The following is a 44,751-nucleotide window of genomic DNA, read 5'->3' as shown; positions in this document are numbered from 1 at the left end:
AGCTACCCGGACCGGACTCACACCGGCAGGCGACGACGAGCTTCCGACACAGGTCATGACCGCAAAACGATCACCTCCTGATCTCTGGGCGCACCTGTTGCAGTACTAGGCCGGGCAGTTGTGGTACGCAGTGAGGAGCCAGCGGTTGTTTCGGCGGATCAGGGTCCAGGTGGCCATCACCCAGCGGTCGGCAGGGGGCTCGGTTTCGCCTGCCATCACGACCGCGCTGCGGCTGACGACGATGGCGGTGTCGGGGGTAGGGAAACGGACGAGTTGGGGTTCGTCCAGGGTTTTCGAGCCGCGCAGCGGGCCTTCGAAACCTGCGGCCATCCGGTCTCGGACGGCCGCACGACCGGAGTTGAAGACGCCGCGGAGGATGGACGTGGCGTCGGGGTCGTAGTCGGCGACGAAGGCGTCGGCGTCGTTGGCGGCCCAGGCGCGGTAGAGATTGTTCAGTACGTCGAGGACGGCCTCGCGGTCGGTGCGCATTGCGGTGTCGGTCATGATTTCCTCCTGAGGTCACGGCCGCGGTGAGCGGCTCACGAGTACCTACCGGCGGACCGTGCCCGATTCATCGCTCGCGGTGTAGAAAAGTTCGATGGGGGCGTTTTCGAGGAGCTGAGGGCATGGCGGACGTGGATTTCGCGGCGAGCACCGACCGGTATCGGCGGGAGTTGCTCGCACATTGCTATCGCATGCTCGGGTCGGTGCAAGACGCCGAGGACCTGGTGCAGGAGACGCTGTTGCGAGCCTGGCGGGCGCGCGACAGCTATGACGAGAACCGGGCCGGAATGCGGACCTGGCTGTACCGGATCGCCACCAATGCCTGCCTGACCGCGCTGGAGCAGCGCGGGCGCAGACCGATGCCCTCCGGTCTGGGCAACGCACCCGGCGACGATCCACGCGAGGCATTGGTCCACGGCGGAGAAATCCCTTGGCTGCAACCGATTCCGGACTCCATGCTGGCCGATCCATCGGAAGCCGTACTGGCGCAAGACAGTCTGCGACTGGCGCTGGTTGCGGCCATGCAGCATTTGCCCGCGCGCCAGCGGGCGGTACTGGTGCTACGCGAGGTACTAGACTGGCCCGCCGCGCAGGTGGCGCTGGCGCTGGATATGACACCGGCGGCGGTCAACAGCGCGTTGCAGCGGGCACGTAAGGCGCTGAACCAGAATGGAATACGAGAGGACGAGGTCACCGAGAGCGCGCAGCAGCGGGCCGTGCTGGACAGCTACGTCACCGCCTTCCGGAACGCCGACCTGGCCGCGCTGGAGAAACTGCTGGCCGACGACGTGATCATGGAAATGCCGCCCATGCTCAATTGGTACCTCGGCCGGGAGGGTTACGTCGGGTTCATGGCCCGCGTCTTCGACACCCGCGGCACCGATTGGCAATTGGTGCCGGTCGGGGCCAACGGCGGACCCGCATTGGCGGCCTACGTCCGCGATGCCGACGGAGGCTACATGCTGCACACCTTGCAGGTCTTCACCATTGACGGCGACCGCATCACGCACATGGTCGCCTACCAGGTCGAGGAGGTATTTCAGCTCTTTGCCCTGCCACCGCGATTGCCCTGAGCCTCAGTCGGTTCGATCGGACCCGGCCGCGGCCATCGCGCAGCCGCGCGGGATAGCAGGAGCCTTGCTGGACAGTCTGTTATCGGTGAGTATGTACGGAAGTTGATCGGGGTAGCACTCGACGAACGATGCAGACGGCCCCGGAATGACGAAAGCGCCGCTGCTGGTTCGCGCAGGACAAGACCTGAGCGTTTTGGGTTGCGGGATGTTGAGTTCGGCGGCGACGGAGTCGAAGTGTTCCCGGCCAGGTACGGGCATTGCGCCTACACCTCATGGTCGCCGAGCGTAGGCGGTGGCCAACGGAGGCAGGGTCAGCGCGGTGACTCGGAGGCCGAGCCGGACGCGATGTCGTCGGCCAGCGGGGCAATAGCCCCGATGATCTGTTCCACCAGCGCCGTCGGCACCCCGGCGACGGTCAGCGCATCGGTCAGATGGCCTGCCACAAGGGTGAAATGGTGCATCGTGATGCCACGGCCCTGATGGACCTGCTTCATCGGGGCACCGGTGTACGGGCCGGGGCCGCCGAGCGCAGCGGAGAAGAACTCGACCTGCCGTCCCTTCAACCGAGACATGTTCGTACCGGTGAAGAATGGCGCCAGCTGGTCGTCGGCGAGGACGCGGACGTAGAAGTCCTCGACTACCGCCTCGAGTGCCTCCTGCCCCCCGATCTGCTCGTAGATTGTGCCGGGCTCGGCGATCGTGGCCGCGCCGGACTTGGACTTGAACCATGACATGATTTCCATGCATTCAGAACAGCACCGGTCGGTTTCCGTTCCGTTAGTCGGCTGTCGCAGCCCGTTTTCCCTTCGTGGCCAGCATATTTCCTGGAACTCACAACTGGCTGCCACCACCGGTGAGCAATATTTCGAAACCGACTCGTCCCGCGAAAACAGGACAGACTTTGCGTGCCCGCTCAGGCACCGCCAGCCCAGCGGCACGCCTACATTTCGTGCTCGCCGAGCACCGGCGGCGGGCCGTATCGCGGCCGGTATCCGGCGATCCGGATCGGACTGCCGATCAGCCGGTAATCGCCGACGGTGACGATGGTTTCAGGGGAGGCGGCCAGTGCCTCGGGCAGGGTGCGCACCGCGGCCGCTGGAATACCGAGCGGCCGCAGGCGAGATTCCCAGCCGAATGCGGTATCGGTGGCAAGGGCGGCGGTCACCGCGGCGAGCACGTCGTCGCGATGCGCGGCCCGCTCGGCCATTGTCTCGAACCCGTCGACACCGGCCTCGGCGGCGAAGACCTTCCAGAAACCATCGTGGGTGATGAACAGCGCCAGATGACCGTCGGCGGTTGGAAAGAGCTGTGCTGGAACGTAATACGAATGTGCGCCGAAGTTTCGGCGTTGCGGTTGTTTGCCGTCGTTGAGATAGGCCGACGCATGGTAGTTCAGCTGCGAGAGCATCACCTCGTACAGCGAGACGTCGACCTGCCCACCGCGGCCGGAGACAATCTGGGCGAGCAGGCCGAGCGCGGCGGTGAGGCCGGTCGAGTTGTCGGCCGAGGAATAGCCGGGCAATGTGGGCGGCCCCTGCGGATCGCCCGTCATCGCGGCGATGCCGACGGCCGCCTGGATCACATAATCGAAGGCGGGATCCTCACCGCCGTCCAAGCCGAAGCCCGTGATCGCCACGCAGACGATCCGGTCGTTGAACTGCCGCAGGGACTCGTAGGTCAGGCCGAGGCGACGGATCGCCGACGGCTTCAAATTCACCAGCAGCGCATGGGATTGCGCGACGAGTTCGGCCAGTCGGCGCTGTCCGGCGGAGCTGGCCAATTCGAGTCGAATACTGCGCTTGCCGCGGTTGAGGCTCGCGAAATAGGAGTCGCCGACCTGTCGCGAAATCTCCCCGTTCGGCGGTTCGATCTTGGTCACCTCGGCACCGAGATCGGCGAGCATCATGGTGGCGTAGGGACCGGCGAGCATGGTGCCCACCTCGAGTATCCGGATCCCCGCCAGCGGCCCCGCCGCCGCGCCGGGCACCGGTTGGCTCACGACTGCGCCTCGCTGACGCTCGGCTCCGTCGTGCGCCATTGCGCGCTGTGTCGATGGTTCACTCGCTGACGCTCGCTCACGACTGCACCTCGCTGACGCTCGGCTCCGTCGTGCGCCATTGCGCGCTGTGTCGATGGTTCACTCGCCGACGCTCGCTCACCGCAGTTCCTTCGCCAGTTCGGCGATCATCTCCCGAGTTCTGCGCTTGGAGGCGATGAGTTCGTCGCGGGTGTCGCCGATGGGCAGCAGCCGCACCGACAGGTCCGTGGCACCGGCGTCGGCGAAGCGCCGCAGTCCCGCCGCGATCGCCTGTTCGTCGCCCGCGACGCAGATGTCACCGATATCGCGCGCCGAACCCTGTTCGAGCAGCCGCTGGTAGTTGGGCGAGACCTCTGCCTCGCCGAGAATCCGGTTGGCCCGCGCCTTGGCCTCGTCGATTTCCGACGGCGCACACAGGCACACCGGCAGCCCGGCGACGATGCGCGGTGCGAGCCGCCCGGCGTCGGCGGCGGCCTTGGTGATCTTCGGGACGACATGGTCGGCCACCGCGCGCTCGTCGGCCATCCACAGAATAGTGCCGTCGGCCTGTTCCCCGGCGATGCGCAACATGACCGGCCCTAGTGCGGCGATCAGCACCGGCACCGGCGCGACCGGGCCCAGGTCGAGCGGATTGTGCACGGTGAAGCTGTCGTTTTCGATATCGACTTGGCCGGGCCCGCGCAGACCCGCATTCAGCACGTCCAGATAGTCGCGGGTGTAGGCCGCCGGTTTCGTATAGGGCAGCCCGAGCATGTCCTGCACGATCCAGTGATGCGAGGGACCGACACCTAGTGCGAGCCGCCCCCCAGCAGCGGCTTGCGTCGAAAGTGCCTGGCGGGCAAGGGCGATCGGGTGCTGCGCCTGCAATGGCACTACCGCGGTGCCCAATTCGATGCGGGTGGTTTTCATACCCATCAGCGCGATGGTGATCAGTGCATCGAAATCGGTGGGTATCTGCGGAATCCAGGCGGTGTCCAGGCCCGCGGTTTCGGCCCATTCGATATCGTCGAGCATCCTGGCGAGCTTGCGCGCGGAGTCCCCCTTCTCCGGCCCGATCATCACTCCGATTCGCATGAATTCCTCCAGTTTCCAAGCTCTTTCAGATGACTGCGGCCGCTCAGGATCACGACGGCGTCGAGGTTTCGGTCTCGGGGACGGCAGTCGGCGGAGCCGACGGGGTGGGTAAGCACTCGGGGACGGCAGTCGGCGGAGCCGACGGGGTGGGTAAGCACAGCGCGCGGATCTCGGTGACCAGCGTCTCCAGCGCGGTACCGGTCGGAAAGACCGCGGCCGCGCCGGCTTCCAGCAGACGCGGCACATCCGCCTGCGGGATGGTGCCGCCGACCACCACCGCGATATCCCCCGCGCCGCCGGCCCGCAGCGCGTCCACGACGCGCGTCGTCATCGACACATGCGCGCCGGACAGGATGCTCAAACCGACTACGGCGACGTCTTCCTGCAACGCGATCGACACGATGTCCTCCACACGCTGGCGGATGCCGGTGTAAATGACCTCGAACCCGGCGTCGCGCAGGGTGCGGGCGACGATCTTGGCGCCGCGGTCGTGCCCGTCCAACCCCGGCTTGGCGACGAGTACGCGTGCGGGCATCAGAACACCACCGGCTGCTGGAACTCGCCCCATACCGACTTCAGTGCGGCGGTCATCTCGCCGACGGTGCAGTACGCGTTGGCGCAGTCGATCAGATTGTGCATCAGGTTTCCGTCTCCTTCAGCGGCATGCGACAAAGCGGTGAGACAGGCACGCACCGCAGCGGGATCTCGTTCGGCCTTCACCCCGGCCAGGCGCTCGAGCTGCAATTCCCGTCCCTTGGCGTCGAGTTCGTAGGTGCCGATATCGGGTGCGGGCTCGTCGGAGACGAATCGGTTCACCCCGACCACCGGACGCGAGCCCGACTCCACCTCCTGATGCAGCCGATAGGCCTCGTCGGCGATCAGCCCCTGCAGATATCCGTCTTCGATGCAGCGCACCATGCCACCGTGCTGCTCCAGATCGGCCATGATCTCGACGATGCGGGCCTCGGTGGCGTCGGTGAGCGCCTCGACGAAGTAGGAGCCGCCGAGCGGATCGGCCACCCGCGTCACACCGGTCTCGTAGGCGAGGATCTGCTGGGTGCGCAAAGCGAGCGTCGCCGACTCCTCACTGGGCAGCGCAAACGGCTCGTCCCACGCAGCGGTGAACATCGACTGCACCCCGCCGAGTACCGAGGCCATCGACTCGTAGGCGACCCGCACCAGATTGTTCTGGGCCTGCGGCGCATACAGCGACGCGCCGCCGGCGACACAGCCGAACCGGAACATCGACGCCTTATCCGTGCTCGCGCCGTATCGCTCGCGCACCAGGGTGGCCCAACGACGCCGACCCGCACGGTATTTCGCGATCTCCTCGAAAAAGTCGCCGTGAGTGTAGAAGAAGAACGAGATCTGCGGCGCGAATTGATCGATCGTCATCCGGCCGCGTTCCACCACGGTGTCGCAGTAGGTCACGCCGTCGGCGAGGGTGAAGGCCATCTCCTGCACCGCGGTCGCCCCGGCGTCGCGAAAGTGCGCGCCCGCCACCGAGATCGCGTTGAACCGCGGCACCTCGGCCGCGCAGAACTCGATGGTGTCGGCGATCAAACGCAGCGACGGCTCCGGCGGCCAGATCCAGGTGCCACGCGAGGCGTACTCCTTGAGGATGTCGTTCTGGATGGTGCCCGTGAGCTTTTCCCGCGACACCCCTTTTTTCTCCGCGGCCGCCACATAGAACGCCAACAGGATCGCCGCGGTCCCGTTGATGGTGAAGCTGGTGCTGATCTTGTCCAGCGGGATGCCGTCGAAGAGCACCTCGGCGTCGGCGAGGGTGTCCACGGCGACGCCGACCCGACCGACCTCCTCGCTCACCTCCGGATCGTCGGAGTCGTAGCCGCACTGAGTCGGCAGATCCAACGCCACCGACAGTCCGGTGCCGCCCTGGTCGAGCAGATACCGATAGCGCCGATTGGATTCCTCCGCTGTGCCGAAGCCCGAGTACTGCCGGAACGTCCACAACCGACCCCGGTAGCCGGAGGCGAAGTTGCCACGCGTGAAGGGATATGCGCCCGGCCGGGGCGGATCGGCACGCCGGTCGTCCGGTCCGTAGACCGGCTCGAGCGGGATACCGGACGAGGTCTGCACTTGGTCGTTCATCAGTGAATACGCTACTTGCCAAAAAAGAGAATGCCAATACCATCTGAAGCGAGTGAGTTCTCACAGCCCCGTTTTCCCGAGGAGCACGATGCCCGATCAGCACCGACCGTTGACCGACCGCACGATGGTGATCTCCGGCGCCAGCCGCGGTATCGGACTGGCCATCGCGGTCGCCGCCGCCCGACGCGGCGCCAACGTGGTGCTGCTGGCCAAGACGGCCGAACCGCATCCACGGCTGCCCGGCACCGTCTACACCGCGGCCGCCGAAATCGAGGCCGCGGGCGGCAAGGCGGCCGCCGTGGTGGGTGATGTGCGCCGCGAGGAGGATGTGCAGCGGGTGGTGGGCACCGCGCTGGAACGCTTCGGCGGCATCGATATCTGCGTCAACAACGCCAGCGCCATCGCGACCGAGCCGACCGAGCGGTTGTCGCCCAAGAAGTTCGATCTGATGATGGACATCAATATCCGCGGCGCCTTCCTGCTGACCCAGTCCTGCGTGCGGCACCTACGCAATTCGGCAAACCCGCACGTGCTGACCATCGCGCCACCGGTGAACATGAATCCGCGCTGGCTCGGCGCGCACCCGGTCTACACGCTGTCGAAGTACGGAATGACGCTGCTGTCGCAGGGCTGGGCCGTCGAATACGCCAAGGCCGCAATCGCATTCAACTGCCTGTGGCCCGAGACCTTCATCGCCACCTCCGCCGTGGCCAACCTCGACGACGGCACGAATCAACTCGCGGCCGCGCGCAGTCCGCAGATCATGGCCGATGCCGCGATCGAGATCGTGTCCCAGCCCGCACGGGAGATCACCGGCAACTGCTTCATCGACGCCGAGGCCTTGGCCCGATTCGGCGGCGTCGAGGACCTGTCCCGCTACGGCGGCGGCGCGCACCCGACACCGGACCTGTTCCTCGACTGATCACCGAAAGGATTGCCGGATATGACAATCGATCCCGACCAACGCACGCGCTACGAGAGCGGACTACAGGTCCGCCGCGAGGTCGTCGGCGCTGAATACGTCGACCGGGCGTTGGCCGCCGCGACCGACTTCTCCGAGCCACTGCAGGATCTGATCACCGAATACTGTTGGGGCGCAGTATGGACCCGCCCCGGCCTGGACCGCCGCAACCGGTCGATGATCACCCTGGCAATGCTGACCGCGCTCAACCGGTCCACGGAATTCGCTACGCATGTGCGGGCAGCGTTGACCAATGGCGTCACCCCGGAGGAGATCCGGGAGGTGCTGCTGCACGCGACGATCTACGCCGGTGTCCCCGCCGGAGTCGAAGCGTTCCGAATCGCCGGACCTATCCTGCAGGAGCACGCTGATGCCTGAACGTGAACACATCGCCTTCCTCGGTCTCGGCACCATGGGCGCGCGAATGTCGCGGCGATTGGTAGCAGCGGGTTTCGATGTCGTCGGATTCGACCCGTCCGAGACCGCCCGCGAAGCCCTGGTCGCCATCGGCGGTCGGGTCGCGACCAGCGCTGCCGCGGCCGCCGCCGGAGCCACTCACCTGATTCTGATGCTGCCCAGTTCCGCCGTCGTCGAATCCGTACTCGGTGACGAGCAAGTGCTGGCCGCTCTGGGGCCGGACACGATCGTGATCGATATGAGCTCCTCCGAACCGGAGTCGACGCAACGACTGGCGGCGGGGCTGGCCGAGCGCCAAATCATGTTGGTCGACGCACCGGTGTCCGGCGGCGTGCGCGGGGCTACCGACGGTACTCTGACGATCATGGTCGGGGGCCGGGAAGACACTGTTGCCCAAATTGATTCGGTGCTGGCACCGCTGGGCAAGATAAGGCACATCGGTGCATCGGGAGCCGGTCACGCCGTTAAGGCGATCAACAATCTGCTCGCCGCGGTCAACCTGCTCGCCGCCGCCGAAGGTGTCGCGGCCGGACGTCGTTTCGGCCTGGACCCCGCCGTGATCATCGAGACCATCAATTCCGCAAGCGGCCGCAGTGCCGCAACCGAACTCAAGTTCCCGCAGGCGATTCTGCCGGAAACTTTCGATTCCGGTTTCGCGCTCGGACTAATGCTCAAGGACATGCGCATCGCCACTGATCTGGCGGCCTCGCTCGGCATACCGGCCGCACTCGGCGAGCGCGCCGTCGAGCTGTGGGCACGCGCCGCGGCCGATCTGGGGCCGAGCGCCGACCAAACCGATATCGCGCGCTGGGCGGACGCGCGGTCCACGCAACATTAAGGCCCACACCATGAATACGCCCATCCGATTCTCGGTCGTCGAGGTGCCGCACTACTTCGGCAAATGCCCGCGCTGCGGTTATCCCGCCAGCGCCGCGGCGATGACTCAGACCTTCGCCGACGGCGCCACCGAATCGCAACTAGTCGCCACCTGCGGGCAGCCGTGCGGGTGGAGCGGCCCGGTGGCGCTGACCACGATGACCGACGCCCGGTCCGATTGAATCGAATTCACCACGATTGCACAGCGGTCGGTGGAGCAATGGCCGCATTCTCCGCGGCCAGCACCGCCGTCGGGATCACGACATCGGCCCGAACTCCGCCGTAGTCGGATTCGGTCAGGCACACCGAAATACCGTGCAGAATACCCAACCGAGCCACCACGAACAGCCCGAGCCGGGCATCCGCCGACAGTGTCGCGACGCTGAAATCCGGTGGGTCGGACAGCATTTCGTTGGCGCGTTCGAGTTCCGAATCCGACATGCCCATGCCCTGATCACTGATCATCACGACAACGCCGGTGCCGATCAGATTGCCGCTGACATCCACGCGCGACTGCGGCGGCGAGAACGCCGTCGCATTGTCGACCAGTTCGGCCAGTAGGTGGATGAGGTCGGCGACCACCGCGCCGTTGACGAATACCGACGGCAGTCCGGCATTGGTGTACACCCGCGTGTATTGAACGGTTTCCGCGATCGCACCGCGGACGAGATCCCGGAGCGCAACCGGACGTCGCCACTGTCGACCCGGGCGGCCGCCGCCGAGGATAATGAGATTCTCGGCATTGCGACGCCCTCGGGTGGCGAGATGGTCGAGCTGGAACAGTGTTTCCAGCAGCGCTGGATCCTCCTGTCGCCGTTCGGCCGCGTCGAGAATCTCCAACTGTCGGTGCACGACGATCTGGCTGCGATGGGCGATATTGCTGAATACCGCGCGCACACCCTCGCGAGTATTCGCCTCGGTGACCGCGACCGCGACCGCAGCGCCGTGCGCCCGATTGAATGCCTGTGCGACCTGACCTATCTCGTCGGTACCGAAATCCAGCTGTGCGGCTTCGGTTTTCGGATCGATGCGCACCCCTTCGGTCAGGCGTCGCATTGTCTCCGGCAACCGAACCTCCGCCACCGCAAGCGTTTCCGAGCGCAAGCGTTTCAAGCGTCCGATCAGCTGATTGGCCAGCCACAGCGACAACAGGAACGCCAGCACAGCGACCGTACTCACGACACTCGCGGCCAGCAACGAGTCGCGCCCGTGCCGGGCACCCGCATCGGCGGCGTGCCGTTGGCTCTGCTTGGCGTGCCCGACCCACAGTGTCACCAACTGCTGGTTCACCTCGTCCGCCGCCGCGCGCCACTGCGCGACGCTCATCGGCAATTGCGGTGCACTTGCGGGCCGCACCTCGACAATGGCGTTTTCCATCGCGCTGACCTGCTGCCAGGCGAGGGAAGCGGTGACATCGGCGACGCGCTGCGCGTTGGCGGCATCGAGTTCGGTAGCCAATCGCGCGATCTCGACGTGGTAATAGCTGACCAGGTTGCGGTATTCGGCGGACAGGTTGGGCGGCAGGCCCTGCGGGCGGACGGCCGCGGCGGTCAGCGCGCTGGCGCGCGACATGGATTCGACCACGTGCAACAGCCCCAGATTGCGGGTGAGTTCGGAGCCGGTGGCCGCATCCGGAGCGAACTGTCCGATCGTTGCCGACCCCTCGTCCATGCCGTCCAATAGTCGGCAGTAGAAGTCGTAGGCGTCGGCGACCGGTAGCCGACCGGCATCGATCGCACTGCGCAGCTCCGGTAACCGAGTCTTCAACTCTTCGAAGGCCGCCACGACGTTCCCCATCGCGCTGCCGCCCACGCGTTGGAATTCGGCTTCGGCCGCCGCCAGCGAATTCAGCGCGGCATCGAACCGCATCCGGGCAGCGACCAGTGCACCGGGATCGACGACCGCACCCGCCAACTGGGACACCGACAGCAGTCGCTCCTGTTGCACGGCGAGGACCAATTCGCGCGTCGGGGTGAGGTGAGTGTCCAGTGTGCGCGCGAAGCCCTCGGCGTGCCGCGCGTCATTGAACAGATAGACCGAGGTACCCACACCAATGCAGATCAGCAGCAGGCTGGGTACCAGCGCAATGACAAGGATTCTTGTCCGGATCCCGCGGAACCGAGCCTTCAACACCGCGATAATATAACTTACATATCCGAGAATTACATTCTCTAGTGCAGGGCGGCCAGCACGGTGTCACGTAGTTCCGGACGACAGATGAGCAGATCAGGCAGGTAGGGGTCGGGGCGGTTGTAGCGCAGCGGGGTCCCATCGAGACGCGAGACGTGCAGCCCAGCCGCAGCTGCGACGGCGACCGGGGCGCACGAATCCCATTCGTATTGACCGCCCGAGTGGGCGTAGACATCCGCGGTCCCGCGCACGACTGCCATCGCCTTGGCGCCGGCCGACCCCATCGGGACCGGCGTCGCCGACAACCTGGTCATCAGTTGCGCGACCTCCTCGGAGAGCCGACTCCGCGACACGGCCACCCGGATGGGACCGGATTGCGGTGGCAGCAACGCGGGTGGTTGCCCGGTGTGTAAGACCAGTCCCGCAGCGGGCAGTGCCACCGCCCCGACCACCGCTCGGCCGTCGACCGCGAGGGCGACATGCACGGCCCAGTCCGCACGCGGTGGTTCGCCGTATTCCCGTGTGCCGTCGAGCGGGTCGACGATCCACACCCGGGACCGTCCGATGCGACTCCGGTCGTCCGGACTTTCCTCCGACAGCACGATGTCCTCGGGACGCGCCTCCCGCAGCCGATCCAGCAGCAGGATATTGGACTTCCGGTCGCCGACCGCCCCGCCTTCGGAGCGGATATCGAGCAGGAGTTCGCCTGCTTCCTCGGCCAGCGCCGCTGCCAGGGTGTGATCGTCCATTACTTCCCTACTGTCCGATGGCAGGATCGAGTACGCCCGCTTTCGCAGGCGCTCGATGACCTTATCGGCCCCTTGCCGGTCGACATTTCTCGAGAGTACGGTTCTCATTTACCGGAAAGGTGATTCTTATCCTGCGGAGGCCCTTTCCGGTCACGAGCACTCGCACGCCTCGACACCGGTCGAGCACGCAGAGCACAGGGAGGACCACCCACCGATGCGATTCATCCTGCACTATCCCGAGACCACCGGCTACGACGGTGACATGCTCGACGTCGGCGCACTGCGCGATGTGGCGATCGCGGCCGAACGGTCCGGATTCGATGGACTGTCACTGAGCGAGCACCCGGTTCCCGGCGCCCGATGGTTGGCTTCCGGCGGACACCAGACGCTCGATCCGTTCGTCGCACTCGGCTATGTCGCCGGTGTGACCGAACGCCTCCGACTGATCACCTATCTCGCGGTCCTGCCCTACCGCAATCCTTTCCTGCTGGCGAAAGCGGCGGCGACGCTGGACAAACTGTCGGGCGGCCGCGCGATCGTCGGTCTGGGCACGGGTTATCAGAAGAGCGAATTCCACGCTCTCGGAGTCGATTTCGATGAGCGCAACGCACTGTTCGACGAGGCGCTGGACGTGCTGCCACTGCATTGGAGCGGCGAACCGTTCAGCTATCAGGGTCGCCACTTCAGCGCCCGCGATGTGATCGCCCGGCCGCGGCCGGTGCAGAAGCCGATCCCGATCTGGATCGGCGGCAACTCGAAGCTGAGCCGCCGCCGGGTCGCGACGCGCGCCCAGGGCTGGATCCCGATGACCGGCGGCGCGGAGCTGAGCACCACCGCGCGCACACCGGAACTCGGCACACTCGACCAGCTCGCCGCCAAGATGGCCGAGGTGCGATCGGCGGCCCAGGACGCGGACCGGACCGAGCACATCGATCTGGTCTACTCCTACCCGGACGCGAGCATCAGCACCCCGGCGGTCGATGCCGACCGGCACCGCGCGGCCTTCGCGACATTGGCCAAGGCCGGTGTCGACTGGATCGTCGTCTCCTGTCACACGCGCGAGGCCGCCGCGACCTTCGACTTCATTGCGGAATTCGGCGCGACATATACCAACGCGCCCGGCTCCTGAGCCGATCAGCGCGGCCGGTTCAGCACCTTATCCGCCGCCGTCCAGTGCTCGTCCGAAACCCACAGGTGCGCAAAGGCATTCACCGCCTCCGCTGCGGATACCCCGGAGAGCACCCGCTTGATCTCGCCCGAGGATGGGTTGGCCAGCGACCGAGCCAGCGCCAGCCAACCCTCCTCGAACGACGCGCGAGGCAGTATCCGGTCCACCAAGCCGACGCGTTCGGCCTCGGCGGCGTCGAGTACGGTCCCCGAGCCCGCGAGCAGCAGCGCTCGGCTTCGACCGACCAATGCGCTGAGCCGCTCTGCACCGCCCCAGGCGGGCATGATCGCCAACGCGACCTGGTTGAACGCGATCTTGATGTCGTCGGCGGCGACCCGAATATCCGCGGCGACCGCGACTTCGGCGCCACCACCGAAGGCGTGACCGTTCAACGCCGCGATCACCGGGGCGGGAAAGGCAGCGAGCCGATCGCAGATGCCACGCATCCGCCATGCCATCTCCTCGGCGGCCTCGAGAGTGCGAATCGCGCTGAGTTGCTTGAGATCTCCACCCGAGACGAAGGCCTTGTCCCCGGCGCCACGAATGACCAGCGCGCGGGCTCCTTCGGCCGCATCGAGTGCCTTCTCGAGCTGATCCATCGTCTCCGGCGCGATGGCATTGCGCGCCTGCGGGCGATCGATGGTGACGACCGCAAGCCCGTCACTCAGCTCGAGCTCCACCATGTCAGTTCTCCGATCAAGATATTGGCATTCTACTTTCTGGAGAATAGTATATTCAGAGCGGCAGCCCCCGACACCCATCCCGTAACCACCCGACAGCGCCGCGGGTGTGGCCGACTTGTGCCCGCGCGCCGGGTACTTGGAGTCCATATGCGCACAATCCCCGCCGAACTGGTCAAACGGTACGAAGCCGAAGGCTGGTGGACCCGCGATTCGCTCGGCGACCTGCTGGCGCGCGGTCTGGCCGCCGCCCCCGACGCCAGGTTCCGCGTGCATTCGCCGGTCCGGCCCTACACCGGAACCTTCCGTGATGTCGAGCTGGTCGCCCGCCGACTGGCCAGGGGCTTACACAAGCGGGGTGTCGGTCCCGGTGATGTAGTGGCCTTCCAGCTGCCCAATTGGATGGAGGCGGCCGCAACCTTCTGGGCCGCAACCTTTCTCGGCGCGATCGTGGTACCCATCGTGCATATCTACGGCCCCCGAGAAGTCGGCTACATCCTGGGTGCGGTGCGTCCACGCGTCTTCGTCACGACCGACCGATTCGGTTCGATCGACTACGACCCGGCCGTATACGCGGAGGTGCCGATCGTCGGGGTTGTCGGACACACCTTCGACGATCTGCTCGATGCGGAGCCGTTCAGCGGAGTCGTCGAGGTCGACCCGGCCAATCCGGCGCTGATCGCCTTCACCTCGGGCACTACCCGCGCGCCGAAGGGCGTGATCCACAGCCATCAAACCCTCGGCTGCGAGACCCGCCAACTGGCCGAGCACTACCCGGCCGACCTCGGTCCGCAGATCACCGCCGCGCCGGTCGGCCATTTCATCGGCATGCTCAATGCCTTCCTCATCCCGATCCGCGACGGCATCGCGGTCAACCTGGTCGACACCTGGAATCCGGAACAGATCCTGACCCTCATGACCACCTACGGCATCACCGTCGCGGGTGGCGTGCCCTACTACCTGACCAGCCTGGTCGACCATCCCGCCTTCACCGCCGAACATCTGCTGCACATGAAGTACGCGGGCATGGGCGGCGCATCGGTGCCGAGTTCGGTCACCGAGCGGCTGACCGAACTCGGCCTCATCGTCTACCGCTCCTACGGCAGCACCGAACACCCCTCGATCACCGCCTCCAACTGCACCGCACCGGAGCCCAAGCGGCTCTATACCGACGGCGATCCGCAGCCCGGCATCGAGATCCGGCTCACCGAAGACGGCGAAATCCTCAGCCGCGGACCGGATCTGTGTCTCGGCTACACCGATGAGGCGCTCACCGCGAAGGTTTTCGACGACGAGGGCTGGTATCACACCGGCGATATCGGCGTGCTCGACGAGGACGGATTCCTCACTATTACCGACCGCACCTCCGACCTGATCATCCGCGGCGGCGAGAACATCAGCGCGCTCGAGGTAGAAGAGGTCCTGCTGACCATGTCGGCGGTCGCCGAAGCGGTCGCCGTCGCAGCACCCGATGCTCGGCTCGGCGAGCATGTGGCCGCGGTGGTGCGACTACACCCGGGTTCGGATGCCCCGACGCTGGCGGATCTGCAGGCGCATTTCGCCGAGGCGGGGCTGACCAAGCAGAAATGGCCAGAGGAGCTAGTCGTGGTCGAGGACTTTCCGCGCACGCCGAGCGGCAAGGTGCAGAAGTACCGGATCCGACAGAGTCTGCGTGCGGCGTGATCAATGGCTGATGGTGGAATGCCGCGGCCATGGACGGCCGTGGTAGCGCTCGATATCGGTGTTGAAACGTTCGAGGTAGGCGGCGAAGGCGGCGACATCGTCGGGCGTCCAGTCGGCCATGATGTTGTCCAGATCGCGGACGCTCTTGGTGCGGTCGGAGTCGAGCTGGCGACTTCCCTCCGGGGTAATGCGGAACAGTCGAGCCATGCCGCCCTCGGGATCCGGGATCCGTTCGATCAGGCCCGCGCGCATCATCGCGGCGGTTTGCCGACGCAGGGTGGATGCCTCCAACCCCAGCGCTTCGCTGAGCTGCCCGATGGACATCGGGCCTTCGCCGTGCAGTCGATTGAGCAGGGTGTACGCGCTGCGGTCCATGCGATTGGCGCCACGCCGAGACGCCAGGCTGTACCGGCCGAGCAGCATGGTCTCGAATTCGATCAAATGCGTGGGCTTATCCATCCCGACCCTTCTGCCGATGCGCGCGTCACCAATGACGCATGTGTATCACACAGGACGTGCACTACACCCTCAAATGTGCATATTACACGTGACGTGTATCATACACGATGTTTTCAGCCGAAAGGCGGTTGGGAAGGGTCAGGCTATGGGCTGGCTCAGGTCGTAGACGGTGCTGCCGCCGACCGTGATGGCCGTGTAGTGCGCCTTGACCCATGCAGTGATTTCGCTTCCGCTGCTATTGGATCCCCCGCCGGGGCCACCGCCCATGCCGCCGCCCGCGATGAAGTAGGCGACATCGCCATTGGCGACGTACTGCTGGAATTGCGCCAGCGTCGGCGAATTGTCGCTGCCGGTGAAACCGCCGATCGCCATAATCGAAGCGCCGGTCGACAATTCGAGTCCGCTCGCCGAGCCTGAGCCCACTGTCGCTGCGGCCCAACGGGTGTCGGTATTGCGCACCAACTGTTGCAGTTCGGCGTTCGACGAATTCGAGCCGCCCGGTCCGCCGCCGCCGTCACGGTTGGCGGTCGCGTCGGTCCCCGCCTGTTCCGTACCGGCCTGTTCGGTACCCGCTTGTCCGGGTGCCGCGCCGTCGAATGACGGTGCGCCGGTTCCTGATTCGCCGAAACCATCGGGGACGGCGCCACCTGGTCCGCCCATACCCATACCCATACCCTTGCCCGCGACGGCCGGGCCGGAGGTCGGAATGGAGCCGGAGTGGGCGGTCGCCGCGGTCTCGATCGTGTACGCGGTGGTCCCCGCGAGGCCGAACAGCAGCCCAGCAGTGGCGACGACGGCGGTGAACCTGCCGAGTTGGTGTGCGCCGACCGCGACAATGGCCGCGACGACGATCGAACCGATCAGCACGAGCCAGCGCAGTGCCGGGTACCAGTCGGGTGTGCGGTCGAGCAGGATGAAGTTCCAGATACCGGTCGAGGCGGACATGGCCGCGAGTGCGATACGCGCCGTGACGAATTGGCGGCCGCGCCACAACTCGACCACCGCGATACCGATCAGCGCCGCGATCGCCGGGGCGAGGGCGACGGTGTAGTACGGGTGCATGGTGCCCTGCATATAGCTGAATACGACGCCGGTGACGAGCAGCCAACCGCCCCACAGGATCAGGCCCGCGCGGGTGCGTCCGGTTCGCGGTGTGCGCCGGGTGAACCACAGACCAGCCACCAGACCGATCAAGGCCGCGGGCAGCAGCCAGGAGATTTCGGTGCCCATCGAATCGCCGAACAAGCGGGTGATCCCGGTGCTGCCGCCGAAGCCGGTGTTGCCACCGCCACCGCCGCCACCACCATTGCCCTCGCCGCCGAGGACGCGGCCGAGACCGTTGTAGCCGAGCGCGAGGTCGAGCAGGCTGTTGCCGGTCGAGCCGCCGATGTATGGACGCGAGTCAGCGGGCCACAGGCTGACCAGGGCGACGAACCAGCCGCCCGAAATCACCATTGCGACAAAGGCCGCGAGCAGCTTGGCGACGCGACGCCAGAAGCCGATCGGCGCGGCGACCAGGAACACCAGCCCGAACGCGGGCAGCACCAGGAAGGCCTGCATCATCTTGGTGAGGAAGCCGAATCCCACTGCCACACCGGCCAATACGAGCCAGCGTCCACTGCCCCGCTCGGTGGCGCGGACCGTGCAGTACGCCGCGGCGACGAGCAGCAGCACCAGCAGTGCGTCCGGGTTGTTGAACCGGAACATCAGTGCCGCAACGGGAGTCACGGCGAGCGCCGTACCCGCCAGCAATCCGGCGGCCGGGCCGCTCCAGCGGCGCACCGCGGCATACACCAAGCCGACCGATGCCACTCCCATCAGCGCCTGGGGCAGCAGCATAGAGAACGAGCTGAAGCCGAGCAGCCTGCCGGACAAGCCCATTACCCACAGCGATGCGGGTGGTTTGTCGACGGTAATGGCGTTGCCCGAATCCAGCGAACCGAACAGCAGCGCCTTCCAGCTCTGCGTGCCCGCCTGGACCGCGGCCGCGTAGAAGTCGTTGGCCCAACCGGATTTACTCAGTCCCCACAGGTAGAGCACGGCGGTGGCCGCCAGCAGGGTCCACAATCCGGGGCGCGCCCAGCGTGGTTGCTCGGGCGGGCCGAACAGCCATCGAGTCGCTCGTTTCTGGTGCGCGCCCGCGTGCCGCGGACCCGCCGGTTCGGCGTACCGCACGGGCCGCGCTTCGGTCATGGTCATATCCAGTCCCTCTCGTGTACTCGAGATTTGGTCAGTTGGTGGCGGTGAGGTCGTAGACCGTGACACCGTCGATCGTCTCGGCGCTGAAGTTGGCCTGAACCCAGGCCGCGATTTCGCTGGCTGCCTGGCTGCCACCGCTCGCCGATCCGCGCATCCCACCCATGATCTGGGCGCTGATGAAGTAGTGGATTTTGTGTTGGGCCACATAGTCTTTGAACTGCGACAGCGTGGGCGCCGGGTCGGTGCCGTTGAAACCGCCGAGTGCCATGACCGGATCACCGGTGGCCAGTTGGTATCCAGCGGCGTTGCTGGAGCCGACGACGGCGGCGACCCAGGTGTAGACGTCGGCATCGGTGCTCAGTACCGCAGTCAGGTTCGCGCCCGGTGTTATGCCGCCGAACATTCCGCCCATCGGTGCGCCGCCAGCTGTGCCAGCGCCCGTTATGCCCGACGAACCCACGCCACCGCCAGTGCCGCCCGACGAACCCGCCCCGCCACCGATGCCGATCTGCGGACCCGCCCCGCCACCGGTACCGGTCGACGAACCCGCCCCACCACCGGCACCGCTCTGCGAACCCGCGCCAGCGGTGCCGCCCTGCGCACCCGCCGTACCAGCGCCACCATCGGCGCCGCTAGGCCGTCCGCCGCCCGGGAAGGCCCGGCCCGCACCGGCCGGTCCCGCGGACGGAATCGCGCCGCTGTGTGTTGTCGCCGCGGTGGCCAGCGCATAAGCACCGGGTGCGGCCAACCCGACGGCCAAGGCGACTGCGAGGACTCCACTGGCAACGGCCTTCGGCAACCTACCGACGACCAGCAGCAATGCCGCCGATCCGACACCGGCAATCGCGACCACCGGGCCGAGCCAGGGCAGCCAGTCCCGGGTGCGTGCGAGCAGGACGCAGGCCAGCACGACAGTCACCAACAGCGCACCGGACAGCACAGCGGTGGCGCGAATATCGCCGCGGCGCAGCCACAATAGGTTCGCACCGACTCCGATCGCGCCCGCGATCGCCGGTGCCAGCGCGACCGTGTAGTACGGGTGCAGGATGCCGTTGGCGTAACTGAATACCACGCCGGTGACGATCAGCCAGCCCAGCCACAGCAATAGTGCCGACCTGATCAGATCGGTGCGTGGCGCACGGCGGGTGAGCCAGAGTCCGGCAACGCCGAGAATCAATGCCGCGGGCAATAGCCAGGCGATCTGGCCGCCCATTTCCGAACCGAACAGACGAGCCCAGCCGACATCGAAATTCAGGTTCCCGAGTCCACCGGTCTCGTTACCGGTCAACCGGCCGAAACCGTTGTAGCCCAATGCCAGTTCGAGCACGCTGTTGTGCTGGGATCCGCCGATATAGGGCCGCGACGAAGCGGGCCACAGCGCGACAAGGGCCAGATACCAGCCCGCGGACGCCACCATCGCAAGTACCGCCGCCACCGATCGAACGATCCGGGTGCGCAGCGGCGCATGTGCGGCGAGCAGGTACACCAGCGCGAAGACGGGCAGCACCAAGAATGCCTGCATCATCTTGGCCAGGAAGCCGAAGCCCACCGCCACCCCGGCGAGCGGCAACCACCAAGTGCCGCTGTCCTTTTCGATCGCCCGCAGCACGCTATAGGCCGCGACGGTCAGCAGCAGCACCAGCAGTGCGTCCGGATTATCGAAGCGGAACATCAGCGTCGCCACCGGTGTCAGTGCCAGCACCGCACCGGACAGAATTCCGGCCCAGTGGCCGCTGACGCGCCGCACCGCCGCGTACAGCACCGTGACCGCCGCGACGCCCTCGAGCGCCTGCGGCACGAGCAGACTCCATGAGTTGAAGCCGAACAGCCGTGCCGAAATATCCATCACCCACAGTGCTGCGGGGGTCTTGTCCACGGTGATCGCATTGGCCGCATCGCTGGAACCGAACAGCATCGCCTTCCAGCTCTGCGATCCGGCCTGCACCGCCGCGGCGTAGAAGTCGTTCGCCCAGCCGCTGGCACCGAGATTCCAGAGATACAGCAGTGCTGTCGCGATGAGCAGCACCGCGAGCGATACCCGCCGCCACAGCGGGCCGCACCCGGATGGCCGCGCATCCGATGGCTCGACCGCCGCAGCGGGTAGAGCTCCCAGCAATGTTGTCGTCATGCTTCGATCGTCGCGACCGGACATAGTTGCAAGCTCTGCCGTAACTGTGAGTTCGCTGTGTGGCGCAGCGCTCAGTTCGCGGCGGTGGCACCGGGCAGACGCACGGTGAATTCGGTACGGCCGGTCGCACTCTCGACGGAGATATCGCCGCCGTGTGCCTTGACGACGGCCGCGACGATCGCCAAGCCGAGACCGGTGCTGCCCGCCCGTCGGGAGCGTGACGAGTCACCGCGCGCGAAACGCTGAAAGACCATCGGCTGCAAGGCTTCCGGGATGCCAGGACCGTCGTCGGTCACCCGCCACACGGCTCCCCCGGCGCCGTTGAATTCCAGCGACGTGAGCACCGTGGTGCCGGGACCGGTGTGGACGCGCGCGTTGGTGAGCAGATTGGTGAGCACCTGATGCAACCGGGCCGCGTCACCGGTGGTCACCACCGGTTCGTCGGGCAACTCCAGATCCCAGCGGTGTTCGGGACCGGCGATATGCGCGTCGCTCACCGCGTCGACCGTGAGCTGGGTCAGATCCACCGGTTCGTGTTCGAGCCCACGTCCGGAATCCAACCGCGCGAGCAAGAGCATGTCCTCGACCAGACCCGTCATCCGACGGGATTCGGAGTCCACCCGACCCATCGCATGGGCCACCTCGGCGGGTACCTCGGCCCGTTTGCGTTGCGCCAGTTCGGCATAGCCGCGAATGGCGGCCAGCGGGGTGCGCAGCTCGTGACTGGCATCGGCGAGGAACTGCCGGACACGCGTCTCGCTGTCGTGCCGCGCCGACAACGCACTGGTGATGTGATCGAGCATCCGATTCACCGCCGAACCGAGCTGACCGACCTCGGTGCGCGGATCGGCGTCCGCGGCCGGAACCCGCACGGGCAGTACGACTTCGCCGCAATCCAGTTCTAGATCGGCCACCCGCGCCGCCGTCGCCGCGACCCGATCCAGTGGTGCGAGCGCATGCCGGATGAGCCAGATGCCGACCGTAATCGCGATGATCGAAACGATCGCCGTGACGATCCCCAGGATCAGCAAGACGCGTAGCAGAGTGGCGTCGACGGCGGTCAACGGCATGCCGGTGACAACGATCTCACCCGACCACGACGTATCCGCGACCACCCGATAGCGCCCCTGACCGTCGAGCGCGACATCGACCGGCTTCTCGTTTGCCGGTACCGCGGCGAGCTGCTGTTGTGCGGTATGCGAGAGCGAACGCTGAGTGCCGTCGGCATCGATCCGGCCCGCCTTGCTGACACTGCCCTGGTTCACGATGGCGCCGATGGTGTCGGGCTGGATGCCGCGCCGGTCCAGGAAGTCCGGTCCCGGACCGGAACCCGATGGCGGCGGAGGCGGCGGTGGCATCGACGGCTGGCCGCTGGGTCGTGGCCCGAGGCTCGGACCGCCGCCGACATCACCGAGTGAGCGCTTCTGTACATCGATCAGTTCGGTGTCCAGTTGGTGCACCAGGAACTGCCGCAATGCGAATTCGGTCACGGCCCCGATACCGACGACCACGATCACCAGCAACAGCACCTGTCCGACCAATAGGCGGGCCCGCAGCGACCAGCGCCGCGGCTTCAGCACCCGGCGTGCCACCTCAGGTTGCGGGCTTGAGGACATATCCGGCGCCGCGCAGGGTATGGATCATCGGTGCCCGACCACTGTCGATCTTCTTGCGCAGATACGACACATACAGCTCGACGATGTTGGACCGACCGCCGAAGTCGTAACTCCACACCCGATCCAGGATCTGCGCCTTACTCAGCACTCGCTTGGGATTGCGCATGAAGAAACGCAGCAATTCGAATTCGGTGGAGGTCAGGACGATAAGCTCACCGGCCCGGGTGACCTCGTGGCTGTCCTCGTCGAGCACCAGATCGCCGACCACCAGCTGCGCGCCGCTGTCCTCGGTTGCCACACCGGTGCGGCGCAGCAGCGAACGCAGCCGCAGCACCACCTCTTCGATGCTGAAGGGTTTGGTGACATAGTCGTCGCCGCCCGCGGTCAGCCCGGCGATGCGGTCCTCGACCGAATCCTTGGCCGTCAGCAAAAGCACCGGCAGGTACGGCAACTGTGCGCGCAACTTGCGCAGCACCTCGAGCCCGGTCATATCCGGCAGCATCACATCGAGTACCACCACATCCGGGCGAACCTCGCGCGCCTTCGTGACGGCCGTTCGACCATCGCCCGCGGTGGCGACCTCCCAGCCCTCATATCGCAGGGCCATCGACATCATGTCGGCCAGTACGGGCTCGTCGTCGACGACCAGCACGGTGATGGGGCTGCCGTCGGCGCGGCGCATGACAACTCGTTCGGCCGGGCCGTTCCCGGCGCTCATCACGGACATCGTCCTACCATGACCGCGAACGCTGGGGTGTAGCTGTGCCGAATCTATGCGTCAGCTGTGAGTGCGTACCCAGCCGATCCAGAACCAGCGCACAGCCGACGCCAAGGTCGGCGGACCAAGGTCGGATCCGAGCATTTATTCGGTCCGCACCGCAAGGAGCACCATGAGTCATCCCACGCAACAGCCGCCATCGGAACCCGACACGGTCTGGGGCGCGCCACAACCCGCGCAGCCGGGCACCTGGTCCACCAAGAAGACCCTGGCCGCGGTCGGGATTGCCGGAGCGATCGCCGCGGCGGGCGGCGGTGCCATCTATGCGGCATCCTCGTCCGATTCGAACAGCAGCCATGGACCGGGCGGCCCCGGTGGCATCGGGATGTCGATGAACGGCGCGTCGGGTCGATCCGGTCAAGCGGGCGGACCCGGTTTCGGCAATGCCACGATTCCCGCGGCGCTGCACGGGGAGTTCGTCGTTGCCGACGGCAATGGCGGCTACACCACGGAGCTGACTCAGACCGGGACCGTCACCGCCGTGAGCGCAACCTCCATCACCGCCACGAGCAGCGACAACTACACCCAGACCTACACCATCTCCGGCACGACCAGCGCGTCGACGGTGAAAGCCGGGGATACGGTGAGCATTCGCGCCACCAAGACCGATGGCACCGCCACCGCGACCTCGATCATCGCGGGCAATGCGGCCGCGCCCGGCGGGATGAACGGCCCGGGTGCGATGAGCGGTGCACCTGGGCAGCTGGGTAGTGGGCCCGGCCAGTTCGGCGACGGTACGTCCGGAGCGGGCAGGGCTGGTGGGCAGAGTCGAACCGGCAACTGATCGGTTCACAGCTCGCACTTAACTTGCGCCCACGATGGACAAATGTTGGGGCTCAACGATTCTCGGTGTCGGCACGGAGAAGCGGCCGAGGAGTTTCGGATCTGATCCGACAACAGGAGGAATGCAGATGAGTTTCACATCGAAGCTGGCAGTGACCGCGGCGGCCGGTGCCGTCGCGCTCGGCATGCTCGGCATCGGAGCCGGTGCGGCGAGCGCCGACGGACAACAGGGACCGGTGCCCGGACAGCAGTGCCAGCCTCCTGGCGATCATCCGCAGGGCCCGCCGCCCGGTGACCACCCGGATGGTCCGCCGCCCGGCGACCACCAGGGACCGCCGCCCGGTGACCACCCGGACTGGGACCACCCGGACGGGGACCACCCGCAGGGACCGCCGCCACAGTGCCAGCCCGGTCAGTAAACCCTTGCAGCCCAACACATCCCGCTGACGTCAGCGCGGCGGTGGACTCGACAGTCCACCGCCGCGCTTCGTCAACGTCGGCCGTGCGCCGACACCCCACCGGATCAGCATGGACGAGGGGTTCGACGAGTCGACCGGATGACGAAATGCAGCAAACACACCCGACCACCGGAGCCACAGCGGCCCCAACGACTCCATCCAACAATCCCTTCGATCAACTCGACGGTGCTGTTGCAATCACCCCTCGAGCCCAAGTCGGGCGAGGCCGCCGTAGATTCCACCTGATCTTGATCAGGGGGCAGTGAGATTCTCCGAGTACTGGTGACCGGCGGGTGTCGAACCTCTTGTGAATCACAGCATTTCGAATCACGCAGGGTGAAGTATGATGGCGCGGGCAGTCGCTCGAAGTGCAGGCGGCCGTATCGAAATCTTGTGCCGGGTCGACCGAGGTGGCGGATATGGGTCTGAGTGGTAAGCGGTTCCTGGATGTGGCCGGGAGCAGGGATACGGCCGTGACGGTGCTGGCATCGATCACCGCGTTGTACTACCTGATCGTCGCGGTCACCAACTGTATCGACACCGATACCAATCGGCGCGGTGTGCAAGCGGTGCTGTCGATGCAAGCCACGCTCCACCACTCCGGTACCGACTGGCATGCCATCACCAACAGCACGGTCATTCTTATCGCCTACATCCTCATCGTGACCTGGGAGTATCTGACCGGCTTCGTGCTGCTCGCGGGTGCGGCGACCGGCTGGTGGGCACTGATCGGCCGGAACTCCGCCAGAACCGCACTCGCAGCGAAGTTGTCGAGCCTCGGCTGGACCATGGCGGTCCTGCTGTTCGCAGGCGGCTTCCTCACCATCGGCGGCGAGTGGTTCCGGATGTGGGCGAACAAACAAGTGAACGCCACGTCGGCGGCGCTGCAGAACTTCCTCATAGCGGCCGTCGGACTCATCCTCGTGCACATGTCGAGCCGAGCTGAAACCCGAGAGCAGCCGTAGCAGAAGACCTTTCGTCTAATCGGCATCGTGCTCGACCACGCTGGCGGATATAGCTTCTCGTAGTTCCGCCTGGCCTAGCTGGTTCAAACACAAGATCTGGCTGCTCGCCATCACCCGGCTGGGGAACCGCAAATACTTGGCAGAGCAGGACATTCACGTAGCACCGCTACGCACCGTGCTCGCCGGGATCCGCGCGGGGCGTAGGCAGGGAAATAGTTGAGATCTTCAGCGGCTCAGCACCGTGGTGTCGAAGAAATGCCGCGAGGCCCGGTAAACGTGCCTGCCCACTTCGATCGGACGCCCGGAATCATCGAAGGCGACCCGCTGCATGGTCAGCAACGGCGCGTTCGTGCGCTCGTCCAGCAGCTGCGCCTCGGCCCGGGTGGCACCGCGCGCGCCGATCCGCTGCCGCGCGAGTGCGATGTGAATGCCCTTGGCCCGCAGGCATTCATAGAATCCGTGCAGTTCGAGCTGGTCGGGTGCGGGCGCGAATTCGGCAGGCACGTAATTGGTCATGACCGCCAGCGGCTCACTTCCGGCGCGCCGCAGCCGGCGGAAGGTAACAAAGCGGGCGTCCTCGGGCACGCCGAGTTCCTTGGCGATATCGGGATCTGGAGCGCCGAGCTGGTAGTCGAGCAGTTCGGTGGTCGGCTCTTGGCCCGCGGTGAGCAGATCGTCGTACAGACTGGTCAATTCGACCGGGCGATGCACCTGATTCTGCACCACCTGGGTGCCGACTCCGCGCCTGCGCATCAACAGCCCTTTATCGACCAGCGCCTGGATCGCCTGCCGCGTGGTCGGCCGCGACAGATTGAGCCGTTTGGCCAGGTCCAGCTCATTTTCGAGGCGGTCTCCAGGAGCGAGCCGACCTTCCAGGATGGCGTTCTCGATGCCTTGTGCCAGTTGGAAATACAGCGGGACCGGGCTGGTGCGGTCGATCGCGATATCCAGTGGCGCTGGCATCGTCGGCTCCTCGGGGCGAGCGGGCGCAGGTCAGCGCCCATTTCTTCCACTGTAAATCACGACCGGCAGGTTTTGATGCATATGTCCGTAAGTCAGTATGTCCTGACAAAGTCTTGACAAGTGGGAATGACGGGCGCACAGTCTGGATACGCGGCGATGCCCGTCCCCCTAGGACCCTGGAGTCAGCCTGTGAACGCTCAATTCGAGGTCGTGTCGACCGGTCGGGTCGGCGTCGACATCTATCCGCTGCAATCCGGCGTGGGTCTGGAAGATGTCGAAACCTTCGGAAAGTTCCTCGGTGGCAGTGCGGCCAATGTCGCCGTCGCGGCGGCTCGGCTCGGGCGGCGCACCGCGCTGTGGTCCGGCGTCGGCGCTGATCCCTTCGGCCGATATGTACGGCGCGAACTGGTCCGACTCGGCGTATCCGATGCCCTCGTGCAGACCAGCGACAGCTTGCCGACCCCGGTGACCTTCTGCGAGATCTTCCCGCCGGACGATTTCCCGCTGTACTTCTACCGCAAGCCGAGCGCACCGGACCTGCAGATAACCGGCGGCCAAGTAGATCCCGACATCATCCGAGATGCGGGCGTCTACTGGTCGACGGTCACCGGCTTGTCCCAAGAGCCTTCTCGTGCCGCGCATTTCGATGCCTGGTCGATCCGGCAACGGCGGCCGCTCACCATACTCGATCTGGACTACCGGCCGATGTTCTGGGCCGAGGAGAACCAGGCCCGCACACAAGTGCGCGCGGCCCTGCCCCGGGTGACGGTGGCGGTCGGCAATCGCGAGGAGTGCCGCATCGCCGTCGACGAGACCGATCCGCACCGCGCCGCCGACGCGCTGTTGGATCTGGGTGTCGAACTGGCCATCGTCAAACAGGGGCCCGATGGGGTGCTCGGCAAGACCCGCCACGAATCAGTGATGGTGCCACCGGCCACCGTCGAAGTGGTCAACGGCCTCGGCGCGGGCGATGCCTTCGGCGGCAGTCTGTGTCACGGCCTGCTGGCCGGATGGGATCTGGAGACCATCCTGCGCCGCGCCAATGCCGCCGGTGCGATTGTGGCCGCCCGGCTCGAATGCTCCACCGCCATGCCGACCAGCGCCGAAATCGACGATCTCGTCGCACTGTCACTGACCGGGGAGGCCCAGAAATGAAGGTAGCGTCGCGCAGCGATTCGATGAGGGGCGGTGGCCGGGAGACGGGCGGGCCCGATTCAACCTCGGCACCTGCGGCAGTGCGGTCCTATGCCGAGCTGACCGAGTTGCGTGCGGCCGATCCCGGCGCCATCGCCAGAGCCTTCGCCACGCGGACCCGCCGGGGTCTGGTGCGCGGCGACGGCCGGTTGATGATCATCGCCGCCGATCATCCGGCCCGCGGCGCGCTGTCGGCATCCGGCAACCCATATGCCATGAACAGCCGCAAGGAACTGCTGGACCGGCTGGTCACGGCATTGGCTCGGCCGGGTGTGGACGGCGTGCTCGGCACCGCTGACATCCTCGAGGATCTGCTGCTGCTCGGCGCGCTCGAGGACAAGGTCGTCTTCAGCTCGATGAACCGCGGTGGTATCGCTGGTGCGGATTTCGAGCTCGACGACCGGATGACCGGCTATACCGCGCGGGCCACTGCCGCGGCCGGGCTCAACGGCGCGAAAATGCTCAACCGGTTCGACCTCGCCGATCCCGGCACGCTGTCGATGATGACCGCGAGCGCCGCCGCCATCGATGATCTCGCCGAGTTCGGTTTGACCGCATTGCTCGAGCCGTTCATATCGCACCGGCCCGATGGGCCGGGGACCGATGTGGTCAACGACCTGTCACCGGATGCGGTCATCAAGAGCGTGCATCTGGCGCAGGGGTTGGGCTCGACCTCGGCCTACACCTGGTTGAAGCTGCCCGTCGTCGCGGAGATGGAGCGCGTCATGGATGCCACCACCTTGCCCACCCTCCTGCTCGGCGGCGACCCGCAGACCAGCCCTGCCGAAACCTATGCGCGCTGGGCGAAAGCCCTTGCGCTGCCGGGTGTTCGGGGTCTGATCGTGGGTCGTGCACTGCTGTATCCGCCGGACGACGATGTCGCGGGTGCGGTCGATACTGCCGTGTCACTGGTGCGGTGATCGCGATGCACAGCAAGCATTACGTACCCGCCGCCCGCACCTACCGTGCGCCGTACACGGTGGCGCTCACCCAGGAGGCGGCCGGGTGGGATCACGCCAGCCTGCACATCATCGAACTCGCGCCGGGACAGTCGCATCGCACGCACAGCCGTTGCGATGAGATCGTCGTGGTGCCGCTATCCGGTTCGTGCACCGTGGCCAGTGCTGGCGAGACATACGAATTAGCCGGGCGCAACAGCGTTTTCGACGGTCCGACCGACTTCGCCTATGTCGGGCGCGATCGCTCCTACACCGTAACCAGCACGGGTGGTGGACGATTCGCGCTCGGCGGTGCCCGTGCCGAGCGGCAGCTGCCGCTGCGCTATGTGCCCGCAGCCGATGTGGCGGTGGAGTTGCGCGGTGCGGGCAATTGCAGCCGCCAGGTGCACAATTTCGCGACCGCGGACACCTTCGAGGCCGATTCGATCATCGCCTGCGAGGTGATCACGCCCGGCGGGAATTGGTCGTCGTATCCGGCGCACAAACACGATGAGCTCTCCGATACCGAGACCCCGCTCGAGGAGATCTACTACTTCGAATTCGCCCGTGGCGCAGACGATTCGCCCGGATTCGGCTATCACCGGGTGTACGGGACTCCCGAGCGCCCGATCGATGTGCTCGAGGAGGTCCGCGACGGTGATGTAGTGCTGGTGCCGCACGGCTACCATGGACCATCTATCGCCGCCCCCGGCTATCACATGTACTACCTGAACATCATGGCCGGTCCCGGACCGGAGCGGGCTTGGCGGATCAGCGACCACCCGGCACAGACGTGGCTGCGCGGCACCTGGACCGATATGAAAATCGATCCGCGCCTCCCGATGAACACCGGGGAGACTCGACGGTAATCCGAATCTCCGCTTCCCACTGAATCTCCGGCTGGTTTCTCAGTATGGGGAACAGCTGTTGTCGGGGCGATGCCGGACAATCTCTTCTGGCTCGAAGTGGGCCTGCTTTCTTTGCCCCCCAATGCTTTACGAGTCATAGCACCGAGTGGGCGCAACGACTGCGGAATCGACTCCAGCAGAGGAGATATCGTGACCAGTGAGCGGGACGCGCTCTCGGACAGATACCGCAAGTTCCGGGTCGAGAATTTCCCGCAAACCGATTTGGCCGGTTATCTGCCCGTCGACGGCGTCGAAGTCAAATTTCTCGACGGATGCAATCGATCTTGCATCTTCTGTGTGAACGAGGATTACATCGGGAAACGGTTGAATCCGTTGGACACCGGTCGCTTCGCGCAGTCGCTGTTCGACTGGATCGACTCGCCCACCGAGCCGGAGCGGCCCGAGGCGGTCTACGGCACCGGCGGCGAGCCACTGATGGCGCTGGATCTGGTCGAGGAGGTCTTCCGACCGCTCGGCGAACGCGGCATCACCACGCGCCTGGTGACCAATGGCACGTTGCTGGACGAGAAGCGGATCGCTCGACTGGTCGACATGAAGTTATCCGGGGTGAAGGTCACCTACAACACCGCCGATGCCGCGCGACTGGCGACCCTGATGAAGGGCTCGAAATCCGATGACGCCGAACGGATTCTGCGCAATATCCGGCTGGCCAAGGCTGCCGGACTGTGGGTGTTCATCCGAATCGGGCTCGGCAAGCACAACTTCGACGAGGCACCGCGGATCTATCGCATCATGCGCGAGATCGGCGTCGATGTCGTACAGATCAAGCCATGGATTCCGTCCGGACTCGCGGCGGCGAATCAGACCGAGCTGAGCCTGAGTCCCCCGGTGCTTTTCGATCGGTTCACCGGAATCATGGAAGAGCTGTACGAGGAAATCCAGCAGCCAGGGGGTCCCGAGGTGACCGTCTCCTGCTATCCACCCGCGCGGAATCTGGGCTTTACCGTCAAGGATTGCGCCAATGTGGCCAAGATCTACTGTGAGCCCTGCGGCCATGCGCTGGTGTGCAACTTCTCCGACGAATACCTCGGCAGTTGGTTTCCCGAGGACGGTGGGCTGCTCGCGTGCGTCCAACGCCGGCGTGAGTTGTATCCGAAGATCATGGACGCCAACGGTGTCGCATCGTGCCCGGCCCGGCTGAACTGGTCCTCCCCCACCGCGGTGGTCAACCCCGCGCCCGAGTGGAAACCCGCGTCACTATTGCCGCTCGCTGTCATCAATGCCGAATGAGTTCGCAGCGGATCGTGCTCCTTTCGCGTAAACCGCTCATCGAGCGCCCGTTGCACGAGTGGCTCGCGGAGGTGGTGACCGACACTGTTCTCATCACCGTGCCCGGGGCGTTGGCTGATATCGGAGCGGATGTTCGAGGCCGGTTTCGCGACTGCCGGACCGTAACGGACTACCAATCGTGGTCCACGGAATGGACGGCCGAATGCGCGGCGCGCGAGCACCGAGTCGGACTCGTCGCCAGTTCGAGCGAGGACGATGTGCTGCGCAGCGCACGACTGCGGGAACGGCTCGGATTACCGGGGCAGACAACGGAATCCGCGTGCGCCTACCGCGACAAGCTGATCATGAAGGATAGGGCGGCACGGGCCGGAGTGGAGGTCCCTGGACGGCGAGCGATCGACCGGCCAACCGACCTGATGGAGTTCATCGAAGAGGTGGGACTTCCCGTCGTCGTGAAGCCGCGCCGCGGCGCCGCATCCATCGGAGTGCGCATCCTGCGCGACGGATCCGATGTCACCGCATTTCTGGCGTCGGGCGAATTGCCCGCGGCGCCACAGCGTTCGGGCCGGTTGATCGCCGAGGAAAACATAGACGGCGACTTCTTCCATGTGGATGGCGTAATAGCCGATGCGGCGGTGGTGCACTGCTGGCCGAGCCAGTACAACAGCGGCAATGCCGAAGCCGCACAGACAGAGTCCGAACTGTCCAGCGTGCTGCTTGCTGCGGACGACCCGAGAACCTTTGCACTGCAAGAGTTTGCCGCCGACGTCCATCGCGCTATGTCGACGCCTTCGTTTCCGACGAGCTTCCATCTGGAGGCATGGATACCTGCGCACGGCAGGCCGGTGCTGTGTGAGGTCGCCTCGCGGACCGGTGGTGCTCTTATTGCCCGAACCTATCGGGAAGCGTTCGGCGTGCATCTTTCCCGGGAGAATCTGCGCGGACAGTGCGGACTGGGCCTCGAACTGAGGCATCAACCCGCCGTGCCTCGGCGCGCCGGTGGCTGGGTGCTCTTCCCACCCGGACACGGCCGGTTCGAACCGCCAACCGGCGCCTGTCCCGTTTCCGGATCGGAAGTCGAATTGCACATGCCCGCAGGCACTTTCGCGCAAGGGCCGGAATATGCCGCACATTCGGCGGCGGCGGTCGCGGTGCATGCCGACACCGCCGCACAGGTGCGGGAACGAATCCGGGAGACAACGCGCTGGTGGGCCGAGGAGGTTCGGTGGCTGAATTGATCCGCGAGCGTCCACGTCGGGTGGCGGTGCTGTCGAAGAAACCGTTGACCACGCATCGATACGATCGCTGGCTATCGGAATTCCGGACAACACTTTTCGCCGAGGACACGCCCGCGAGTCGCACCTTATTGTCCGGGGAACACCAATACTCGACCTGGCACCTCTTCCCGGATTGGAAGCGCAACCGAGCTGTCGACCAAGCGGTCGCGGCTGAGCATGCCGAACAGCCCTTCGACCGGATCATCGCGCTGAGCGAATGCGATCTCGTCCGAGCCGCCGAACTTCGCGATTACCTCGATATTCCGGGGCAGAGCCTGGCATCGGCCACAGCGTTCCGGAACAAGTCTGTCATGAAGTCGCTGGCAGGCCGTGCCGGGCTGCACATTCCGGAGCATCGCCTCGTGGACTCGATTGCCACCCTGATGGACTTCGCGGACAACCACCCCGATGGTGTCGTGGTCAAACCGGTCGACGGATCGGGCTCGGTCGGCGTCGTGGTGTTGCACGGCCGAACCGAGATCGAGGCTTGGGCGCATTCCCGCGCGCTGTCATCTGACGACCCCGCCGACTACCTCGTCGAAGAATGGGTTGCGACACCGATGCTTTCGGTGGACGGACTCATGCGAGCGGGTCGGGTCCAGGCCGTAATGGTCGGCGCCTACACCCGGACCTGCCTGCATTCGCTGGTCGAATTGGAGCCGCATGGCATTCTGCTGCTCGACGCCGACGATCCGCGTGCCGCCTCGGCCCGCGATTACCTCGACCGGCTGCTGCGCGCACTGCCTGCCCCAGAGGAGACCATGAGTTTTCATTGCGAGCTCTTCGATCACCCCCGCCACGGCCCGATACTCTGCGAGATCGCTTGCCGCACGGGCGGCGGCAATGTGAACCTGATCGCCCGCAAAGCTCTCGGTATTGATCTGGACCAGGCTTGCTGTCTCGGGCAGGCCGGTATAGACGTGCCGGTCGAACGCACGATGCCCGAATCCGGGCGCTGCTACGGGGATATCGTCGTGCCGCGGTCTCCGCGATCACTGCCCGTTGGTCTGCGCTGCGATCTCCCCGGCGTCATTCGGTTCCACCGGAAGGATCGTCCCGGACGTGCCGCGAAGGTGTCGGACTACGTGATCGATGCGCTGCTGGCGGACGACGACCACGTGGGGGTGCGCCGGGTGTACGACTCGGTCATCGAATGGCTGGACGAGCACATGCTGCCCGAGTCCGCGAATGGGCGGTGCTGACCCCCGATGGATCTCGGACTAGCCGGACGCGCCTATTACGTCACCGGGGGCAGCCGCGGCATCGGAGCAGCGGTGGTGGCGCTGCTGCTCGCCGAAGGGGCTGCGGTCGCGACCTGTGCCAGAGACGCTGGGGCGCTGGAGCGGATGCGGGCCGCGCTACCACCTGAGCACGCCGACCGGCTGCTGACACACACCGCCGACGTTCGGGATGCGCTGGCCTTGGAACAGGCCGTCGCGCGGGCGCTCGAACAGTTCGGACGGCTCGACGGTGTGCTGGCCAATGCGGGGGCCGGGGTGTCCGGCGGTGTACTGACGACACCGGAATCGGAGTGGCACAACCAGTTCCAGATGAAAGTGGGATCGGTGCTGAACCTCGTTACCCCGGCGCTGCCCGCGCTGCGAGAGTCGGACGCTGGACGGGTGGTGGTCGTCAACGGTGTCACCGCGCACGCGCCCGAGCCGAGCATGGCTGCCGTCAGCGCGACGCGGGCCGCCGTGGCCAACCTGACCCGTTCGCTCGCCATTGAACTGGCGCCGTCCGGGGTTCTGGTCAATGCGATCAGCCTCGGTGCGATCGCGACCGACCGCCAGCACGCGCGATACCTCGCCTCCGAGAGAGCCGAGCCCTTCGATGACTGGTGCGCGTCCGAGGCGAGCCGAAGGGGGATACTGCTGGGGCGCTTCGGTACACCGCAGGACGTGGCTCCCATTGCAGCACTATTGCTTTCGCCGATCTGTTCCTATGTGACCGGCAGTTCCATCGATGTCTCGGGCGGGTCGGGTGGCCGTACCTGACTGGGAGATCATCATTGCCAGGCACGGCCCGACCGAATGGTCACGAGCCGGGCGATTCAGCGGTCATACCGATATTCCACTGTCCGCGGAGGGGCGAACCCGGGCAGCCGATCTCGGCAGCGCACTGCGGCGACCGCTACCGGAACGCATCGTCAGCAGCGACCTGACCCGGGCACGACAGACTGCTGAAGCAATCGCCCTAGCCGCCGGGCTCGACCCGCGCCTGATCGCGATCAGCAGCAGGCTGCGCGAAGAATCGCTCGGATCATGGGAAGGCCGCACTCCAGGCCGAATCGCCAGCACCAACCCGGATGGCTACGCCCGCTGGCTGGCAGGTGACATCGGTGCATTCGACGGTAGAGAAGGACTGGCGGCGGTGGCGCGGCGGGCTGTTCCCGTAGTGCTCGAGCAGTGCGCCGGGCGGCCTCGGACGACCGGGCGGCTCGTCGTGGTCACACATGCGAATACAGCGTTGGCAATCATCGGCGCGCTCGGCGATATTCCGCCCGGCGAATGGGCGGACCTGCCATGTCCCGGACCTGCCCAAGCCATGGTCCTGTGGTGAGCGGGGCCGCTCGGGCACTGGCCTGCGCGGTGCTGATCACCGCCTTCGGCAACGGTCTGTATCTCGCCGGTGCGGTGCTCTTTCTGACCCGCTCGGTCGGGCTGAGCGGCACCGACGTGGGAATCGGACTGACGATGGCGGGCGTGACCGGACTCGGCGCGGGGCCGGTGGTGGGTCACCTCGCCGATCGCTTCGGTGCGCGCGAGATCTATCTGCTCACACTGACCGCCGAGGCGCTTGCCACAGGAAGTCTTGTCCTGGTGCACAGTTTCGCGGTTTTCGTGGTCGTCGCGGCCGCGGTCGGCGTTGCCGAGCAGGGCAGTAGAGCCGTGCGTGGTGCGCTGATCGCACGGATCGGCGGGGATACGCCAGCGCGGCTGCGTGGCTATCTGCGATCCGTCACCAATATCGGCGTGGCTTTGGGTGCCGCCGGTGCGGGTCTGGCCATCCGATCCGATACGCGCACAGCATATTCGGCACTGATCCTTGTCGATGCCGCGAGTTTCCTGCTCACCGCGCTGGTAATCGCTCGGATTCCACGACAGTCGCCGCTGCCACGGCCCGAGCGCCGCACCATGCGCCGCGGCCGGTTGGACCTGCCGTTCCTGGCCGTCACCGCGGTATACGGCCTGCTGTCGCTGCAGTATGCGGTGCTAACAGTGGCGCTGCCGCTGTGGATCGTCTCCCATACCCGCGCTCCGGCCTGGCTGGTCTCGCCGCTGCTGCTGACGAACACGCTACTTGTCGTCATGCTTCAGGTGCGAGCGGGCCGCCGCGTCGATTCCATCGCCGACGGAATTACGATCACCCGCCGGGCCGCTGTCCTGCTGGCGCTGAGCTGCCTGCTGTTCTGCGTAAGCGGTGCCGGCTCGGCAGTTTTCGCCGCTTCGGTCCTGACGCTCGCGGTGATAGTGCACACGTTGGGCGAAATATGCCACGCCGCAGGAGAATTCGAGCTCAGCTTCGCCCTTGCGCCGGATCATGCACAAGGCCGCTATCAGGGGATCTTCGGCATGGGAACGGGAGTCTTCATCGCCGCCGCCCCGGCTTTGCTCAGCGTGTTCTGCATTGATCGCGGCCCGGCCGGATGGGTTCTGCTCGCCGGCGTATTGCTGACCGCTGGACTCGGCATCGGGCCGATAGCGCGCTGGGCCCAACGCCGCGCGGTACATCTGGTCGATGCGTGACACCGAGCAGGCTCGTTACGTGGCCGAGGTGGTGGTTCGAACAGTGGTATACCTCAGCTGGTGGGCGATGAATTAGTGACCGGCGAGTTGGCCGTTGATGGGCTCATGCGCAGCGTTGCCGTGCGTCCACCGCGGGAACGAAATGCACCGTTGGTCGTTGTGCTGCACGGCAATTTCTCGGCCAGCGAGCGGACGCATGCCAGGCCGATCATGTACGACTGGACCAGTTTCGCCGCCCATGCCGACGAATGGGGCATTGCCGTCGCGTACCCCGATGGTCACGGCGGCTGCTGGGCCGACGGGCGCGGCGTCACAACGGCCGACGAGGCCGGGGTGGACGATGTGTCGTTCTTGTGCGCGGTGATCGATTGGTGCGCCGACCGGTTCGGTACCGCGCCGGATCGGACACTCGTCGCCGGTATATCCAACGGCGCGTTCATGTCTCACCGATTCGCGCTGGAGGCCGCCGATCGAGTGCCGGTGTTGGCCGCGGTCGCCGGTGGGTTCCCCGCGGCGTTGCTCGATATACGGCCCACCCATGCGGTGTCGGCGATGCTCATCAATGGTGATGCCGACCCGATTCAACCGATCACCGGCGGATACTCACGGCGCAGCAGGGCGAACGGCGAACCTCGCGGCCACACATTGGGATTGATCGAAACAGCCCGGCACTGGCAGGGCCTGGATCGCTGTGCGGACGACGGGGGCACGGTTACGACGGACAACTCGAGCCGCCACACGGTGACCGGCGGCGTCGGCGGGACGGAGGTCTCGGCGTGGACAGTTTTCGAAGGCGGCCACACCTGGCCGGGCACCCCTGTTCCCGCAGAATGGGCCGACACCCCCGGCTCGGCAGTCACCCTGGAATTCGATGCCGCAGAACAGATCTGGAACTTCGCCCACCCCCTCTTGATCCCGGCGTCAACCCGCAAACTCTGAACTCCTGGGCCGCGACCGCTGCGGCACCGGCCGTCCTTTCGCGCCGACACGCAGCACTGACCCCAACCGCACCGACGAGGATGCTGTGATGCCCGGTGGTTGTCAGGAGACGGCGAGTTCGGCGACTCAGCGGTGTCATCACCCACTGACCACGCGGTACCGGCGCGGACGGCATGAATGCTCGCGCGCACCGATTCCCACGCCACCCGTGTTTCGCTCCCCGATTACCTGCGCGGCGTGACAGAAGATGCGCGGGAGCACGATCCCTCCGCATACGGCACAACACGGGCTTGCTCCGCCTAAGATCGGTCGCGTACGCGCTCAGGGAGGGAGCCGATCATGTTCGATCTTTCGCGTTATCACACGCTCACAGCCATCGGGCTGTTGATGCTGCTCGGCACAACCGCTTGCGATGCCGACGACCCGAGTTCGCCCGCATCTCCGAGCACCAGCCCGTCGGCGGTGAGCCCGACCCGCACCACGCCGCGTACCTTCGCCGATCTCGCAACTCACCCTTGCAGCGCCTTGGATGCCGCGGATACCACCCGATTCGGGGTCACCGCCCCCGGCACCGAACAACCCGGCGCCGCCCGCGGATGCTTCTGGACAACCCCCACCACCGGATTCAGTTTCTATCCCCATCCCTCATCCGATCTGACAACACCGCTGCCGCCCGTCCCGGGCGCGACTGCGATAACCGTCGCGGACCATCGAGCCGTCCAGATCCGCCAGTCCCTCCAGGACGGCAAGGAGGCAGGCTGCACCATCACCGTCGCCACAACGACCGGCGGATCGTTCAACGTCGAGGTCGCAATCGCGGGCGCAGGCAGCGACACGGCACCCGTCGTCGACACCTGCGCGCTCGGAATCGATATCGCCACAGCAGTTCTCAGCCACGTGGCATAACCGCAGCGCCGCTCAACCGGTGCGGAAGGTGGGTCGCCTGGAGGGCTACCGAACCGAACCAGGTTCGATGTACGCCGAACCCAGTTCCGGGCACGGGTCGGCTCGATCAGGCCGAGCGCGTCTTCGCACTGGTGCGGCCGCACCGCGAGCGCACCTCGACAAGTGGGATCGCGCGATCGAGTACGCCCGGCAAGCCGCATCCTTTTCGATCGACGAATCCGACAACCGCCCCACTGCCCGTGTTAGTTCTCGGCGCGCCTTCGCCGTGGCCGCGCGGCCGATCAGGCGCGAATATGTAGGCCGAAGCCCGTGCGGCCCTTGGCTTCCAGACCTTCACGCAGGCGCAGGGACGGCATTTCGTAGTCGCCGCCGTTCTGGGTGCGGAAGGCGATGGGGTCGGTCTCTTCGATCGACAGTAGGCGCTGCTCCCAGGCCTTGGCGGTGTCGGTGAAGTCTTCGGGCGAAAGGCGGTCCGTGCTGTAGGTCAGGAACGGGGGCAGCACGTCCATGCCGGGGTAGTAGAAGATGCCGTGCTGGATCGGGAAGAGGAGATCGTCGATGGGGCCGTTGATGCCGCGGTCGGTGTAATGCGATTCGCGGCCGCCGATCGTCACCGACAGCATGGCCCGCTTGCCCGCGAGGGTGCCCTCCCCGTATCGGTCGCCGTAACGGGTGTCGCTGTGTTCGCCGACGCCATAGGCGAAGTGGTAGGTGAAGACTCGGTCGACCCAGCCCTTGAGGATTGCCGGCATCGAGTACCACCACAGCGGGAATTGGAAGATCACGGTATCGGCCCAGAGCAGTTTTTCCTGCTCGGCCGCGATATCGGCGATGAGTGTGCCGGTGTCGTACGCGCGACCGGAGTCCGTGGCGACCCGCAGCGGGCCGCTCGTCCCGCCGAAATCGTCGGCGTCGACGGTCGCCTTCCATCGCATCGCGTACAGGTCGCTGACCTGCACCTCGTGCCCGGCCTCGCGCAGGGTTGTCACCGCGATGTCCTTGAGCGTGCCGTTGAGTGACCGCGGTTCGGGGTGTGCGTGGACGATGAGTGTCCGCATTTGCTGCTCCTTCGGATCGGATGTGTTCGATATTCGGCGTCTGTGCGGCCGCCGTTCAGGGACGCTTTTTCCATCGGACGGGACTTCCTGGTATCGGCAGGACCACCCTTGCCCCGCGAAATCGTGGCAATACTGGAGAGATGGACGAGCTCAGCGACTTCCTGCGCACGCGGCGGTCCCGCGTGGATCCCGGCTCCGTCGGCATTGCGGCCGATTCGCGCCGTCGGGTGGCCGGGTTGCGCCGGGAGGAGGTCGCGCATCTGTCCGGGGTAAGCGTCGACTATTACGTTCGCTTGGAGCAGGGACGCGCCCGGCAGCCATCCGCGCAGGTCCTCGATGCGCTGGCCAGGGTGCTCGGCCTCGCCGATGTGGAACGCGAGCATCTACACCGGCTGGCCCGCCGTCCACAGCGCCCGGTGAAGCCAGTTCCGAATGTCCGCATTCGCCCCGAGTTACGGCGGGTGTTGGATCTGATCCCTGACGCACCCGCTTTCATCGTCGATCACCGCCTCGAGGTAATGGCGGGCAACCGGCTCGCGGAACTGCTGTACGGACACAGCCCGATGAAGGGCTTGAATATCGCCCGCCATATCTTCTTGGACGACTGCGGCGCACGCTCGCTCTACGCCCAGTGGGAGGTCTGCACCCGCGATGTCGTCGGCCACCTGCGCCTCGCGGCGGGCAAGTATCCCGACGATCCGAAACTGTCGGCCCTGATCGGCGAACTCGCCGTGCACAGCGACCGCTTCCGCAAGCTGTGGGCACGCGCCGACGTCCGCTCCCGAACCCACGGCCGCAAGGCCTTCGTCCATCCCCTGGTCGGCACCCTGGACCTACATCAGGAGAACTTCGCGCTACCGGAGGAAACCGGCACCGAGCTCGTCATCCTGTCCGCTGAACCAGGCAGCGAATCCCACGACAACCTGCGCCTACTGGCCAGCCTCGGCGCCACGGACGCCGTGGTTACGCCGGACCGGCATATGACGCAACCCTAGCGAGCGTCTTTTTTGATGTAATACGGTCCATACTTCGGGTGTTCGAATCCGATTCCGTGGCGCACCACCAGAGCTGGCCACGCTCCTGCGCGAACCGACCCTCTACGACGCGTTCTGGCGTCACCGTGCGCGCACCGGGCTCGATGTGCCGCGCTCGGCACTCGAACGGGGATGTCACCGCACGGCCCTGAACCTCGACGACTACGTGCCCTCGTTTCGCGCCACCGAACCTGTCGTGCCCGGCATCCTCTGCGAGGTCGCCGCAGAATGGTGGGCCCCTGGCGGCGATCCCGTTCGGAGACCGAATCTTCCCACGGATGGGAAGGCGCAGTGGTGTGCGCGAGAATTGCGGGGTTCTTCGGGTTCAGAAGTTGAGCCGGCGCGGTGTCCCTGCGGACATTCATTGACGGGTTCAAGCTCGGAGGACGTTGTGTTTGCCGACGTGACTGCCCAGCGCGGTGGTAACGGATTGGACCGGGCGAGGTGTGACGGGGTCAGAGGGTAGATGACTCTGCAATTGCCCGCAGGTTTACCCGCGCCGGTGATCGACTGTGTTGCCGGACATTTCCCCCGCGGCGATGAAACCGCCACCCGCCGCGCGGCGGACTACTGGTCGGACAAGGCCGAACAATGCCGCGGCTACGCCGAGCACCACACGACCCTCGCCGAACGCACCCACCATGAGTTACGCGGCGAAACCGGCACCGCTATCACCCAGAACCACCACGACCTCGCCGAGAAATTCATCTCTCAAGCCGATTTCATCGACACCATCGTCGAAGAGCTCTACGAAGCCGCCAACCAGATCGAAGAGCAAAAATGGACCGTCATCGGCTTCGCGACAGTCCTGGCCTGGCAACTGGCGCGGGCAGCGCTCATGTTCTCCCCGGCCGGCGCGGCCCTGGAGTTCCGTATCGATTCCATGGCCACCGACACCGCCTGTCAGGTCCTCAAACGCCGTTGCCTGATCTTTTTGGCCGGACAAAGCTCCAAATACGCCACCCAACGCGGCACCATCGTCCTGGCCGGCAAAGCCATGTTCTGGGGCGCCACCCAAGTCGGCGGCATCAGCGCCGCCGTGCAAGCCGGACAAATCCTCGCCGGCAACCGTGAATCGATGGACTGGACAAAAGTCGGGATCGCCGCCGCCGCCGGCGGCGTCGGCGGTGGCGCAGGAGCCCTCGCCGGATCCTGGGTGGGTGGGCGTTGGATCATCCCCAACACCATCACCCGCGCCGAAGCCGCCACCAGCACCGCCGCACGCGTGGGATTCCAACTCGCCGGGACCTCCCTCGTCGGCGCCACCGGCGGCCTCGCCGGCGGTATCTTCGGCGCCCTCACCTCCATCCTGCTGTCCGGTCAACCCTTCACCACCAAAGCCCTCACCGAGGGCCTGCTCCCCGCCGTCACCGGCGGATTCCTCGGAGCCGCCGCCCACGGCGCCGCCGAAATCCGCACCAACACACCAACACACGCGACAACCACACCTGAGTCCACGGTTGCCGCCACCACCGCGCCCGCCTCTCACTCGCGAACCCAGGCACTCGTCAACGCGTTCGCTGACAACGGCCTTATCAACCCGACCGACCCGGCCGGGTCCAACCAGCAACTCACCCAAATCCTCGCGCGGCTGCGCCAGCCAGCAGCCGAACCGAACCCGCTGCCGGCGCCGGCATCGTTCATGCGCGACGACTACCACATCAGCAGTATCTGGAAACCCAAGAGTCCCGACGCTGTGCCCCCCGATGGCGTCAACACCGCCACCGCCGACCAAATCCAACACCCCACAGGCGCTCGGGTGCCAACGAATATCGCACCACCGATCCAGACGGTGTACGCGGCCAATAACGGCGGTGCTCCACACCTGAACCCAGCAGCCCCCCAGGCGGCAGCACCTCCCGCCGACGCCCCCGCGCCCGACGGCCCGACACACCAACGCGCCGACGGTGACCCGGTCAACGCCCGCCCACACACCGATCGTCCGGCACCGGATGCGCCGCGGCCGACCCCGCATCCGGCCGATAGCGAGCCTGCGCGCCCGCATACCAATGAACCAACGGCACGACCGGTTCGGGATTCCGGTCCAACATCCGAACAATCCGGTCCTCGGGTCCAACAGCCCGCCACCGCGGACAACGGGCACGGCTCGGTACCGGCCCCTGGCCACGTCGGCTCGAGCAGCACTGCAGCACAACCCTCCCCGGTAGCCCCGATGGCAGATGCCGCCCCACTGCTCGATTCCGAGGCCCCGGCCCGGCATTCCACTGCCGAGCAGGCCGCGGCTGGCCCGCAGCCGCGGCCGTCCGACAGCGATCCCCCCAAAGCGCGCATCCACTCCGACGAACCAGCAGCTCAACGAGACGCCCAGCAGCAAGGTTCCGCGCCCGACGATACCGGCGCCTCCAGCGAACAACACACGGCCGACGCCGATGCGAACGGTGGTCCGCAGCCACATCCCTCCGACGCCGATGCGAACGGCGGCGCGCGGCCGCACCCCTCTGACGCCGACGATGGCGCGCGGCCGCATCCCTCGAGTGCTGGCCCGAATGGTGAACAGCCGCAACCGGTCCCGGCAGGTTCGAGCGCGACACCCAACAGCCCCGCGCGGACCGGCACCGCCCAGCCGCAACTCGCCGATGGCCGCCCGGCCGGTACCCGTCCCCGTTCGGACACGCCGACTGGCTCACCGCAGCGAGGGCAGGATCGCCGCGGCGGCGCGGCTGCGGGCACACCGCGACAGGACAGACGCCGCACGGTGGTCACCGCCCAAACCGACACCAAACCCCCAGAACTCGAGGTCACGCCGGCCAACGCACAGGAGGCCGCCCCCGTCCTCGTGAGCGTCACAGCTCCCGACCAAGCAGCTTCGGTAGCACACCCCGCCGATTCGGCATCGAGCAAACCTGGATCTGCAGGCCAGCCGCACCCGGGCGAATCCCACACCCCAACAGCAGCCGAATCACACCACTCCACAACAACTTCCGACGCACCTGCTGGCGGCGAAGTTTCGGCACGCGACAGGAACGCCTCGACCGACGGCAACGGAACCGACAGAACCGAAAGCACTCCGGAACACACCAGAGCCCCTGAGCCGCAACCCGATCAACAGACCATCGACGCCCCCGCACCGAAACAACCACCAGCAGTACCGGATGCCGCCACAGACCACGCGACCGCTACGGCTACCGACGTGCGGCATCCCGCCGACAACGAGCCAGCCAACGCGCGCAACCACGCCGACGACCCAACAGCCCAACCGACAGCTCACCACGATCCCACACCGGACAATGCCTCCACATCCGGCCGCCCGCACCCCGCCGACACCGAAGCAACCACCGGTCCTCGCCCGCACCCCGCCGACACCGAAGCAACCACCGGTCCTCGCCCGCACCCCGCCGATTCGCCGTCGAACAAGACCGACCCTTCGACCGCTGAGCAGGCAGCAGACCCGGTGTCCCATGATGCTGATTCCTCTGCTGTGGATCGACCGGATGTTGGTGAGCGAGCGGTCCGGTTGGCGGGGGAACTGAGGACCGAGTTGGCGGAGTTGCCCTCGGGCGATCCAGCGGTGAAACACGATCTCACCGAGCAGCAAGGTGAGCAGTTCACGGCGGCGTCGAAAAAGATGCTCGCGCTGTATCGGTCTCGGACCGAGGAGTTGGCTGGCGAGTCGTGGGCCCAGCGCAGGCAGGTGATGGAGGACGGGGACGAGGTGGAGTCGCTGCTGCGCTACATCCACGCAGTACGCGAAGGCACGGGCAAAACGCCGCGGTGGAATCAGATCAAGGCATTCCTGGTCGCAGAACACGGATACATGCGGCAGATGGGCACGGCGCAGGGCAAGACGATTGTCGGCTCAGAGGACTCGCTGTGGCAGCTCTCGCGCGGGGAGCCGGTGCAACTCGCCGACGGGCGGTGGGTACGGGTCCATCATGTGATCACCACGACCGAGGTGCTGGCCAACGAAGGTTTCCGGCAGTTCGGGACGATGATGCGCAGCCTCGGTTACGAGGTCTCTCGCTGGGATCCGCACAATCCGCCCGCTGATCCGCAACGCCCGACCGTCTACTACATGACCTATGACGAACTTGCGACAGCGAACTTGTTCGACCGGTTGCCACCGGGGGACACCGCCACGATCGATGAGGCCGACGCGGTACTGGTCCACGACCAGACGGTGCACTACCAATCCGACGGACAGCGTGCGCCTGCCTCCGATGTCGAGGCCGCCGGAGTGTATCGGGTACGGGATTTCCTGCGGGGTGTTCTGGCGCACCGGGAGTTGACATCCGCGGATCTGCGTGCCCGTCCAGAAGAGAGCCTGGCGAGGGTGAGCCGGTTGTGGGAAAGCTACGCCGGGCGGAAATTCACAGCCGAGGAAACCGAGATGGCCCGTACTTTCCTCGATGTCAAAGCGGGCCGGCTGAAACTGAATCGCGATTTCCAGAAATTCGATGACAAGATCCAGATCCTCGACGAGAACGGCAAACCCCGCAGCGACCCGAAAGTCGGCACCGACAGCCGCTGGTTCGGGGGCCGCCACAAAATGGTGGAAGCGATGTTCGATGCCCAAGTCTATTCCGACGGGACCGGTTCGAAACAGGTCACCGTGGAAGACGTCCTCGGCCGATACCGGCGGTTGAACCTGATGTCGGGCACACTCGAGCGGACCGCCACCGAGATCAAGGAAAACTTCCCCGTCCAAGGTGGCCTGGCGAAGATCGAGAACTTCGGAAAATCGAACCTGGTGGGCGAGCAGGACCAGATTTTCCTCACCGGACCCGAGATGTTCAAAGACGCGGTCGAGCAGGTCCGCCAGTTGCAGGACAAGGGCAGACCAGTTCTGGTTATCGCCTCCAACGACGTCGCATGGAAATTCTCGCTGATGCTGAAAAAGGCGGATATCGAACACACCGCCATCACCGGCAAATGGTTCGCCGAACACCGAGACAACAACGCCGCCGAAGAACACCTCTCCGGAGTCATGGACACCGCAGGCAAGAAAGGCAACGTCACCGTCGGCACCCCCGGGATGCTCGGCCGCGGTTTCGACGCGGTCGTCGACGCCGAAGTCAACCAATTGGGCGGACTCCACGCCCACATGCTCGGCCGCTCAACCAACGCCGACACCGACGCCCAATGCGCCGCACGCGCCGGCCGCAACGGCAGCAACGGCAGCTACCGCTTCAACGACACAATCACCGGAAACCTCTACAGCGAAACACACAATCCTCAGGCGAAGATCGCAGTCGCACACTATAAGACCGCCGCAGCCGAACACGCCCAAGCTGTCGCCGAACACAACGAAGCAACCCGTGCACCCGGTACACCGGATACAGCGCAACCGGACCAGACCAGTGGCACCGCCTCGGCTGCGGCAAAGGCGAAAGTCGACGCCACAGCCGCCGACGTCGCCACAGCCGAGCAGGAAATCCGCAGCCTGACCCCCACACTGCAGAACGAAGCCGCCGAACGCGCCCGCCTCGGGCGCGCGATCAGACGCGCCAACCAGGCGGCTCAGTCGGGCGACCATACCGTCGGCCCGCCCGCGCACGCTCCCCCGACAACCCAGTCAGAGGACCCGAACCGAAGACACTTCATCAATCAAATGCCACAGGAATTGTCCAGTGGCACACTCAACGCTGCCACAGCAGGGCAAGAGTCGCTGCTCGACGACAAAATCAGCAAGTCCGGCAGGCCGTTGCTGGCCGATACAGCCGAG

At 66.0% G+C, this 44,751-nt stretch carries 38 protein-coding genes and 1 pseudogene; 23 read left to right on the top strand and 16 right to left on the bottom strand.

Annotated elements, in window-relative coordinates; all coding sequences use genetic code 11:
* Positions 1–105 precede the first annotated feature (105 nt).
* Positions 106–504, bottom strand: a complete 399-nt coding sequence (locus tag AB0J47_RS38475) for an SgcJ/EcaC family oxidoreductase (protein WP_364358313.1) — start codon at positions 502–504, stop codon at positions 106–108.
* A gap of 122 nt (positions 505–626) precedes the next feature.
* On the opposite strand from AB0J47_RS38475, the gene AB0J47_RS38470 reads away from it, so the two are divergent.
* Positions 627–1,577 (top strand): sigma-70 family RNA polymerase sigma factor, encoded by a 951-nt coding sequence (locus tag AB0J47_RS38470; protein ID WP_364358310.1) that lies wholly within the window; start codon positions 627–629, stop codon positions 1,575–1,577.
* 311 nt (positions 1,578–1,888) lie between these two features.
* Here the strand turns inward: AB0J47_RS38470 and AB0J47_RS38465 are convergent, their stop codons facing one another.
* The 5 genes and pseudogenes from AB0J47_RS38465 to AB0J47_RS38445 all read right to left on the bottom strand — a co-directional run bounded on the left by AB0J47_RS38465 (position 1,889) and on the right by AB0J47_RS38445 (position 6,801).
* Positions 1,889–2,320, bottom strand: a complete 432-nt coding sequence (locus AB0J47_RS38465) for a group 1 truncated hemoglobin (RefSeq protein WP_364358307.1) — start codon at positions 2,318–2,320, stop codon at positions 1,889–1,891.
* Positions 2,321–2,517: 197 nt separating this feature from the next.
* Entirely contained in the window at positions 2,518–3,564 is a 1,047-nt protein-coding gene (locus AB0J47_RS38460) for a CoA transferase (RefSeq protein ID WP_364358322.1), read from the bottom strand.
* 168 nt (positions 3,565–3,732) lie between these two features.
* Positions 3,733–4,689: an LLM class F420-dependent oxidoreductase gene (locus tag AB0J47_RS38455; RefSeq protein ID WP_364358304.1), complete on the bottom strand. Its 957-nt coding sequence runs from the start codon at positions 4,687–4,689 to the stop codon at positions 3,733–3,735.
* A gap of 157 nt (positions 4,690–4,846) precedes the next feature.
* Positions 4,847–5,224: pseudogene (locus tag AB0J47_RS38450) on the bottom strand (cobalamin B12-binding domain-containing protein); the annotation flags it as partial.
* The gene (locus tag AB0J47_RS38445) at positions 5,224–6,801 is read right to left on the bottom strand and encodes a methylmalonyl-CoA mutase family protein (RefSeq protein ID WP_364358301.1); all 1,578 of its coding nucleotides are present in this window, start codon (positions 6,799–6,801) and stop codon (positions 5,224–5,226) included. The pseudogene AB0J47_RS38450 and the gene AB0J47_RS38445, both read right to left, overlap by 1 nt.
* Before the next feature lie 88 nt (positions 6,802–6,889).
* Here AB0J47_RS38445 and AB0J47_RS38440 point away from each other — a divergent pair, with 88 nt between their 5' ends.
* Genes AB0J47_RS38440 through AB0J47_RS38425 form a run of 4 tightly spaced genes read left to right on the top strand, consistent with a single transcriptional unit; the run spans position 6,890 to position 9,237 of the window.
* Complete coding sequence (locus AB0J47_RS38440; RefSeq protein WP_364358298.1) at positions 6,890–7,723, top strand: NAD(P)-dependent oxidoreductase; 834 nt, start codon at positions 6,890–6,892, stop codon at positions 7,721–7,723.
* A gap of 21 nt (positions 7,724–7,744) precedes the next feature.
* The gene (gene pcaC, locus AB0J47_RS38435; protein ID WP_364358295.1) at positions 7,745–8,140 is read left to right on the top strand and encodes a 4-carboxymuconolactone decarboxylase; all 396 of its coding nucleotides are present in this window, start codon (positions 7,745–7,747) and stop codon (positions 8,138–8,140) included.
* Complete coding sequence (locus AB0J47_RS38430) at positions 8,133–9,017, top strand: NAD(P)-dependent oxidoreductase (protein ID WP_364358292.1); 885 nt, start codon at positions 8,133–8,135, stop codon at positions 9,015–9,017. Before pcaC ends, AB0J47_RS38430 begins: the two co-directional genes overlap by 8 nt.
* A gap of 10 nt (positions 9,018–9,027) precedes the next feature.
* Entirely contained in the window at positions 9,028–9,237 is a 210-nt protein-coding gene (locus AB0J47_RS38425; RefSeq protein ID WP_364358289.1) for a hypothetical protein, read from the top strand.
* 7 nt (positions 9,238–9,244) lie between these two features.
* Here AB0J47_RS38425 and AB0J47_RS38420 read toward each other — a convergent pair whose 3' ends face one another.
* The gene (locus tag AB0J47_RS38420) at positions 9,245–11,188 is read right to left on the bottom strand and encodes a nitrate- and nitrite sensing domain-containing protein (protein ID WP_364358286.1); all 1,944 of its coding nucleotides are present in this window, start codon (positions 11,186–11,188) and stop codon (positions 9,245–9,247) included.
* 38 nt (positions 11,189–11,226) lie between these two features.
* On the bottom strand, positions 11,227–11,934 hold the full coding sequence (locus AB0J47_RS38415; RefSeq protein WP_364358319.1) for a 3'(2'),5'-bisphosphate nucleotidase CysQ: 708 nt from the start codon (positions 11,932–11,934) through the stop codon (positions 11,227–11,229).
* A 214-nt stretch (positions 11,935–12,148) separates the two neighbouring features.
* Here AB0J47_RS38415 and AB0J47_RS38410 point away from each other — a divergent pair, with 214 nt between their 5' ends.
* Entirely contained in the window at positions 12,149–13,063 is a 915-nt protein-coding gene (locus AB0J47_RS38410) for an LLM class F420-dependent oxidoreductase (protein ID WP_364358283.1), read from the top strand.
* Between the two features lie 5 nt (positions 13,064–13,068).
* On the opposite strand, the gene AB0J47_RS38405 is transcribed toward AB0J47_RS38410, so the two are convergent.
* Positions 13,069–13,785, bottom strand: coding sequence for an enoyl-CoA hydratase/isomerase family protein (locus AB0J47_RS38405; protein ID WP_364358280.1), 717 nt, complete (start codon positions 13,783–13,785; stop codon positions 13,069–13,071).
* A gap of 147 nt (positions 13,786–13,932) precedes the next feature.
* On the opposite strand from AB0J47_RS38405, the gene AB0J47_RS38400 reads away from it, so the two are divergent.
* The gene (locus AB0J47_RS38400; RefSeq protein ID WP_364358277.1) at positions 13,933–15,465 is read left to right on the top strand and encodes an AMP-binding protein; all 1,533 of its coding nucleotides are present in this window, start codon (positions 13,933–13,935) and stop codon (positions 15,463–15,465) included.
* Here AB0J47_RS38400 and AB0J47_RS38395 read toward each other — a convergent pair whose 3' ends face one another.
* From AB0J47_RS38395 to AB0J47_RS38375, 5 genes are all read right to left on the bottom strand, one after another.
* Positions 15,466–15,924 (bottom strand): MarR family transcriptional regulator, encoded by a 459-nt coding sequence (locus AB0J47_RS38395; RefSeq protein WP_364358274.1) that lies wholly within the window; start codon positions 15,922–15,924, stop codon positions 15,466–15,468.
* Positions 15,925–16,062: 138 nt separating this feature from the next.
* Positions 16,063–18,123, bottom strand: coding sequence for a glycosyltransferase family 39 protein (locus AB0J47_RS38390; RefSeq protein ID WP_364358271.1), 2,061 nt, complete (start codon positions 18,121–18,123; stop codon positions 16,063–16,065).
* A gap of 31 nt (positions 18,124–18,154) precedes the next feature.
* Entirely contained in the window at positions 18,155–20,251 is a 2,097-nt protein-coding gene (locus tag AB0J47_RS38385; protein ID WP_364358268.1) for a glycosyltransferase family 39 protein, read from the bottom strand.
* 71 nt (positions 20,252–20,322) lie between these two features.
* The gene (locus AB0J47_RS38380; protein ID WP_364358265.1) at positions 20,323–21,867 is read right to left on the bottom strand and encodes a HAMP domain-containing sensor histidine kinase; all 1,545 of its coding nucleotides are present in this window, start codon (positions 21,865–21,867) and stop codon (positions 20,323–20,325) included.
* Positions 21,845–22,585 (bottom strand): response regulator transcription factor, encoded by a 741-nt coding sequence (locus tag AB0J47_RS38375; RefSeq protein ID WP_364358316.1) that lies wholly within the window; start codon positions 22,583–22,585, stop codon positions 21,845–21,847. The genes AB0J47_RS38380 and AB0J47_RS38375 overlap by 23 nt, the downstream gene beginning before the upstream one ends.
* A 172-nt stretch (positions 22,586–22,757) precedes the next feature.
* Between AB0J47_RS38375 and AB0J47_RS38370 the strand changes: the two genes are divergently transcribed.
* From AB0J47_RS38370 to AB0J47_RS38360, 3 genes are all read left to right on the top strand, one after another.
* Positions 22,758–23,429, top strand: coding sequence for a hypothetical protein (locus tag AB0J47_RS38370; RefSeq protein WP_364358262.1), 672 nt, complete (start codon positions 22,758–22,760; stop codon positions 23,427–23,429).
* 127 nt (positions 23,430–23,556) lie between these two features.
* Positions 23,557–23,847 (top strand): hypothetical protein, encoded by a 291-nt coding sequence (locus AB0J47_RS38365; RefSeq protein ID WP_364358259.1) that lies wholly within the window; start codon positions 23,557–23,559, stop codon positions 23,845–23,847.
* 458 nt (positions 23,848–24,305) lie between these two features.
* The gene (locus AB0J47_RS38360; protein ID WP_364358256.1) at positions 24,306–24,851 is read left to right on the top strand and encodes a DUF2165 domain-containing protein; all 546 of its coding nucleotides are present in this window, start codon (positions 24,306–24,308) and stop codon (positions 24,849–24,851) included.
* A 225-nt stretch (positions 24,852–25,076) separates the two neighbouring features.
* On the opposite strand, the gene AB0J47_RS38355 is transcribed toward AB0J47_RS38360, so the two are convergent.
* Positions 25,077–25,814: a GntR family transcriptional regulator gene (locus tag AB0J47_RS38355; RefSeq protein WP_364358253.1), complete on the bottom strand. Its 738-nt coding sequence runs from the start codon at positions 25,812–25,814 to the stop codon at positions 25,077–25,079.
* Between the two features lie 189 nt (positions 25,815–26,003).
* Here AB0J47_RS38355 and iolC point away from each other — a divergent pair, with 189 nt between their 5' ends.
* The 11 genes from iolC to AB0J47_RS38300 all read left to right on the top strand — a co-directional run bounded on the left by iolC (position 26,004) and on the right by AB0J47_RS38300 (position 36,976).
* The gene (gene iolC / locus AB0J47_RS38350; protein ID WP_364358250.1) at positions 26,004–26,969 is read left to right on the top strand and encodes a 5-dehydro-2-deoxygluconokinase; all 966 of its coding nucleotides are present in this window, start codon (positions 26,004–26,006) and stop codon (positions 26,967–26,969) included.
* Entirely contained in the window at positions 26,966–27,928 is a 963-nt protein-coding gene (locus tag AB0J47_RS38345; RefSeq protein ID WP_364358247.1) for an aldolase, read from the top strand. The genes iolC and AB0J47_RS38345 overlap by 4 nt, the downstream gene beginning before the upstream one ends.
* 5 nt (positions 27,929–27,933) lie before the next feature.
* A complete protein-coding gene (gene iolB / locus AB0J47_RS38340; protein WP_364358244.1) occupies positions 27,934–28,815 on the top strand; it encodes a 5-deoxy-glucuronate isomerase in 882 nt (293 codons plus the stop codon).
* Positions 28,816–29,004: 189 nt separating this feature from the next.
* The gene (locus AB0J47_RS38335) at positions 29,005–30,105 is read left to right on the top strand and encodes a radical SAM protein (RefSeq protein ID WP_364358241.1); all 1,101 of its coding nucleotides are present in this window, start codon (positions 29,005–29,007) and stop codon (positions 30,103–30,105) included.
* On the top strand, positions 30,102–31,343 hold the full coding sequence (locus tag AB0J47_RS38330) for a hypothetical protein (protein WP_364358238.1): 1,242 nt from the start codon (positions 30,102–30,104) through the stop codon (positions 31,341–31,343). Before AB0J47_RS38335 ends, AB0J47_RS38330 begins: the two co-directional genes overlap by 4 nt.
* Positions 31,331–32,584 carry a sugar-transfer associated ATP-grasp domain-containing protein gene (locus AB0J47_RS38325; protein ID WP_364358235.1) on the top strand — a complete coding sequence of 418 codons (1,254 nt, stop codon included), beginning with the start codon at positions 31,331–31,333 and terminating at the stop codon, positions 32,582–32,584. The genes AB0J47_RS38330 and AB0J47_RS38325 overlap by 13 nt, the downstream gene beginning before the upstream one ends.
* A gap of 6 nt (positions 32,585–32,590) precedes the next feature.
* Positions 32,591–33,379, top strand: coding sequence for an SDR family oxidoreductase (locus AB0J47_RS38320; RefSeq protein ID WP_364358232.1), 789 nt, complete (start codon positions 32,591–32,593; stop codon positions 33,377–33,379).
* A complete protein-coding gene (locus tag AB0J47_RS38315) occupies positions 33,366–33,944 on the top strand; it encodes a histidine phosphatase family protein (RefSeq protein WP_364358229.1) in 579 nt (192 codons plus the stop codon). The genes AB0J47_RS38320 and AB0J47_RS38315 overlap by 14 nt, the downstream gene beginning before the upstream one ends.
* The gene (locus AB0J47_RS38310) at positions 33,941–35,131 is read left to right on the top strand and encodes an MFS transporter (protein ID WP_364358226.1); all 1,191 of its coding nucleotides are present in this window, start codon (positions 33,941–33,943) and stop codon (positions 35,129–35,131) included. Before AB0J47_RS38315 ends, AB0J47_RS38310 begins: the two co-directional genes overlap by 4 nt.
* A gap of 60 nt (positions 35,132–35,191) precedes the next feature.
* Entirely contained in the window at positions 35,192–36,070 is an 879-nt protein-coding gene (locus AB0J47_RS38305) for a hypothetical protein (RefSeq protein ID WP_364358223.1), read from the top strand.
* Between the two features lie 339 nt (positions 36,071–36,409).
* A complete protein-coding gene (locus AB0J47_RS38300; RefSeq protein WP_364358220.1) occupies positions 36,410–36,976 on the top strand; it encodes a DUF3558 family protein in 567 nt (188 codons plus the stop codon).
* A gap of 281 nt (positions 36,977–37,257) precedes the next feature.
* On the opposite strand, the gene AB0J47_RS38295 is transcribed toward AB0J47_RS38300, so the two are convergent.
* Positions 37,258–38,034, bottom strand: coding sequence for an NAD(P)H-dependent oxidoreductase (locus tag AB0J47_RS38295; RefSeq protein WP_364358217.1), 777 nt, complete (start codon positions 38,032–38,034; stop codon positions 37,258–37,260).
* Positions 38,035–38,174: 140 nt separating this feature from the next.
* On the opposite strand from AB0J47_RS38295, the gene AB0J47_RS38290 reads away from it, so the two are divergent.
* Together AB0J47_RS38290 and AB0J47_RS38285 are read left to right on the top strand one after the other, a co-directional pair.
* The gene (locus AB0J47_RS38290) at positions 38,175–39,029 is read left to right on the top strand and encodes a helix-turn-helix transcriptional regulator (protein WP_364358214.1); all 855 of its coding nucleotides are present in this window, start codon (positions 38,175–38,177) and stop codon (positions 39,027–39,029) included.
* 505 nt (positions 39,030–39,534) lie between these two features.
* A partial coding sequence (locus AB0J47_RS38285) for a hypothetical protein (protein ID WP_364358211.1) occupies positions 39,535–44,751 on the top strand: 5,217 nt, incomplete at its 3' end.

Origin of the sequence: Nocardia sp. NPDC049737, assembly GCF_040674755.1 — a bacterium.
GTDB lineage: Bacteria > Actinomycetota > Actinomycetes > Mycobacteriales > Mycobacteriaceae > Nocardia.
The sequence above is the reverse complement of the archived record's forward strand: the minus strand, read 5'-3'. Positions and strand labels throughout refer to the sequence as shown.

What these genes read in the sequence shown, in the direction of transcription:
- AB0J47_RS38370 (WP_364358262.1), top strand. Translation starts at nt 22,758, where the DNA reads ATGAGTCATCCCACGCAACAGCCGCCATCGGAACCCGACACGGTCTGG.
- AB0J47_RS38380 (WP_364358265.1), bottom strand. Translation starts at nt 21,867, where the DNA reads ATGTCCTCAAGCCCGCAACCTGAGGTGGCACGCCGGGTGCTGAAGCCG.
- pcaC (WP_364358295.1), top strand. Translation starts at nt 7,745, where the DNA reads ATGACAATCGATCCCGACCAACGCACGCGCTACGAGAGCGGACTACAG.
- AB0J47_RS38415 (WP_364358319.1), bottom strand. Translation starts at nt 11,934, where the DNA reads ATGGACGATCACACCCTGGCAGCGGCGCTGGCCGAGGAAGCAGGCGAA.
- AB0J47_RS38445 (WP_364358301.1), bottom strand. Translation starts at nt 6,801, where the DNA reads ATGAACGACCAAGTGCAGACCTCGTCCGGTATCCCGCTCGAGCCGGTC.
- AB0J47_RS38430 (WP_364358292.1), top strand. Translation starts at nt 8,133, where the DNA reads ATGCCTGAACGTGAACACATCGCCTTCCTCGGTCTCGGCACCATGGGC.
- AB0J47_RS38355 (WP_364358253.1), bottom strand. Translation starts at nt 25,814, where the DNA reads ATGCCAGCGCCACTGGATATCGCGATCGACCGCACCAGCCCGGTCCCG.
- AB0J47_RS38330 (WP_364358238.1), top strand. Translation starts at nt 30,102, where the DNA reads ATGAGTTCGCAGCGGATCGTGCTCCTTTCGCGTAAACCGCTCATCGAG.
- AB0J47_RS38385 (WP_364358268.1), bottom strand. Translation starts at nt 20,251, where the DNA reads ATGACGACAACATTGCTGGGAGCTCTACCCGCTGCGGCGGTCGAGCCA.
- AB0J47_RS38390 (WP_364358271.1), bottom strand. Translation starts at nt 18,123, where the DNA reads ATGACCATGACCGAAGCGCGGCCCGTGCGGTACGCCGAACCGGCGGGT.
- AB0J47_RS38405 (WP_364358280.1), bottom strand. Translation starts at nt 13,785, where the DNA reads ATGGTGGAGCTCGAGCTGAGTGACGGGCTTGCGGTCGTCACCATCGAT.
- AB0J47_RS38320 (WP_364358232.1), top strand. Translation starts at nt 32,591, where the DNA reads ATGGATCTCGGACTAGCCGGACGCGCCTATTACGTCACCGGGGGCAGC.
- AB0J47_RS38345 (WP_364358247.1), top strand. Translation starts at nt 26,966, where the DNA reads ATGAAGGTAGCGTCGCGCAGCGATTCGATGAGGGGCGGTGGCCGGGAG.
- AB0J47_RS38440 (WP_364358298.1), top strand. Translation starts at nt 6,890, where the DNA reads ATGCCCGATCAGCACCGACCGTTGACCGACCGCACGATGGTGATCTCC.
- AB0J47_RS38400 (WP_364358277.1), top strand. Translation starts at nt 13,933, where the DNA reads ATGCGCACAATCCCCGCCGAACTGGTCAAACGGTACGAAGCCGAAGGC.
- AB0J47_RS38410 (WP_364358283.1), top strand. Translation starts at nt 12,149, where the DNA reads ATGCGATTCATCCTGCACTATCCCGAGACCACCGGCTACGACGGTGAC.
- AB0J47_RS38365 (WP_364358259.1), top strand. Translation starts at nt 23,557, where the DNA reads ATGAGTTTCACATCGAAGCTGGCAGTGACCGCGGCGGCCGGTGCCGTC.
- AB0J47_RS38360 (WP_364358256.1), top strand. Translation starts at nt 24,306, where the DNA reads ATGGGTCTGAGTGGTAAGCGGTTCCTGGATGTGGCCGGGAGCAGGGAT.
- AB0J47_RS38470 (WP_364358310.1), top strand. Translation starts at nt 627, where the DNA reads ATGGCGGACGTGGATTTCGCGGCGAGCACCGACCGGTATCGGCGGGAG.
- AB0J47_RS38475 (WP_364358313.1), bottom strand. Translation starts at nt 504, where the DNA reads ATGACCGACACCGCAATGCGCACCGACCGCGAGGCCGTCCTCGACGTA.
- AB0J47_RS38455 (WP_364358304.1), bottom strand. Translation starts at nt 4,689, where the DNA reads ATGCGAATCGGAGTGATGATCGGGCCGGAGAAGGGGGACTCCGCGCGC.
- AB0J47_RS38395 (WP_364358274.1), bottom strand. Translation starts at nt 15,924, where the DNA reads ATGGATAAGCCCACGCATTTGATCGAATTCGAGACCATGCTGCTCGGC.
- AB0J47_RS38295 (WP_364358217.1), bottom strand. Translation starts at nt 38,034, where the DNA reads ATGCGGACACTCATCGTCCACGCACACCCCGAACCGCGGTCACTCAAC.
- AB0J47_RS38465 (WP_364358307.1), bottom strand. Translation starts at nt 2,320, where the DNA reads ATGGAAATCATGTCATGGTTCAAGTCCAAGTCCGGCGCGGCCACGATC.
- AB0J47_RS38425 (WP_364358289.1), top strand. Translation starts at nt 9,028, where the DNA reads ATGAATACGCCCATCCGATTCTCGGTCGTCGAGGTGCCGCACTACTTC.
- AB0J47_RS38290 (WP_364358214.1), top strand. Translation starts at nt 38,175, where the DNA reads ATGGACGAGCTCAGCGACTTCCTGCGCACGCGGCGGTCCCGCGTGGAT.
- AB0J47_RS38375 (WP_364358316.1), bottom strand. Translation starts at nt 22,585, where the DNA reads ATGAGCGCCGGGAACGGCCCGGCCGAACGAGTTGTCATGCGCCGCGCC.
- AB0J47_RS38300 (WP_364358220.1), top strand. Translation starts at nt 36,410, where the DNA reads ATGTTCGATCTTTCGCGTTATCACACGCTCACAGCCATCGGGCTGTTG.
- iolB (WP_364358244.1), top strand. Translation starts at nt 27,934, where the DNA reads ATGCACAGCAAGCATTACGTACCCGCCGCCCGCACCTACCGTGCGCCG.